General features: G+C 63.6%; 49 protein-coding genes. 24 read left to right on the top strand and 25 right to left on the bottom strand.

What is annotated here, in order from left to right; all coding sequences use genetic code 11:
* Nucleotides 1-39: 39 nt before the first annotated feature.
* From EN949_RS05360 to EN949_RS05375, 3 genes are all read right to left on the bottom strand, one after another.
* Nucleotides 40-981, bottom strand: coding sequence for a D-ribose ABC transporter substrate-binding protein (locus tag EN949_RS05360; RefSeq protein WP_064995023.1), 942 nt, complete (start codon nucleotides 979-981; stop codon nucleotides 40-42).
* 329 nt (nucleotides 982-1310) lie between these two features.
* Nucleotides 1311-2138: a phosphogluconate dehydrogenase C-terminal domain-containing protein gene (locus tag EN949_RS05365; protein ID WP_064995024.1), complete on the bottom strand. Its 828-nt coding sequence runs from the start codon at nucleotides 2136-2138 to the stop codon at nucleotides 1311-1313.
* Between the two features lie 289 nt (nucleotides 2139-2427).
* Nucleotides 2428-3102, bottom strand: a complete 675-nt coding sequence (locus EN949_RS05375; protein ID WP_063171539.1) for a GntR family transcriptional regulator — start codon at nucleotides 3100-3102, stop codon at nucleotides 2428-2430.
* A gap of 220 nt (nucleotides 3103-3322) precedes the next feature.
* On the opposite strand from EN949_RS05375, the gene EN949_RS05380 reads away from it, so the two are divergent.
* The 10 genes from EN949_RS05380 (at nucleotide 3323) to EN949_RS05425 (ending at nucleotide 16076) form a co-directional block, all read left to right on the top strand.
* The gene (locus EN949_RS05380; protein WP_013533052.1) at nucleotides 3323-4450 is read left to right on the top strand and encodes a sugar ABC transporter substrate-binding protein; all 1128 of its coding nucleotides are present in this window, start codon (nucleotides 3323-3325) and stop codon (nucleotides 4448-4450) included.
* A 79-nt stretch (nucleotides 4451-4529) separates the two neighbouring features.
* A complete protein-coding gene (locus tag EN949_RS05385; RefSeq protein WP_127366955.1) occupies nucleotides 4530-6062 on the top strand; it encodes a sugar ABC transporter ATP-binding protein in 1533 nt (510 codons plus the stop codon).
* Nucleotides 6059-8143, top strand: a complete 2085-nt coding sequence (locus EN949_RS05390) for an ABC transporter permease (protein WP_127370796.1) — start codon at nucleotides 6059-6061, stop codon at nucleotides 8141-8143. Before EN949_RS05385 ends, EN949_RS05390 begins: the two co-directional genes overlap by 4 nt.
* Before the next feature lie 13 nt (nucleotides 8144-8156).
* Nucleotides 8157-8963 (top strand): SDR family oxidoreductase, encoded by an 807-nt coding sequence (locus EN949_RS05395; RefSeq protein ID WP_127367394.1) that lies wholly within the window; start codon nucleotides 8157-8159, stop codon nucleotides 8961-8963.
* Between the two features lie 10 nt (nucleotides 8964-8973).
* The gene (locus EN949_RS05400; RefSeq protein ID WP_127367393.1) at nucleotides 8974-9921 is read left to right on the top strand and encodes a 3-hydroxyacyl-CoA dehydrogenase; all 948 of its coding nucleotides are present in this window, start codon (nucleotides 8974-8976) and stop codon (nucleotides 9919-9921) included.
* Nucleotides 9918-10880 carry a 3-keto-5-aminohexanoate cleavage protein gene (locus EN949_RS05405; protein ID WP_063167527.1) on the top strand — a complete coding sequence of 321 codons (963 nt, stop codon included), beginning with the start codon at nucleotides 9918-9920 and terminating at the stop codon, nucleotides 10878-10880. The genes EN949_RS05400 and EN949_RS05405 overlap by 4 nt, the downstream gene beginning before the upstream one ends.
* Nucleotides 10881-10926: 46 nt before the next feature.
* A complete protein-coding gene (locus EN949_RS05410; RefSeq protein WP_127367283.1) occupies nucleotides 10927-11805 on the top strand; it encodes an SMP-30/gluconolactonase/LRE family protein in 879 nt (292 codons plus the stop codon).
* Between the two features lie 189 nt (nucleotides 11806-11994).
* Nucleotides 11995-12651, top strand: a complete 657-nt coding sequence (locus tag EN949_RS05415; RefSeq protein ID WP_032809708.1) for a GntR family transcriptional regulator — start codon at nucleotides 11995-11997, stop codon at nucleotides 12649-12651.
* A gap of 75 nt (nucleotides 12652-12726) precedes the next feature.
* Nucleotides 12727-13521, top strand: a complete 795-nt coding sequence (locus EN949_RS05420) for a DeoR/GlpR family DNA-binding transcription regulator (protein ID WP_127367284.1) — start codon at nucleotides 12727-12729, stop codon at nucleotides 13519-13521.
* Nucleotides 13522-13598: 77 nt separating this feature from the next.
* Nucleotides 13599-16076 (top strand): FAD-dependent oxidoreductase, encoded by a 2478-nt coding sequence (locus tag EN949_RS05425; protein ID WP_127370797.1) that lies wholly within the window; start codon nucleotides 13599-13601, stop codon nucleotides 16074-16076.
* Here EN949_RS05425 and EN949_RS05430 read toward each other — a convergent pair.
* Entirely contained in the window at nucleotides 16073-16942 is an 870-nt protein-coding gene (locus tag EN949_RS05430; RefSeq protein WP_013533042.1) for a LysR substrate-binding domain-containing protein, read from the bottom strand. The genes EN949_RS05425 and EN949_RS05430 overlap by 4 nt on opposite strands.
* A gap of 155 nt (nucleotides 16943-17097) precedes the next feature.
* Between EN949_RS05430 and EN949_RS05435 the strand changes: the two genes are divergently transcribed.
* The 10 genes from EN949_RS05435 to EN949_RS05480 all read left to right on the top strand — a co-directional run bounded on the left by EN949_RS05435 (nucleotide 17098) and on the right by EN949_RS05480 (nucleotide 29646).
* Nucleotides 17098-18798, top strand: coding sequence for a Na/Pi cotransporter family protein (locus EN949_RS05435; RefSeq protein ID WP_127365744.1), 1701 nt, complete (start codon nucleotides 17098-17100; stop codon nucleotides 18796-18798).
* A 125-nt stretch (nucleotides 18799-18923) separates the two neighbouring features.
* Entirely contained in the window at nucleotides 18924-20123 is a 1200-nt protein-coding gene (locus tag EN949_RS05440; RefSeq protein WP_063167532.1) for a 2-aminoethylphosphonate--pyruvate transaminase, read from the top strand.
* 24 nt (nucleotides 20124-20147) lie between these two features.
* A complete protein-coding gene (phnA, locus tag EN949_RS05445; protein WP_127370798.1) occupies nucleotides 20148-21404 on the top strand; it encodes a phosphonoacetate hydrolase in 1257 nt (418 codons plus the stop codon).
* A gap of 227 nt (nucleotides 21405-21631) precedes the next feature.
* The gene (gene phnY, locus EN949_RS05450) at nucleotides 21632-23089 is read left to right on the top strand and encodes a phosphonoacetaldehyde dehydrogenase (protein WP_127365742.1); all 1458 of its coding nucleotides are present in this window, start codon (nucleotides 21632-21634) and stop codon (nucleotides 23087-23089) included.
* Between the two features lie 72 nt (nucleotides 23090-23161).
* Nucleotides 23162-24520: an aspartate aminotransferase family protein gene (locus tag EN949_RS05455; protein ID WP_027163929.1), complete on the top strand. Its 1359-nt coding sequence runs from the start codon at nucleotides 23162-23164 to the stop codon at nucleotides 24518-24520.
* Nucleotides 24521-24522: 2 nt separating this feature from the next.
* Nucleotides 24523-25533 (top strand): C-terminal binding protein, encoded by a 1011-nt coding sequence (locus tag EN949_RS05460; RefSeq protein ID WP_013533036.1) that lies wholly within the window; start codon nucleotides 24523-24525, stop codon nucleotides 25531-25533.
* A gap of 255 nt (nucleotides 25534-25788) precedes the next feature.
* Entirely contained in the window at nucleotides 25789-26820 is a 1032-nt protein-coding gene (locus tag EN949_RS05465; protein WP_127365741.1) for a 2-aminoethylphosphonate ABC transporter substrate-binding protein, read from the top strand.
* Nucleotides 26821-26849: 29 nt separating this feature from the next.
* The gene (locus EN949_RS05470; protein ID WP_127365740.1) at nucleotides 26850-27995 is read left to right on the top strand and encodes an ATP-binding cassette domain-containing protein; all 1146 of its coding nucleotides are present in this window, start codon (nucleotides 26850-26852) and stop codon (nucleotides 27993-27995) included.
* Nucleotides 27988-28845 (top strand): 2-aminoethylphosphonate ABC transporter permease subunit, encoded by an 858-nt coding sequence (locus EN949_RS05475; protein WP_063167537.1) that lies wholly within the window; start codon nucleotides 27988-27990, stop codon nucleotides 28843-28845. The genes EN949_RS05470 and EN949_RS05475 overlap by 8 nt, the downstream gene beginning before the upstream one ends.
* Before the next feature lie 3 nt (nucleotides 28846-28848).
* Nucleotides 28849-29646 carry an ABC transporter permease subunit gene (locus EN949_RS05480; protein WP_013533032.1) on the top strand — a complete coding sequence of 266 codons (798 nt, stop codon included), beginning with the start codon at nucleotides 28849-28851 and terminating at the stop codon, nucleotides 29644-29646.
* 14 nt (nucleotides 29647-29660) lie between these two features.
* Here the strand turns inward: EN949_RS05480 and EN949_RS05485 are convergent, their stop codons facing one another.
* The 8 genes from EN949_RS05485 to EN949_RS05520 form a co-directional block, all read right to left on the bottom strand.
* Nucleotides 29661-30116, bottom strand: coding sequence for a MaoC/PaaZ C-terminal domain-containing protein (locus tag EN949_RS05485; RefSeq protein ID WP_027163926.1), 456 nt, complete (start codon nucleotides 30114-30116; stop codon nucleotides 29661-29663).
* A complete protein-coding gene (locus EN949_RS05490; protein WP_127365739.1) occupies nucleotides 30113-31189 on the bottom strand; it encodes a Gfo/Idh/MocA family oxidoreductase in 1077 nt (358 codons plus the stop codon). Before EN949_RS05490 ends, EN949_RS05485 begins: the two co-directional genes overlap by 4 nt.
* Entirely contained in the window at nucleotides 31182-31511 is a 330-nt protein-coding gene (locus tag EN949_RS05495; RefSeq protein ID WP_127365738.1) for an L-rhamnose mutarotase, read from the bottom strand. Before EN949_RS05495 ends, EN949_RS05490 begins: the two co-directional genes overlap by 8 nt.
* 9 nt (nucleotides 31512-31520) lie before the next feature.
* Nucleotides 31521-32633 (bottom strand): mandelate racemase/muconate lactonizing enzyme family protein, encoded by a 1113-nt coding sequence (locus EN949_RS05500; protein WP_127371079.1) that lies wholly within the window; start codon nucleotides 32631-32633, stop codon nucleotides 31521-31523.
* Between the two features lie 5 nt (nucleotides 32634-32638).
* Nucleotides 32639-33736, bottom strand: a complete 1098-nt coding sequence (gene ugpC / locus EN949_RS05505) for a sn-glycerol-3-phosphate ABC transporter ATP-binding protein UgpC (protein ID WP_127371080.1) — start codon at nucleotides 33734-33736, stop codon at nucleotides 32639-32641.
* Nucleotides 33737-33740: 4 nt separating this feature from the next.
* Nucleotides 33741-34607, bottom strand: a complete 867-nt coding sequence (locus tag EN949_RS05510) for a carbohydrate ABC transporter permease (protein ID WP_063171551.1) — start codon at nucleotides 34605-34607, stop codon at nucleotides 33741-33743.
* Between the two features lie 2 nt (nucleotides 34608-34609).
* Nucleotides 34610-35506, bottom strand: a complete 897-nt coding sequence (locus tag EN949_RS05515; RefSeq protein WP_013533025.1) for a sugar ABC transporter permease — start codon at nucleotides 35504-35506, stop codon at nucleotides 34610-34612.
* Nucleotides 35507-35641: 135 nt separating this feature from the next.
* Entirely contained in the window at nucleotides 35642-36961 is a 1320-nt protein-coding gene (locus EN949_RS05520; protein WP_127366852.1) for a sugar ABC transporter substrate-binding protein, read from the bottom strand.
* Between the two features lie 169 nt (nucleotides 36962-37130).
* Between EN949_RS05520 and EN949_RS05525 the strand changes: the two genes are divergently transcribed.
* Together EN949_RS05525 and EN949_RS05530 are read left to right on the top strand one after the other, a co-directional pair.
* Complete coding sequence (locus EN949_RS05525; RefSeq protein ID WP_013533023.1) at nucleotides 37131-37916, top strand: IclR family transcriptional regulator; 786 nt, start codon at nucleotides 37131-37133, stop codon at nucleotides 37914-37916.
* 65 nt (nucleotides 37917-37981) lie between these two features.
* Nucleotides 37982-38821 carry an amidohydrolase gene (locus EN949_RS05530; RefSeq protein ID WP_127366851.1) on the top strand — a complete coding sequence of 280 codons (840 nt, stop codon included), beginning with the start codon at nucleotides 37982-37984 and terminating at the stop codon, nucleotides 38819-38821.
* 9 nt (nucleotides 38822-38830) lie between these two features.
* Here the strand turns inward: EN949_RS05530 and EN949_RS05535 are convergent, their stop codons facing one another.
* The 8 genes from EN949_RS05535 to EN949_RS05570 all read right to left on the bottom strand — a co-directional run bounded on the left by EN949_RS05535 (nucleotide 38831) and on the right by EN949_RS05570 (nucleotide 46398).
* Nucleotides 38831-39802 carry an ABC transporter permease gene (locus EN949_RS05535; protein WP_127371081.1) on the bottom strand — a complete coding sequence of 324 codons (972 nt, stop codon included), beginning with the start codon at nucleotides 39800-39802 and terminating at the stop codon, nucleotides 38831-38833.
* Nucleotide 39803: 1 nt separating this feature from the next.
* Complete coding sequence (locus tag EN949_RS05540) at nucleotides 39804-40754, bottom strand: ABC transporter permease (protein ID WP_013533020.1); 951 nt, start codon at nucleotides 40752-40754, stop codon at nucleotides 39804-39806.
* On the bottom strand, nucleotides 40751-41509 hold the full coding sequence (locus EN949_RS05545) for an ATP-binding cassette domain-containing protein (protein WP_063171555.1): 759 nt from the start codon (nucleotides 41507-41509) through the stop codon (nucleotides 40751-40753). Before EN949_RS05545 ends, EN949_RS05540 begins: the two co-directional genes overlap by 4 nt.
* A complete protein-coding gene (locus EN949_RS05550; RefSeq protein WP_013533018.1) occupies nucleotides 41502-42239 on the bottom strand; it encodes an ATP-binding cassette domain-containing protein in 738 nt (245 codons plus the stop codon). The genes EN949_RS05545 and EN949_RS05550 overlap by 8 nt, the downstream gene beginning before the upstream one ends.
* A gap of 66 nt (nucleotides 42240-42305) precedes the next feature.
* Nucleotides 42306-43493, bottom strand: a complete 1188-nt coding sequence (locus EN949_RS05555; RefSeq protein WP_024502499.1) for an ABC transporter substrate-binding protein — start codon at nucleotides 43491-43493, stop codon at nucleotides 42306-42308.
* A gap of 25 nt (nucleotides 43494-43518) precedes the next feature.
* Nucleotides 43519-44688, bottom strand: coding sequence for an extracellular solute-binding protein (locus EN949_RS05560; RefSeq protein ID WP_127366697.1), 1170 nt, complete (start codon nucleotides 44686-44688; stop codon nucleotides 43519-43521).
* Nucleotides 44685-45845, bottom strand: a complete 1161-nt coding sequence (locus tag EN949_RS05565; protein WP_024502501.1) for a CaiB/BaiF CoA-transferase family protein — start codon at nucleotides 45843-45845, stop codon at nucleotides 44685-44687. Before EN949_RS05565 ends, EN949_RS05560 begins: the two co-directional genes overlap by 4 nt.
* Nucleotide 45846: 1 nt before the next feature.
* Nucleotides 45847-46398 (bottom strand): MaoC family dehydratase, encoded by a 552-nt coding sequence (locus tag EN949_RS05570; protein ID WP_013533014.1) that lies wholly within the window; start codon nucleotides 46396-46398, stop codon nucleotides 45847-45849.
* 199 nt (nucleotides 46399-46597) lie between these two features.
* Between EN949_RS05570 and EN949_RS05575 the strand changes: the two genes are divergently transcribed.
* On the top strand, nucleotides 46598-47695 hold the full coding sequence (locus tag EN949_RS05575) for a lactonase family protein (protein ID WP_127366696.1): 1098 nt from the start codon (nucleotides 46598-46600) through the stop codon (nucleotides 47693-47695).
* Between the two features lie 41 nt (nucleotides 47696-47736).
* Here the strand turns inward: EN949_RS05575 and EN949_RS05580 are convergent, their stop codons facing one another.
* The 3 genes from EN949_RS05580 to EN949_RS05590 form a co-directional block, all read right to left on the bottom strand.
* Nucleotides 47737-48723 carry a Tim44 domain-containing protein gene (locus EN949_RS05580; RefSeq protein ID WP_127371286.1) on the bottom strand — a complete coding sequence of 329 codons (987 nt, stop codon included), beginning with the start codon at nucleotides 48721-48723 and terminating at the stop codon, nucleotides 47737-47739.
* Nucleotides 48724-48796: 73 nt separating this feature from the next.
* Entirely contained in the window at nucleotides 48797-49099 is a 303-nt protein-coding gene (locus EN949_RS05585) for a zf-TFIIB domain-containing protein (protein ID WP_024502504.1), read from the bottom strand.
* A 268-nt stretch (nucleotides 49100-49367) separates the two neighbouring features.
* Nucleotides 49368-50357 (bottom strand): zinc-dependent alcohol dehydrogenase family protein, encoded by a 990-nt coding sequence (locus EN949_RS05590; protein WP_127366980.1) that lies wholly within the window; start codon nucleotides 50355-50357, stop codon nucleotides 49368-49370.
* Nucleotides 50358-50459: 102 nt separating this feature from the next.
* Here EN949_RS05590 and EN949_RS05595 point away from each other — a divergent pair, with 102 nt between their 5' ends.
* On the top strand, nucleotides 50460-51362 hold the full coding sequence (locus EN949_RS05595) for a LysR family transcriptional regulator (RefSeq protein ID WP_127366979.1): 903 nt from the start codon (nucleotides 50460-50462) through the stop codon (nucleotides 51360-51362).
* A 17-nt stretch (nucleotides 51363-51379) separates the two neighbouring features.
* Here the strand turns inward: EN949_RS05595 and EN949_RS05600 are convergent, their stop codons facing one another.
* Nucleotides 51380-53407, bottom strand: a complete 2028-nt coding sequence (locus tag EN949_RS05600; protein ID WP_127366978.1) for a CocE/NonD family hydrolase — start codon at nucleotides 53405-53407, stop codon at nucleotides 51380-51382.
* 48 nt (nucleotides 53408-53455) lie between these two features.
* The coding region (locus tag EN949_RS05605) for an ABC transporter ATP-binding protein (protein WP_348630605.1) at nucleotides 53456-54453 on the bottom strand (998 nt) is incomplete at its 5' end.

Here is a 54453-nt window from a genome sequence, read left to right on the forward strand (position 1 = left end):
GATCCTGGGTTCGCCCCTCGCTATTCAAATCACGCTGGCTCAGTTCGTCAGGGCGAAGGTCTCCAGCTTGGCGGCATTGTCGCCATTGACCAGAACGCAGTCCATCAATTGCTTTTCCTTGGCCGGCGACTTCTTGTTCTTGATGAAGTCGTTGGCCTGCTCGACCGCCATCTGCGCCTGCGCGAAAGCGGGCTGCAGCACCGTTGCCTTGATGCCGCCCGAGGTGATGGAGTCGCGAACATCGTTCGATCCGTCGAAGCCGACGACGATGACATCCTTGCGGTTCGCCGCGGCAAGTGCCGCATAGGCGCCCATCGCCATCGTATCGTTGCCGGAGATCACGCCCTTGATGTCGGGGTTGGCCTGCAGGATCGATTCCATCTTGGAATAGGCTTCCGTCTGGCTCCAGTTGGCCGACTGCTGGGCGACCATCTTCAGGTCCGGATAGTCGTCGATGACGTCGTGATAACCCTTGGAACGAATGCCGGCATTGGTGTCGGATTCCTTGCCGACCAGCTCGACGAAATTGCCCTTCTCGCCCATCAGCTTGACGAATTCCTGCGCGCCGAGCTGGGCGCCCTGGTAGTTGTTGGAGACGATCTGCGCGACGGCGACGCCGGTGGCGTTGATCTCGCGGTCGATCAGGAAGGACGGAATGCCTGCGTCCTTGGCCTTCTGTACCGCGGCGACGGTGGCGTCGGCGCCGGCATTGTCGAGGATGATCGCCTTGGCGCCGCGGCCGATCGCGGTGTCGATCAGCTCGGACTGCTTGTTGGCGTCGTCGTCATGGACCAGCACCAGCGCCTCGTAGCCGAGTTCCTTGGCCTTGGCTTCGGCGCCGACGGCTTCCGCCTTGAAGAACGGATTGTCGTGCGAGGGCGTGATGATGGCGATGAGATCCGCCGCGTAGGCGGGCACGGTCGTGCCAAGCGCCAGCATGCCGGCGAAAGCCGCAAGCGTCATTCTTCGTGTAAGTTTCATGAAGTCCTCCCGTTTGAAAAATTGCCTTGGTTACCCAAAGCATCTGTCGGCATCCGAATTCGTCAGGCGGCGCGGGCGGCGGATCGCTTTTGGGCTAAAGAGCCGTTTGCCGGCTTCCCCTCCACGGATCGTTGCTCCCCAGCCATCCTCCACTCGCCCAGGCATCGTACTCCTGCGAAAACCCTGTCGATCCGAGCCATGAACAGCTAAGCCAACTGGTATGATGAGTCAACCACGAATTCAGGTGATATGTACCTGATGAGCTACGATGCCGAGCGTCGGCAGCGGTACGGCGACGCGTCACGGCGCTGCGGCAGCGCCTCTCCTCTTCAGGTGATACGCTGAATGCTGGCGGCGATCTCTTCCGGCTCGAACACGCGCTTCCAGTCGTCCCGCATCAGCACCGGCTTGCCGAACTCGATCGCCTTGTTGCAGGCATCCGAGAAAACGCCCTTGGTCTCGCCGAAAATGACGGCGCCCAGCACGTTCATATGGCCGAGCAGGAAGTCGAGCGCCGCCTGCTGGTCGACGCCGCGTGCCACGACCTCGTCGACGGCTTCCTTCATGACCACCAGCAACGAGGCGCACACCGTCTCCGAAAGCCCGGGTTCCAGCAGCGCCATCTGTTCGACGCTGACGCGGTGCGAACGCATGACCGGCGCCCAGATGATCTTCGCGATCGCCTCGCCCTTGGCGTAATCCTCTTCCGGCCCCTGCATCAAGGCGCTGACCATATGCTGCTTGGCCTTGACGCCGCCGAAATAGTCCTTCTTTGCCGCCATGTCTGTTTCGTCGTTGAAGATCGGCGGATGGCAGGGGTGGGTGACGAAATAGGTGAGGTCCGGTCGATTCGGCAGGTGGCCGGCGAAGGGTGCCGCCGCGTCGAGCACCACCACCATGGTGCCCGGCGCCAGCTTGCTCTCGATGCTGCTCGCCACCTTGCCGATATGCGTGTCGGGAACGGCCAGGATCACCACATCGGCGCCCTTGAGCGCCTCGTCGGCACTGACCGTATCGAAACCCAGCCCGGTCTTCAGCCGTTCGCGGCCGGCATCGCTAACCTCGACATGGCGTATCGTGTAGGGCGACCCGCGAAAATTGGTCGACAGGCGGTAGCCCATTTTCCCGCCAGCCCCGAACAGCGCAATCGTTGTCATCTGGTCACCACTCCTGTTCTTCGCCGACGGCATAGCCCGTCGTCAACTGATCGACTGGTATAATCACGCTACCAGATTTTGGCAATCCGATAATGACCATGCGATGCGTTCGCCGCGTCATCGGCTGCCGCCGGCAAGCTCCAGCACGAGAACAATGGATGGCGCGCTCGGATATGACCTCTAGATCACCAGAAGAAGCCCGCGCTTGCCCGCTGAGTGCGCATGAGCGCTGCTCTGCCATCCCCAGAAATAGGAGGCATGTGATAAGGGTCGGAGGTCGGGCCGGGCGCTACTTCAAAAGATCGACCAGCATGTCGAAAGCCGCATCGATATCGCCGCGAACCGCCGCCTGAACTGCCTGCTCGTCCCGGTCGCGCAGGGCCGCAAACATCTGTTGATGGTATGTGTTCGCGGTCGAGTAGGATCCATGCAGCATATTGAAATAGGGGCTGATCTGCAGCCATAGATCCTTGATGATCTTGAGCAGGGTTTCGGATCCCGCTGCTCGGTAGATTGCGAAGTGGAAGGTATAATTCGCCCTGAGATAGGCCTTTACGTCGTCCGCGCCATTCGCGCGTTCCAGTGAGTCCAGATCGCGCGCGAAAATCGCAAGGTCCGCCTCGCTGCGGTTCTGTGAGGCCCAGCCGGCGGCGATGGCCTCTATCTCAAAACGTACATTGCGCAAATCGGTGAGCCGCTCGCGGCTGAGCGCCGGAATACCGATGGAGCGCCCGGATACTACTGTCAGCGCGTTGGCTGCCGTCAGGCGCCGCAGCGCTTCCCTGACCGGCATCGGACTGACGCCAAAGGCGTCGGCGAGGCTCTGAACCGTGACCATCTCGCCCGGCACGATGCTGCCGTCGAGGATCAACTCGGTGACCTGATTGTAGACCCGGTCCTGCAGAGTTTCCTTGGACAGTGGAATGATCTCGACACCAGGCTTCCTGAACGCCGATCCAGCCATCTCCGGTCAACCTTCCCGCCCATGGGCGACACTATTGCTTGTGCCGGAATGCAAGGTTCGTGGTGCCACGTCAAGCGGCCGACATAGCCCGTTTTGATATAAACGATTTCATCATTGATATTTGATCAAATCATGATACGGTCGCTGGCATCGAATGACAAGGGTTTACGTTTTGTGCCCTTGGGAGGCATTCGGTCGTTCTGTTTGGGAGGAGTTCCACATGGGTATCGGATCGAAAGTCCGGCGGCTCGCGCTGCTGGCCGGCATGGCTGCGTGCGCCTTCGGCCTGTCCGCCGCGCAGGCCGCCGAGAAGCACAAGATCTTTCTCAGCATGAGCTACATCGGCAATGATTGGCAGGCGGAGGCGGCCAATATGGTCAAGGCCATGGCCGCTCATAAGAGCCTGGCCGACAAGGTCGACCTGCAGGTCCAGGTCGCTGGCCCCAACGCGCAACGCCAGATTCAGCAGATCAACGCAATGGTGCAAAGCGGCGCCGAAGCCATCGTCGTGTATCCGATCTCGCCGACCGCGCTCAACCAGGTCGTCAAGAATGCCTGCGACAAGGGCGTGAAGGTCTTTGCGTACGACGCCGAGATCACCGAGCCTTGCGCCTACAACGTCCACATAGACCAGCTGGAAGCGGGCAGGGTGACCGCCGAATGGCTGGTCAAGAAGCTCAACGGCAAGGGCAACATCATCGCCATCACGGGCGTCCCGGGAACATCCGTTGACGATCAGCGGACAAAGGCCGCCAAGGAAGTCTTCGCCAAGTATCCTGATATCAAGATCGTCGGCGAGGCTGTCGGCATGTGGAGCCAGGCGGTCGCCCGCACCGAGCTTTCGAAAATCCTGGCCACCCGCAATTGGGACGACATCAACGGACTGTGGATGCAGGTCGGCTGCTTCACCGCCAACTCGATGCAGCTCGAGGCTGGCAAGAAGACCAGCGAACTCCTGCCTTGCGCCGGCGAAGGTTCCAATGGCGGCCGCATCCAGATGCTGCCGGAGGGCACCGAAGTCGAAGGTGCCGCTCCTCCTTATGCACCGGCGGGCGCACAACGCATTTCCTATGCCTCGCCGCCTTATTCGGGTGCGCTGGCGCTGAAGCTTGCCGTCGAGGCGATCGAAGGCAAGGACGTGCCCAAGACCACCATCCTGCCGCTGCCGGTCGTTACCAATGAGACGATCAAGCTGTGCGACGAAGGCACATGGGCGGAGATGAAGGCCGGCTGCAACGCCTTCAAGCCGTCGCTGGTGTCCAATCCGGGCTGGTTTGCCTCGATCTTCTCGGACCAGACACCCGAGGTCGGCCTTAATGCTGCCCTCGTCGGACAACCGGAGAACTAAGCCTCCCAAGGCCCGTGTGACGATGCACGGACAACTGTCCGTGCGTCGTCAATCCATGCCAAGCCGGCGATCGAGGACAATGACAGAACACTCCGAGCTCCCCGCCGTCGAGATCGACGGCATCAGCAAGGCGTTCGGCCCGACCGTCGCGCTGGACGGCGTGTCGTTTGCGATCGCGCCCGGCAGCGTCCATGCCCTGCTCGGTGAAAACGGAGCCGGCAAGTCGACACTGGTGAAGCTGCTGTCCGGGCTGGTCCGGCCGAGCCAAGGCCATGTCCGTGTCTTCGGCAAGGAGATCGCTTACGGCGCACCGCGCGCAGCACATGCGCTCGGCATGCAGACAGCATTCCAGGAGATGACCCTGGTGCGCGATCTCTCCGTGCTCGACAACATGCTGCTGCCTTACGCCCCCGTCGGCATCTCCGGCCTGATCCGCCGCGGTGCCGCCCGCAAGGCCGTTCGCCGCCATATCGAAGATCTCGGTTTCTCCGTCGATCTCGATGCCGAGGTGAGCGAGCTCGAGCTTTCGGTACGCCAGAAGATCGAGATCGCGCGCGCCGTCTACCGCAAGCCGCGCATCCTTTTGCTCGACGAACCGACCTCGACGCTCGCCGGACGCGACGTCGACTGGCTGGGCGACATCATCGCCAGGCTGAAGACCGCGGGTACCACCATCGTCTTCATCACCCACCGCATGCGCGAGGTCCGCGCTTTTTGCGACACGCTGACGATCCTGAGAAACGGCCGCCACATCGTCACCGCGCCGGTCGCCGATGTCTCGGATGCCGACGTCATCGAAAAGATCATCGGCCGCAGCATCGAGCAGACCTTTCCGCCCAAGCCGGACAGCGCCCAGGCCTTCGGTTCGCCGGTTCTGGGCGTGCGCGACCTCAAGGTCGGGCGCAAGCTCGACGGCGCCGGCTTCGATCTGCGCAAGGGCGAAATCCTCGGCGTCGCCGGGTTGCAAGGCATGGGCCAGCAGGACCTGTTCCTGGCCTGCTTTGGCATGGCCGAGATTGAGCGCGGCCACATCCTCGTCGACGGCCGCAAGGTTTGGCTCGGTTCGCCGGCCGATGCCTTGCGCCCCAACATGGCCATCGGCTTGGTGCCGGAAGACCGCAAATCCGAAGGCCTGTTCCTGAAATTGTCGGGCAGCCAGAACGCCACGCTGCCGGTGATATCGAGCTTCACACGGCTAGGCCTTGTCGACGCGCAAGCCGAGACCCGCTCCGTCGAGGCGGCATTCGCCACTGTCGAGGTCGACCGCCGCGCGCTGTGGACGCGGGCCGGTGCGTTTTCCGGCGGCAACCAGCAGAAGATTGCCATCGCCAAGTGGCTGGTGGCGCAGAGCCGCATCCTGCTGTTGTTCGATCCCACCCGAGGCATCGACGTCGGCACCAAGCACGAGCTTTATGTGATGATGCGAAACTACGTGGCTTCGGGCGGTTCGATCCTGCTGCACTCGACGGAGATCCCCGAACTCGTTCACCAATGCGACAGGGTGCTGGTCCTCTATGACGGGCGCATCGCCGCCGAACTCGAAGGCGACGCCATCACCGAACCGGCCATCATGCGCCCGGCGCTCGGCCATGCCGGGGAAGCCGCCGCATGAGCAGCGCAGCAGCCTCATCCCCTGTTCCCGGCGGCTTCGGACTGCGCCGTGCGCTGATGCGCAATCGCGGCGCGCTGATCGCCGCGGCCGTCCTGGCGATCCTGCTCTTCGTCGTCGACTGGATCAGCGCCGGGCCGCTGACCTATTTCGATGTGTCGTTCCTGTCGAGCGGCGGCGCCACCTCGGCGCTCGCGGCGATCGGCCAGACGACCGTGATCCTGTCGGGCGGCTTCGACCTGTCCGCCGGCGCGGTGATATCGCTGGTCAATGCCGTGCTGGCATCGAGCATGGATCCGATGGCGCCAGGCGCAAGCATCCTCCTGTGGACGGCCGTCGGCATCGGCGTCGGCATGGCGGTGGGCGCCTTCAACGGCTTCTTCATCGCGGTGCTGCGCATGCAGCCGATCGTGGTGACGCTGTCCACCATGTTCATCCTGCAAGGCGTCACGCTGCTGGTGATGGACAAGCCCGGCGGCTTCGTGTCGCCCGATCTCGGCACCTTCTATCTCGGCGACGCGATCGCCGGCTGGCTGCCGATGCCGCTGGTGGTGATCGGTGTCGTCCTGCTCGCCTGGTTCTGGCTGAAGGGAACCCGCTTCGGCACAGCACTCTACGCGCTTGGCAGCGATCCGGAGTCGGCCGCTTCCGTCGGCATCAATGTCGTTCTGGTGCGCTTTGCCGTCTATGTCATCGCCGGCGGCTGCTATGGCCTTGCCGGCGTGTTCATCAGCGCCCAGACCGGCAGCGGCGATCCGCTGGTCGGCAATCCGCTGCTCTTGTCGATGTTCGCGGCGGTCGTCGTCGGCGGCACGCGCCTCGGTGGCGGGCAGGGCGGCCCGGTGGGCTCTGTCTTCGGCGCCTTTATCCTGATGATCGTGGTGAACATCCTGCTGGTGCTCAACGTATCGGCCTATTATGCGACCATTGCCGAAGGCACCATTCTGGTGCTGGCGGCACTTGCCGGCTCGATCTCGCATGCATCGGTGCTTGCCGTGCAATTGCGCGCCGCGCGTGCCCGGTTTGCCGCCTGGCGCGCCGGCATATTGCCCTCGCAGCTCGAGCGCGTGGACCGGCGTCTCAAGATCGCCGAGCCAGCCCATGCCCAGCGCAGTCCGGCATCGCCGCGCCCTGCCTTCCATCTGCGCAATGCGGAAACGCTGCGCTATGCGCTGCCGGCCTATGTCTGCCTGCTGCTCATCGTGCTCGTCACCCAGATCTGGCTCGGCCGCGCCATCCTCAATCCGGGGTACTGGAATTCGCTGCTGGTGCTATCGTCCTTCCTAGCCGTCCTGGCGCTCGGGCAGGGAACCGTCATCCTGACCGGAGGCCTCGATCTCTCCGTGCCGTGGACGATCGGCATCTCCGGCATCATCCTGGCGGGCATGGTCAACGGCTCCGACGCCGCCCTTGTCTACGCCTTGCCGGTCGTCCTGGTGATGGCCTGCGCCATCGGCTTCGCCAATGGTTTCGGCATCGTCTATCTCGGCATCTCGCCGATCGTCATGACGCTCGCCACCAACGGCATTCTGCAAGGCTGTGCGCTGCTCTATTCGCAGGGAACGCCGGCCGGGTTTTCCTCGCCGATGCTGCGCTGGGTCATGACGGCCAAGCTCGCCGGCCTGCTGACTCCAATCGTGCTGCTGATGGTCGTCTTTGTCGTCGCAGCGGTACTCCTGCTTGGCCGCACCCCGTTCGGAAGGCGCGTCTACGGCATCGGCAACGGGCTGCGCGCGGCGCGCTTGTCGGGCATCGGCGTCGAGCGCACGCTGATCCTGGTCTACATGCTTTCGGCCGTCTGCGCGGCTGTTGTCGGCGTCATGCTGACCGGCTTTTCGGGTCAGGCGAGCCTCGGCATGGGCGACGACTATCTATTGCCGTCGATCGCCGTGGTGGTGGTCGGCGGCGCGCTGATCACCGGCGGGCGCGGCCACTATCTCGGCATGCTCGGCGGCGTGTTGTTGCTGACGGCACTGCAGATGCTGCTCGCCGGCACCACGCTTCCCTATGCCACGAGGGCAATTCTTTACGGACTGGTCGTTCTGGGCGCCGTCATGGCGCTGCGCGAACGGCGGCTGCAATGAGAAGGACAGGACCATGAGCACAAGGGCGCCGGCATCGGCGGACGAATTTTTGACCGGGCTGAAAGGCCAGCGCGTGCTGGTGACGGCGGGCGCAGGCGGCATCGGGTTTGCCATAGCCGACACGCTGTCACGCCTCGGCGCCCGCATCGTCGTCTGCGACGTTTCCGACGAGGCGCTGGCCGCTGCTCCCAGCAAGATCGACCTGGTCGCGGCGGTCAAGGCCGACGTCTCGCGCGACGAGGACGTCGACCGTCTGTTCGAGGCGGTCGAGAAAAAACTCGGCGGGCTCGATGCGCTGATCAACAATGCCGGCATTGCCGGGCCGACCGGCGGTGTCGACGAGATCGATCCGGCGGACTGGCGGCGCTGCATCGACATCTGCCTGACCGGCCAGTTCCTGTGCGCCCGGCGCGCGGTGCCGCTGATCAAGGCGGCGGGCGGCGGTTCGATCGTCTCGATGTCGTCGGCCGCCGGCCGCCATGGCTACGCCTTCCGCACACCCTATTCGGCGGCCAAGTTCGGTGTCATCGGTTTCACGCAAAGCTTGGCCAAAGAGCTCGGGCCGCACGCCATCAGGGTCAACGCCATCCTGCCCGGCATCATCGAGGGCCCCCGCATCGAAGGTGTTATCTGGGCGCGCGCCAAGCAGGTCGGTATCAGCCACGAGGAGATGACCGGACGCTATCTGCAGAACATCTCGCTGCGCCGCATGACCAGCCCTTATGATGTCGCGTCGATGGTCGCCTTCCTGCTCTCCGATGCGGGGATCAACATTTCCGGCCAGTCGCTCGGCGTCGACGGCAACGTCGAAACACTTTGAGGAACAAACCATGGCCAATGTCGCGATCGTCGGAAGCGGGTTCATCGGGCGGGCCTGGGCGATCAGCTTCGCCCGCGCCGGCCATGACGTGCGGATGTGGGACCAGTCGCCCACTGCCACAGGTGGAGCCCGCGACTACATTGCCGGCGTGCTCGGCGATCTCGCCGCGAACGATCTTCTGCGGGGACAGCAAGCCGGTGAGGTTCTTGACCGTATCTCCGTTGTCGCCGAGCTTGAAGAGGCGTTGGCAGGTGCCGTACATATCCAGGAGAACACGCCCGAGAATCTCGAGGTGAAGCGCAAGGTGTTCTCCTTGATCGACACGCTTGCCGATCCGCGAACAGTCATTGCCAGTTCCACCTCGGCGCTGTTGCCGTCGAAATTCACCGACCATCTGCAAGGGCGGCAGCGCTGCCTGGTCGTGCATCCGATCAACCCGCCCTATCTCATTCCGGCGGCCGAAATCGTGCCGGCGCCGTGGACCTCGGCCGAGACGGTCGAGAGAACCCGCGCCTTCCTCGTCGACGCCGGCCACGCGCCACTGGTCATGCAGCGCGAGCTTGACGGCTTCATCATGAATCGCCTGCAAGGCGCATTGCTGGAGGAAGCTTTCCGGCTTGTCGCCGATGGCTACGCCAGTGTCGAGGATGTCGACGTCGGCATCCGCGACGGGCTGGCGCTGCGCTGGTCGTTCATGGGGCCGTTCGAGACCATCGATCTCAATGCACCCGGCGGCGTGCGCGACTATGTCGAGCGCTATCAGGGCATCTATTCCAACATCTTTCCCCAGACGCAGCGGCGCGTCGACTGGGCCGGCAAGGTCATCGATACGGTCGAGGCTGATCGCCGCAAGCGACTGCCACAGCAAAGCCTAGGCGACCGGCAGGTGTGGCGTGACCGCCGGCTCATGGCGCTCGCCGCCCACAAGAGAAAATCGGATCAGGAGTTTGGAGAATGACGCAAACCAGTCGCAAGCCGGGACCTGCACAGACCAGGGGCAAGGTCATCATCACCTGCGCGGTGACGGGCGCCATCCACACGCCGACCATGTCGCCCTATCTGCCGATCACGCCCGACCAGATCGCTTCGGAGGCGATCGCGGCGGCGGAAGCCGGTGCCGCGATCCTGCATCTGCATGCCCGCGATCCGGAAACCGGCAAGCCCGACCAGACGCCGGAGGCCTTCGCCCGCTTCCTGCCGCGCGTCAAGCAAGGCACCAACGCCGCCATCAACATCACCACCGGTGGCAGCCCCTACATGAAGGTCGAGGAGCGCGTGCGCCCGGCCGCCCAGTTCAAGCCGGAAGTCGCCTCGCTCAACATGGGCTCGATCAATTTCGGGCTCTATCACCTGGCCGACAAATACGAGACCTTCAAATTCGATTGGGAAAAGCCGCATCTGGAAGCGACGCGCGACCTCGTCTTCCGCAACTCATTCAAGGACATCGAGTACATTCTGGCGACCTGCTACGACAACGGCACGCGCTTCGAGTTCGAGTGCTACGACATCGCCCATCTGTACAACCTTTCCCACTTCGCCGACCGTGGGCTGGTGAAGCCGCCTTTCTTCGTGCAGTCGGTGTTCGGGCTGCTCGGCGGCATCGGCACGCATCCAGAAGACGTCGCCCATATGAAGCGCACTGCCGACCGGCTGTTTGGCGACCAGTTCCGGTGGTCGGTGCTGGGCGCCGGCGCCAGCCAACTGCGCATCGCCGCGCAATCGGCGGCCCTTGGCGGCAACATCCGCGTCGGGCTGGAGGACAGTCTGTGGGCGGGCAAGGGCAAGCTTGCCAAATCGAACGCCGAGCAGGTCTTGCTGGCCCGCAAGATCATCGAAGGGCTCGGCATGGAGGTGGCGACGCCCGACGAGGCACGCGAAATCCTGTCATTGAAAGGCGGGGACAAGGTCGCTTTCTGAGGCGGCCCGAGCAATCGCCGCGAGACGCAAAACGGAGGAGGACGGCATGAAGATCGAAGTCGTGGTGGACGTGAAGACCACACTGGGCGAAGGACCGCTGTGGGACGTCGAACAGGAACGACTCTACTGGATCGACAGCTTCGACGGGCGCGTGTTTCGGGCGACCGCCGACGGGCGCGAGATCCGGTCATGGGACGTGCCGATGAAGATCGGCTCAATGGCGCTGCGCAAGGATGGCGACGGCGCTGTCGTCTCGCTGCAGCGCGGCTTCCATCTGCTCGATTTCGCCACGGGCGAGGTGACGCTGATCCACGATCCCGAGCCGGACAAGCCGATGAACCGGCTCAACGACGGCAAGGTCGACCGGCGCGGCCGTTTCTTCGCCGGCTCCATGGATACGATGGAAGAGGGGCCGTCCGGCGGTCTCTACAGGCTCGATCCGGATTTCTCCGTCACCCGGATCGATTCCGGCATCATCTGCTCCAACGGTCCATGCTGGAGCCCCGACGACCGCACCTTCTATTTCGCCGATACCTGGACCGGCGAGATATGGGCCTACGACTACGATATCGCCACCGGTGCCGCCACCAACAGGCGTACCTTCGTGCGCGTCGACACCAGCCGAGGCGGTGCGGCGGACGGCTCGACCGTCGACGCCGAGGGCTATCTCTGGAATGCGCTGGTCTATGACGGAAGGCTGGTGCGCTACGCGCCCGATGGCAGCATCGATCGCATCATCGACATGCCGGTCAAGAAGATCACCAGCGTCATGTTCGGCGGACCGAAGCTCGACACCCTCTACGTCACCTCGATGGCCAAGCCGCCGCTGCCGCGTTTTCCCGGCGACGGCGTTTTGCGCGGCAGCCTGTTCGCCATATCAGGCCTTGGCGTTAGGGGCGTTGCGGAACCGCGCTTCGGCGGCTGACGCCAGGCAAGCGAAGCGCCGGTAAAATACGCAGATCAGGCCTTGGCGCAGGAATTCGGGCAAGTCTGGCAATTGATGCCGAACGTGTGCATATACAGGCATACATATATCCATGCAGAGGGGTTTCCGTTAGGCTGAGCGCCCCGCGTCAAACGGGAGCATCGATTGCCAGGATTTGCGGAAAGTGTGATGCAGGGGCCGCGAACCGTGGCCGAACAGGTCGCCAATGTCCTGCGCGAAGCGATTGCCAGTGGCACCATCAAGGCGGGCACTTCGCTGCGCCAGGACGAATTGGCCGAGCAGTTTGGCTTCAGCCGCATGCCGATTCGTGACGCCCTTCGCCAATTGGAAGCCGAAGGCATTGTTTCCATCCATCCGACAAAAGGCGCGCAGGTCGCCCGGATGGACAGCGCCGAGATCAGTGAAATCTATGCACTGCGCGAATTGCTCGAATGCGAGGCGTTGCGGCTTTCGCTTCCCAATCTCGCCGGTGACAGGCTCGACGAGGCGGAACAGGTTCTCGATCAGATCGACGCGGAGCGCAATGTCGGCCGATGGGGCGCGCTGAACCGTGCCTTTCATCTGGCTCTCTACGATGCCTGCGGCAACAATCGATTGCTGGCCTTAATCGAGGCGCACCACAATGCCGCCGATCGCTACGTCCGCATCCTGCTGTCGAACCTGGACTATCGCAGCCGCTCGCAGACGGAGCACCGCGATCTGCTGGCCGCCTGCCGGTGGCGCGACGGCGACAGGGCCATAGGCATTCTGAGGCAGCATCTTCGCGAGGGAAGCGAGACGCTGGTCAGCGCGATCAGGGAAGATGGCCTGTCGCGAAAATCCTGACGACATGGCTTGATTTGCCTCTGCGCACGATCACTGCCACATATTGCAACATCGCTACTCGATCCGAGGATCATCATGTCCCCCGACAGCAGCCTGCCGGCGCGCGCCCTTGCTCCACGTCGCCACGAAGAGATCCTGCGGCGGCTGGGCGCCCAGGGGTCTGTCAGTGTCGCCGAACTGGCCGGGTTCTTCGATGTCTCGCGCGAAACCATCCGCCGTGATTTGAAGCTGCTGTCGGATAAGGGACGGCTCGGCATCGTCCATGGCGGCGCCGCCCGCTTCGAGCCGAGCGAACCGGCAATGAGCTTGCGCAGCCACGAAAATGCCGGAGGCAAGGCCGCGATCGGCAGGCTGGCCGCCGGTCTTGTAAAGGACGGCATGGTGGTGTTCCTCGATTCCGGCACCACCACATTGGCCGTCGCACAAGCCATGGCCGACCTGCGCGATCTCACCATCTGCACGGCGAGCCTGAAGATCGCGCTTCTACTGTGCCACGTCTCAGGCATGCGCGTGCATGTGCTGGGTGGCGAAGTCGATCCCGGCGAGGAAGCAGCCTCCGGCATCGACATGCTCGAAGCCATGTCGCGCTTTCGCGTCGACATCGCCTTCCTCGGTGGTGGCGCGCTGTCGCCCGACGGCGAGGTGACCGATTTCACCCGCGCCGGCGCGGAACAGCGCAGCCGCATGATCGCGCTTGCCGCCAAAACCTACTTCGTTCTCGACAGCAGCAAGTTCGCAAAGCTGACGCCGCTCAGGATTCCGAATTTTCAACGCGCCGCCGGCGTGATCGTCGACGCGAAACCGCAGGCTGACATCGCTGAAGCGCTTGCGCGCAAAGGGCCTGAGCTGATGATTGCCCCTTTGATGTGATATTTTGTGGTATTTTGTGTTGATATTTGGAATTCGGCTGCTATGATCCAACCGGTGTCAAAACGGCAGGATGTCCCATGGCAAACGAATTCCCCACGCAAGCGCGCGTCGTCATCGTCGGCGGCGGTATCATTGGCTGCTCGGTCGCCTATCATCTGACGAAGCTCGGTTGGACCGATGTCGTGCTGCTCGAACAGGGGCAACTCAGCGGTGGCACCACCTGGCACGCCGCAGGGCTTGTCGGCCAGTTGCGCAGTCATTCCAACATGACCAGCCTGATCAAATACTCCACGCAGCTCTATGGCGAGCTGGAGGCCGAGACCGGGCTCGCCACCGGTTGGAAGAATTGCGGCTCGCTATCGGTGGCGCGGACCGCCGACCGCATGACGGTGCTGAAGCGCACGGCCGCATCGGCACGCGCCCAAGGCGTCGAGATCGACGTGATTTCGCCGAAGGAGGCGGCCGATCTATGGCCGGTCATGGCGACCGACGATCTGGTCGGCGCCGTCTGGCTGCCGGGCGACGGCAAGGCCAATCCGACCGATCTCACGCAATCGCTGGCCAAGGGTGCGCGCAATCGCGGCGCGAAAATTTTCGAGCGGGTCAAGGTCACCGGCATCAGCGTGAAGAACGGCGTCGCCTGCGGTGTCGAGACGGACCGCGGCAACATTGCCGCCGAGATCGTCGTCAATTGCGCCGGCCAGTGGGCGCGCAAGGTCGGGCTGATGTGCGGCGTCTCGGTGCCGCTGCATTCGGCCGAGCACATGTACATCGTTACCGGCAGGATCGAGGGCGTGCATCCGGACCTGCCGGTCATGCGCGACCCCGACGGGTTCATCTATTTCAAGGAAGAGGTCGGCGGCCTGGTCATGGGTGGCTTTGAGCCGCACGCCAAGCCGTGGGGCATGAATGGCATTCCCGAAAATTTCGAGTTCGCGCTGTTGCCGGACGATTGGGATCAGTTCGAGATTTTGATGGAAAACGCGCTTGTCCGCGTGCCGCAATTGGCCGAGGCCGAGGTCAAGAAATTCTACAACGGTCCCGAAAGCTTCACGCCGGACAACAATTTTCTCCTCGGCGAGGCGCCGGAACTGAAGAATTTCTATGTCGGCGCCGGCTTCAACTCCATGGGCATCGCCAGCGCCGGCGGCGCGGGCAGGGCGCTGGCGGAATGGATCGTCAACAGCGCGCCGACCATGGATTTGTGGCCGGTCGACATCAGGCGTTTCGCCTCTTTCAACAACAATCCGCGCTGGCTGCATGACCGTGTCAAGGAAACGCTCGGCTTGCATTACGCCATGCCGTGGCCGAACCGTGAACTGGACACGGCGCGGCCGTTCCGCCGCTCGCCGCTCTACGACCGGCTCGCCGCCAAAGGTGCCTGCTTCGGTTCCAAGATGGGCTGGGAGCGCGCCAACTGGTTCGCGGCACCGGGAGAGAAGACCGAGAACGACTATGCCTTCGGCCGCCAGAACTGGCACGAGGCGGTCAAGCGCGAAATGAAGGCGACACGCGAAGCCGTCGCCGTCTTCGACCAGACCTCTTTCGCCAAGCTCCTCGTGCAGGGCCGCGATGCCTGCGCCGTGCTCAACTGGATCTGCGCCGGAAATATCGACGTACCGGACAGTACGTCTGTTTACACGGGCGTGCTCAATGCACGCGGTGGCTATGAGAGCGATCTCACCGTTATGCGACTCGGCGCGGAGAAATTCCTCATCGTCACCGGGTCCGCACAAGCTGTCCACGATGCCGACTGGATCGTCAAAAACATTCCGTCCGACGCGCATGCAATCGTGACCGACGTCACCTCGTCCTACGCGGTGCTGGCGTTGATGGGACCGCGATCACGCGATCTGCTGGGCAAACTCTCCTCGGCCGATCTTTCCAACGCCGGCTTTCCCTTCGCCACCATCCGCGAGATCGATATCGGCTATGCCACCGCCTATGCCAACCGTATGACCTATGTCGGCGAACTGGGCTGGGAACTGATCGTGCCGACAGAATTCGCCGTCGGCGTCTATGAGGCGCTGCATGAGGCGGGCCGTGAATTCGGTCTGCTGGACGCCGGTTACTACGCGCTCGATGCCTTGCGCATCGAAAAGGGTTTTCGCGCCTGGGGCAGGGAGTTGACGCCTGATATCGACCCCTGGCAGGCCGGGCTTGGCTTCGCCGTGGCGATGGACAAGCCAGGTGACTTTATCGGCCGCGACGCGCTGGTTGAGACGAAGCCATCGGCAGCACCGGCAAGACGCATCGTGCTGTTCACGCTCGATGATGCCGAGCCGATGCTGTGGGGCGGCGAACTGATCCTGCGCGACGGCAAGCCGGTCGGCGAAGTCCGCTCGGCCGCCTACGGCCACACGCTTGGCCGCTCGGTGGCGCTCGGCCTGATCGAGAACGAGGCGGGCGTCGACGCTGCATTTCTCACCGGTGGTCGTTTCGAGATCGACCTTGCCGGCGTTCGCCATGCCGCGACAGCACATCTGCGCAGCCCCTACGATCCGAAGTCGGAGCGGGTGAAGGCTGATGCGGTGGAGATCAGGGCCGCCGCTTAATCCGCCGACATCGAGCGCGCCATATCCAGGAAAGCCCGCACCAGTTTGCCGCCGCTGCGTTCACGCAGGCAGATCAACGCCTCGTCCATCAGGGTCTCGGGAGCATCGATGGTGATCGGCACCAGCCGCGAATCCTGGCCGAATTCGGCCGCCGAGACAAAGCCGATGCCGGCGCCCGAGGCGACGATCTCGCGGACGGCTTCGCGGCCCTCGGCTTCGATCGCCGGCCTCAATTCGATTTTCGAGGCGGCTGCGAGATCTTCGAGTTTCTGACGCGTCTTCGATCCACGCTCGCGCATGACCAGTGATTCCTGCGCGAGCTGCTTGAGGGTGAGCGACTTTTTCGCGGCCAGCGGGTGGTCGACGGATGCAAACGCGATGATCGGCGTCGAGTTGAGTTTCAGCACCTCGAAATCGCGCCCCGTCGGCACCTCGCCCAGCACGCCGATATCGGCATCGTAGCTGTAGAGGCTGCTGATCACCGTCTCGGTGTTGCCGGCGCGCACCGAAACCTGCACGCCGGGATAGCGGGCCCGGAAGCTGCCGAGAATGTGAAGCAGATGATGTGCGGCATCGGCGACGATGCGCAGCGTGCCGGAACGCAGGGCGCGGGACTCCGTCAGGAGTTCGAGCGCCTGTTGCTCGGTATCGAACATGCGGTGGGTTATTTCGAGCAATTTCTGGCCCGAATGGGTCAGCGTGACCTGCTTCTTGTTCCGATTGAACAGCAGCACATCATACTCTTCCTCGAGCTTGCGCACCTGGTCCGAGATCGCCGGCTGGGTCAGGAAGAGCGCCTCGGCGGCGCGAGAAAAGCCACCGCAGATGGCCACCTGGTGAAAGGCTCGCAACTGGACGTAGCGCATCTCCCGTGCCTCCGACACTTCTGAAATCACCGACATCTTATCATAAGGATTGCTTAGGAAAAGATCGAAAGGAACGATTTGACTTATGTTTTGCCGACCCTCAGCCTGAGCATGGGTCGACATCCCTGCCGGCCGTTGGCACCGGAGGCGTCGCCATGCAATTTTCCATCATCCTGCTGCATCTGGCGGGTGCGGTCATGCTGCTGCTCTGGGCCGTGCATATGGTGCGCACGGGTGTCGAGCGGGCCTGCGGGCCCGCTTTGCGTGATGCCCTGAGGCAAGCCCGGGGTGAGCGGATCAAATCGGCCGGCGTCGGCACCGTGCTTGCCGTGCTGCTGCAGAGCTCGACCGCCGTCGCTATCCTGGCGGCCGGGTTTGCCGCCAGCGGCATGGTTTCGGTGTCGGCCGGGCTGGCGATCCTGCTGGGCGCCGATCTCGGTTCCGCCCTGGTCGTGCAGGTGCTGTCGTTCGACCTCAGCTGGCTTGTGCCGGCGCTGATCCTGGTCGGCGGCGCGATGGCCCTGAAGTTCGAAGTGGCTGGCATCAGGCATAGCGGGCGAATCCTGATGGGGGTCGCCTTCGTCCTGTTGTCGCTGCATATGATCGGCGAGGCGACCGCACCGATGCGGCAGAGCACCTTGCTGCCACTGGTGATCTCCTATCTGCGCGCGGACTATTTCACCGCCTTTGCCGCCGCTGCCCTGTTCACATGGCTGATCCACTCCAGCGTCGCGGCGATCCTGCTGTTCGTCACGCTTGCCGCGCAAGGCGTCTTGCCGGTCGAGGTCGGTCTGTTCTTCATCCTCGGCGCCAATTGCGGCGGCGCGCTGATCGCGGTTTGGCTGACGCGCGGCGAAGCCGTCGAGGCGCGCCGTATCCCGCTCGGCAATCTGATCTTTCGCGGCACGGCGGCGCTGGCGGCTTTGTTCGCGCTTCAGGCCGTGACCTTCCCGGCGCATCTGTTCGGCGCAACCGAAGGCCGCCAGCTGGTCAACCTGCACCTTGCCTTCAATCTGGTGCTGGTCATCTGCTGCTTGCCGTTCACCGGCATGATGGAGCGGCTGGTCGCCTTGTTGATCGCAGACAGGCCGGTGGCAAAGGCCGAAGAGGGTGGAGACCTGATGTCGCGCCGCACCAGCGCGCTCGACCGCACCGTCATGCGCACACCCGGTCTTGCGCTAGCCAGTGCCACCCGCGAGCTGCTGCGCATGGGCGAAGTCGTCGAGGTGATGCTGCGCCCAGTGATGGATTTCTTCGACGCCGGCACCGGCGACCAGATACGCCAGGCCCAAAAACTCGATGAGGAGGTCAACCGCGCCCATACCGAAATCAAGCTCTACATTGCCGAAGTTAACCGCGGCAGCATGAGCGTAGCCGAAGCGCAGCGCGGCATCGAGCTCACAGACTTCGCCATCAATCTCGAACGCGCCGGCGACATCGTCGCCAAGAACCTGCTCGTGCTCACCCAGGAGCTGCGTGACAAGAACCTGCGCTTCTCACGCGACGGCTGGAGCGAACTGGCCGGGCTTCACAACCGTGTCATGGCCAACATGCAGCTTGCACTCAATGTGCTGGTGTCGAGCGATCTCGATTCGGCGCGGCAACTCGTCGTCGAGAAGGAGCGGATGCGCAGACTGGAACGCACGAGCCACGACCGTCACCTCAAGCGCCTGCAATCGGGAATGCCGCAGAGCATCGACACCAGCGACATCCACCTGGAGGCCGTGCGGGCGCTGAAGGAGATCAACTCGCTGATGGCCTCGGTCGCTTATCCCTTGCTGACGCAGAGCGGTGATCTGCTCGAAAGCCGGCTGGCGAGAGGGGCTGCGGAAGTGAGGGCTCCCGCACTGGCCTGAGGACGGATTCCCGCCCGGCATATCATCATTAAAATCTATAAATCGATACAAAATAACGATTTTACAAATAGATCATTCAGGCCGAGAATAAGGCCACATCGAACGCAGATCGAGCGGAGGACAACATGCTCGCCGAGACGAAATTTGCCGCGGAGCCGCTGGCCAGCCCGGCGCTGGGCGAGCCGTATCTTCTGACCCCGGGGCCGCTCACCACGGCCTATTCGGTCAAGCAGGCGATGTTGCGCGACTGGGGATCGTGGGACGGCGACTTCCGCGCCATGACATCGGATATGCGTCGCCGGCTGCTGGCGCTGACCGGGGACAGGAACGATGAGTTCGACTGCGTGCCGATGCAAGGCAGCGGTTCTTTCTGCGTCGAAGCGATGCTGGGGTCGTTCGTGCCCAGGGACGGCAAGGTTCTTGTGCTGGCCAACGGCGCCTACGGCCTGCGCGCCGCGCAGACCATGCAGTATCTCGGCCGCGCCTATACGCTGATCGACAAGGGCGACTATCTGCCCCCGCGCGGCGACGAGGTGGCAGCGGCCCTCGCGGCCGACCCTGATATCACCCATGTCATCGCCATCCATTGCGAGACCAGTTCCGGCATCCTCAACCCGGTCGCTGAAATTGCCGAAGCCGTCCATGCCAAGGGTCGCAAGCTGCTTGTCGATTCCATGAGTGCGTTCGGCGCCGTGGCGCTCGACGTCAACGAAATCCGCTATGAGGCGATGGTCTCGTCCGCCAACAAGTGCATCGAAGGCGTTCCGGGTTTTGGCTTCATCATCGCGCGCAAGAGCGAACTGGAGGCCGCCAAAGGCAGGAGCCATTCGCTGTCGCTCGATGTCCACGCCCAGTGGGCGCACCTGAACAAGACCGGCCAGTGGCGCTACACGCCGCCGACGCATGTCGTGGCCGCCTTCCTCGAAGCACTGCGCCAGCATGAGGCCGAAGGCGGCGTCGCCGGCCGTGGCGCCCGCTATACGAGGAACCGCGACGTTATGGTGGCCGGCATGCGCGACCTCGGTTTCGAGACACTGCTCCGGGATCGCTGGCTGTCGCCGATCATCGTCACCTTCTTCAACCCGGCTCATGCCAGTTTCGCGTTCGACCGTTTCTACGACCTGATGAAGGACAAGGGCTTCATCATCTATCCGGGCAAGCTGACCGCCGTGGATTCGTTCCGCGTCGGCTGCATCGGCCAGATGGACGAACATGTCATGCGCCGCGTCGTCGAGGCGGCAGCGTTCTCGCTTCATGAAATGGGCGTCGACACCGCCGCCCCACCCGCCGCGGCACTTGCCGAACGCGCCAAACTCGCCGCCTGAAGCGGCCGATTTCGAGGATATCAGATGAACCAGATGTCTCCCATCAATGTCGCCGTCAACGGCCGCACCTACGCCTGGCCTCGCGTGCCGGCCATCGCCATCTGCCTTGACGGCTGCGAGCCGGCCTATCTCGACGAAGCCATTCGTGCCGGGCTGATGCCGGCTCTGGCCAGGATCAAAGAGAAGGGCACGGTGCGTTTTGCGCACTCGGTCATTCCGAGCTTCACCAATCCCAACAATCTGTCGATCGCCACCGGCCGGCCGCCGTCGGTGCATGGCATTTGCGGCAACTATCTCTATGAGCGCGAGACCGGCAAGGAAGTGATGATGAACGACCCGCGCTTCCTGCGCGCGCCGACCATCTTCCAGGCCTTCTACGATGCCGGCGCCAAGGTCGCCGTGGTCACCGCCAAGGACAAGCTGCGTGCGCTGCTCGGCAAGGGCCTCGCCTTCGACGAAGGCCGCGCGCTGTGCTTCTCTGCGGAAAAATCCGACACCACCAGCAAGGCCGAGCACGGCATCGACAATGCCTCGAAGCACTTTGGGCTGCCGGTGCCGGAGGTTTATTCGGCCGAGCTGTCGGAATTCGTCTTTGCCGCCGGTGTTCAGCTGCTGAAGGAATTCCGCCCCGATATCATGTACCTGACGACCACCGACTATGTGCAGCACAAATATGCGCCGGGCGTGCCGCAGGCCAACGCCTTCTACGAGATGTTCGACAAGTACCTGACCGAGCTCGATGCGCTGGGTGCTGCCATCGTCGTCACCGCCGACCATGGTATGAAGCCCAAGCACAAGGCCGACGGCTCGCCCGACGTCGTCTACGTCCAGGATATTCTCGACGAGTGGCTGGGCAAGGACGCCGCCCGCGTCATCCTGCCGATCACCGACCCCTATGTCGTGCACCACGGCGCGCTCGGCTCGTTCGCCACCGCCTATCTGCCTGACGGCGCCGACCAGGCCGGCATCATGGCGCGGTTGGCCAGGATCGACGGCATCATGCTGGTCGTCGACAGCCCGACGGCCTGCGAGCGCTTCGAGCTTCCGGCCGACCGCATCGGCGACATCGTGCTGATCTCGACCGAGAACAAGACGATCGGCACCTCGGAACATCGCCATGACCTGGCGGCTCTGAACGAGCCGCTACGGTCGCATGGCGGGCTGACGGAGCAGGAGGTGCCGTTCATCGTCAATCGTGTGCTGCCGGAATTGCCGAACGAACCTGTGTTGAGAAACTTCGACGCCTTCTACTACGCCACCATGGCGGCGGCGCTGGCTTGAGTCGAGCGTGATTGTCGACCCCCACTCCGCCGAGCTTCGCTCGGCACCTCTCCACCGATCGACGGGGGAGAGGAAAGGCGCCAGGGTTAGCCGCGGCTTAGCCTGGAAACGTTGAGGCACTGACCTCGCCTGATTTCCTCTCCCCCGTCGATCGGGGGAGAGGTGGCCCGAAGGGCCGGAGTGGGGGTCGATCCTCCGCGCAACAGGAATCTGCTGGAGCAGAACCCATGACCAAGCTCGACCCCGCCATCAAAGTTCGCCACGAGCCGATGCGCATCGCCGGCAGACGAGTCGATGCCGACGGCGTCGTCGAGGTGCGCTACCCCTGGAACGACACCGTCATCGGCACCGTTCCGGCCGGCCGCGCCGATCACGCCCGCCAGGCGTTCGAGATCGCCGCCGGCTACAAATCGAAGCTGACCCGCTACGAGCGTCAGCAGATCCTGTTCCGCACCGCCGAGGCATTGGCCTCGCGCCGTGAAGAAATCTCCGATCTCATCACGCTCGAGCTCGGCATCTCCAAGACGGACTCGCTCTATGAGGTCGGCCGTGCCTATGACGTGTTCACGCTGTCGGCGCAGATGTGCATCCAGGATGACGGCCAGATCTTCTCCTGCGACCTCACCCCGCACGGGAAGGCGCGCAAGATCTTCACCACTCGCGAGCCGTTGAAGGCGATCTCGGCGATCACGCCGTTCAATCATCCGCTCAACATGGTCTCGCACAAGGTGGCGCCGGCGATCGCCACCAACAATTGCGTGGTTGTCAAGCCGACCGAACTGACGCCGATGACCGCACTTCTCCTGGCCGACATTCTCTATGAAGCCGGTTTGCCGCCTGAAATGCTGTCGGTGGTGACCGGCTGGCCGGCCGATATCGGCAACGAGATGATCGCCAATGAAAACATCGACCTGATCACCTTCACCGGCGGCGTGCCGGTCGGCAAGATGATCGCCCGCACCGCCGGCTACAAGCGCCAGGTGCTGGAGCTCGGCGGCAACGACCCGCTGATCATCCTCAACGATTTGTCGGACGAGGATCTGGCAAAGGCGGCGGATCTTGCAGTGGCCGGAGCGACGAAAAACTCCGGCCAGCGCTGCACGGCGGTCAAGCGCATCCTCGTCCAGGAAAGTGTCGCCGACCGCTTCGTGCCGCTGGTGCTGGAGCGGGCGAAGAAGATCCGCTTCGGCGATCCGATGGACCGCGCGACCGACCTTGGCACCGTCGTGCACGAGAAGGCGGCGGCGCTGTTCGAAGCCCGCGTCCACATGGCTGCCGAGCAAGGCGCCGAAATCCTCTACAATCCGGGCCGCCAGGGCGCGTTGCTGCCGCCAATCGTCGTCGATCGCGTGCCGCACACATCCGAATTGGTGATGGAAGAGACGTTTGGGCCCATCATCCCGATCGTGCGCGCGCCCGATGACGACGAGGCGCTGATCGCATTGTCCAACTCGACCGCCTTCGGGCTGTCGTCGGGCGTCTGCACCAACTCGTTTCCCCGCATGCAGAAATACATCGCCGGGCTGCAGGTCGGCACCGTCAACATCTGGGAAGTGCCGGGCTATCGCATCGAGATGTCGCCCTTCGGCGGCATCAAGGATTCGGGCAACGGCTACAAGGAAGGCGTCATCGAAGCGATGAAGAGCTACACCAATGTGAAGACATTTTCGCTGCCCTGGTCCTGACCGGACGGCATTGACGGATAGAACAATCGAGGGAGCGTTCGCCGCTCCCTCATTCGCATTTCGGAGACCATGATGGCCGCGATATCTGAACTTGTGCACACCGAAGGCGATTCCAACACCACAGCGGCTCGCGGTCGCTGGGATGCCGGGCAGGGCGATCCGCGGATCCGCGGCCTGCTCGATCGCGACGCGGCCGCCTTCATGCACCAGAGCCTGTCCAGCCCCTGTTTGTCGACGATCGCCAAGGCGCAAGGCATCTGGATCGAGGATACCGCCGGTCGCCGCTTCATGGATTTCCACGGCAACAGCGTCCATCACCTCGGCTATGGTCACCCGAGGCTTGTGGCCGCCATCAAGAAGCAGCTCGATGAGCTCTGCTTTGCGCCGCGCCGCTTCACCTGTGAGCCCGCCGTCGAACTGGCCGAGAAGCTGGCGGCATTGGCGCCCGGCAATCTCGGCAAAGTGCTGTTCACCACCGGCGGCTCGGACGCCATCGAGGTCGCGCTGAAGATCGCCCGCGCCGCGACCGGCCGCTTCAAGACGGTGTCGTTCTGGGATGCGTTCCATGGCGCCGGCTTCGGCGCAGCAAGCGTTGGTGGCGAGGCGACCTTCCGCTCGCACATATCAGGCCCGATGATGACCGGCACCGAGCACGTCGCGCCTTGGGACGGCTATCGCTGCCCCTATGGCCACGATTCCCTGGAAGCATCGGGCCTCGCCTGCGCCAACATGATTGCCTACGTCCTTGGCCGCGAGCAGGACGTGGCGGCGGTCGTCGCCGAACCGATGCGGGCGACGCCAAACCCGCCGCCGCCGGGCTTCTGGAAGCGGGTGCGCGAGGCCTGCGACCGGCACGGCACGCTCTTGATCTTCGACGAGATCCCGACCGGCCTTGGCAAGACCGGCAAATTCTTCGCGCACGAGCATGATGATGTGACGCCTGACATCGTCGTCCTCGGCAAGTCGCTCGGCGGCGGCGTCCTGCCGATCGCCGCCATCATCGCGCGCCGCGATCTCGACGTCACCGGTGGCTTCGCGATCGGCCACTACACCCACGAGAAGAACCCGGTGACGACCCGCGCCGCATTGACGACGATCGACATCATCCTGGAGGAAGGGCTGGTCGAGCGCGCGGCCGAACTCGGTCGGCACATGCTAGGGCGCATGCAGCACCTGATGGCGCGCTCGCCCCATGTCGGCGACGTCAGGGGCAGGGGACTGATGGTCGGCGTCGAGCTCGTCGAGGATCGCGATACGCGCCAGCCGGCACGCGATCTCGCCGAGCGCGTCTTCTATGCTTGCCTTGAACAGGGGCTGAGCTTCAAGATCAGCCAAGGCAACGTGTTGACGCTGTCGCCGCCGCTGGTCATTTCGAAAACCGACCTCGACGGCGCGCTCGACATCGTCGAGCGCACGGTGCTGGCGGCCTGACCGTGAAGGCCGTGCGCACCGACCGCGAACTCGAATGTCCCGGCATCGACGCCGGCTTGCGGGCGAGGGGGGTCGAACTGGTGACGCTGCCGGACGGCATCCCCGAAGCTGATCTCATGCAGGCCGTTGCGGACGCCGATCTTTTGCTGATGTGCTACACGCCGATCACCGCACGGGTGATCGAGGCGGCTCCCAGATTGAACGGCATTGTCAAATATGGCGTCGGCGTCGATGCCATCGACATCCCCGCCGCGATGCGGCGTGGCATTCCCGTTGTCAACGTGCCGGATTATGCTGAGGAAACCGTCGCCGAAGGCGCCTTCGCGCTGATGATCGCGCTGGCCAAGCGGCTGCCCTCCATCACCGCGGCGGTGTCACGTGATGGTTGGATCTGGCCCGAGCAACGCTGGCTGGGGCGCGACATGTCCGGCGCCACGCTTGGGCTCGTCGGCTGCGGCAAGATCGGCCGCAGCATGGCGCGCATGGCAGGCCAAGGATTTCACGCGCGCGTTCTCGGCTTCGATCCCGGTGTCGATGTCGCAACCATGCGCACCGCCGGCATCGAGAAGGTAGAAGACCTCCACGTCATGCTGCGCGCCTGCGATTTCGTTTCCCTCCACTGCGTGCTGAACGACAGGACGCGCGGCTTGATTGGTGAAGCCGAGCTCGCTTGCCTGAAGCCTTCAGCTATCATCGTCAACGTCTCGCGCGGCGCGCTGATCGACGAGGCCGCCCTTGTCGAGGCGATCATCTCGGGGCGCATCGGCGGCGCCGGGCTCGACGTCTATTCGGTCGAGCCGCTGGCCAAATCGGGCCATCCGATGAGCGCGCTGTTCGGCCGCGACAACGTCATCCTGTTTCCGCATCTCACCTTCTTCACGCAGGGGGCCATGCGCCGGCTCGAAGACGACACGCTCGCGCGCTGCTTCGAAATTCTCGAAGGCCGGCCGGTTACCGTTCGTTCGTTCGACCCGCGGCTGCGGGCGCAGACATCTGGGGTTTCATTCGGCTGACCATCACCATCTCTGCCGCCAATCGCGGGCCTTCCGCGAGGCCGGAATCGAAGCCAGGCCAGCGTTGCGACAGTTCCATGACAACTATCAGGTAAAATTTGCCTCTCATAAAATAAATAGATTTTACTTATCGATCGTCAGTCCCCAAAGTCGGCACAACGACGAGATCGAACGGTGCCGCATAAGGCTCCGGCCTACAGGCGAGATCGTCACAGTGCATCGCAGAATGTGCCATCAATCACAGGGGAACTGAGCATGAAATCGCAAAAGGCAACCATAGCTATGGCCTTCGCCGCGTCGCTGTTGGCGTCGTCGGCTCTTGTCGGACCGGCACTCGCCGACGGCGTCGTCACCATCTATTCCGCCGACGGCCTGCATGACGGCAATGGCAGCTGGTTCGAGACCGAATTCGCCGCCTTCACCAAGGCCACCGGCATCACCGTGCAGTATATCGAGGCAGGTTCCGGCGGCGTCGTCGAGCGTGTCGCCAAGGAAAAGTCGAATCCGCAGGCCGACGTGCTGGTGACCTTGCCGCCCTTCGTGCAGCGGGCCGCGGCTGACGGCCTGCTGCAGGACTACAAGCCGGAAGCCGCCGACCAGATCGATGGCGGCACAGACAAGTACCGGCCGCTGGTCAACAACTATATGAACTTCATCTACAACAGTGCCGTCCTGCCTGAAGCGCCAAAGGCCTACAACGACCTGCTCGACTCGAAGTTCAAGGGCAAGATCCAGTATTCTACCCCCGGCCAGGCCGGTGACGGCACCGCCGTCATGCTGCAGATCATCCACGCCTTCGGCAGCGAGGATGCCGGCTTCGAGTTCATGAAGAAGCTGCAGGACAACAATGTCGGCCCCTCCGCTTCGACCGGCAAGCTGACCGCGCTGGTCAACAAGGGTGAGCTGCATGTCGCCAATGGCGATCTGCAGATGAACATGTCGCAGATGGCCGACAATCCCAATATCAAGGTGTTCTGGCCGGCTGGACCTGACGGTGTGCGCTCCACCTTCGCGCTGCCCTATGAAATCGGCCTGGTCACCGGCGCACCCAACGCAGACAACGGCAAGAAACTGATCGACTTCCTGCTCTCCAAGGAAGCCCAGTCGAGCATCAGTTCCGTTGCGCTCGGCATGCCGGCTCGCAAGGACGTCAAGCCGGATGACGCCAACTTCGCCAAGGCGCAGGAGGCGATGAAAGGCGTGACCATCTGGTCGCCGAACTGGGACGACGCGCTGAGCAAGCTGCCCGATTATGTCAAGCGCTGGAACGAAGCGACCGGAAGTTGATCCGCAAGGGAAACCCGGAGGACCACGCCATGTCGGCCGCAGCCTTTACTGGTACCAGTGTCATGGACATCGACGCCGCGAAGGTTCGCGGCGCCGGCTCCAATGTCCATTTCGACAAGGTCAGCGTTGCCTATGGCGCGCATGTCGTCCTGCATCCGCTGACCCTGGATATCGCACCTGGCGAGATCCTGGCGATGATCGGCCCATCCGGATCTGGCAAGACGACGGCCTTGCGCGCCGTGGCGGGCTTCGTGCGACCCGCCAGCGGGCGGATCCGCATCGGCGCCACCGATGTGACCGATCTGCCGCCCTACGAGCGCGGCCTTGGCATGGTGGTGCAGAACTACGCGCTGTTTCCGCATATGCGGGTCGAGGACAACGTTGCCTTCGGCCTCAGAGCACAGCGCGCCGACAAGGCGCTGATCGGTGAGCGGATCAAGGATGCGCTGGGCACTGTCGGCATGTCGGCCTATGCCCGGCGCTATCCGCGCGAGCTTTCGGGCGGCCAGCAGCAGCGCGTGGCGATTGCGCGTGCCTTGGCCGTGCGGCCGCGCGTGCTCCTGCTCGACGAGCCGCTCTCGGCGCTCGACGCCCAGATCCGCCGCAACATGGTCGAGGAGATTGCGCGGCTGCACCGCAGCCTGCCCGGCCTCACGATCCTCTATGTCACCCACGACCAGACCGAGGCACTGACGCTTGCCGACAAGATCGCCATCATGCGCGACGGCAGGGTCTGTTCGCATGGACCGACGACCGAACTCTACCGCCGCCCGCCAAACCGTTTTACGGCCGAGTTCCTCGGCCGCGCCAATCTTCTTCCGGTAACGGTTGCCGAGGCCGTCGGGCCGAAGGGATTTGCCACGGCAAGGCATGGTGACGCGCTGCTGACCGGCGCCGGCCGCAACGAGAAGGCCGGTGACAAGAGCCTGCTCTGTATCAGGCCGCAGCATCTCAGCCTGACCGCCGACAGCGACCATACCAACCGCATCGTGGGCACGCTCCAGGAAGTGCACTGGCAGGGCGAACTGACCCATCTCGTGCTCGACGTCGACGGCACGCCGGTGCGTGTCTCGGCGACCAGGCTGCCGATCGCCTTGCCCGAACCCGGCGCCAAGGTGCCGCTGTTCTTCGCGCCCGCCGACACCTCGCTTCTCCCGGAAGACGCCGGTGTCTGAGGCGGTCGCCATCCCTGCGCCGGCGATGAAGCTCTCGTCGGGTAAATTGTGGATAGTGCCACCGGCGGCCCTGCTGGCGCTGCTGTTCTTCTATCCGTTGGCACTGATTGCCCGCCAGGCCTTCCTCGACGACAGTGGCGTCGCCAATGTCGCCGAAGTCATCCGCGTGCTGCATTCGCGCTTCTTCCTCAACGCGCTGATCAACACGGTGTCGATCTCGGTCGCGGCGACGGCCGGATGTCTGGTCGTCGGCCTCGTGCTGGCGCTGATTCTGGCCTTCGTGCCGTTCCCCGGCAGCGGCTTCATCGCCCGGCTGATCGATACCTTCATCGCGCTGCCGACATTCCTGGTGACGCTTGCCTTCACCTTCCTCTATGGCTCCGCCGGCATGCTCAATGCCGGGCTGATGGAGACCTTTTCGCTGCCGCTGCCGCCCGTCGATTTCCTCTATTCCGCGTGGGGTGTGATCCTGGCCGAGGTCACTGTCTACACACCCTTCATCCTGCGGCCGCTGCTCGCCGCCTTTTCGCTGGTCGACCGTGGCCAGATCGAAGCGGCGAGCGTGCTCGGCGCGCGGCCGTTTCGCATCGTTCGCCAGGTGATCCTGCCGGCGGCAATCCCGGCACTCATCGCCGGCGGCAGCCTCTGCCTGTTGTTGACCGTCAACGAATTCGGCATCGTGCTGTTCATCGGCGCCAAGGGCGTCATCACCCTGCCGCTGCTGATCTACGGCAAGGCGATCCAGGAATCGGCCTATCAGGTCGCCTGTATCATCGCCGTCGTCAACATCGCGCTGTCACTCGGCCTGTTTGGCCTCTACCGTTTCGCCGCCGGCCGGTTGGGAGCCTAGCCTATGCTGGTCTGGTCACGCTCCGGTCGTCTTGTCCTGTGGGTGCTCTTCGCACTGATCTTCGGCGTGCTGTTCCTGGCGCCGCTCGCGGTCATCCTCCTGTCCAGCCTCGCCGACCAGTGGAACGGCGTGCTGCCCAACGGCCTGACGACGGAGCACTACACTGATGTCATTTCCGGTGCCGCCGGCAGAGCGGTCAAGGCGAGCCTGGTCACCGGCTTCCTGGCCAGCGCGCTGGCGCTGGTCAGCGGCACCTGGGCGGCCCTGTCGCTGCGCCTCCAGGGCCATGCCTTGCGGCGGCTGCTCGGCCTTTTGTTCTTCATCCCAAGCGCGGTCCCTTCGGTGTCTGTCGGCCTTGGCCTGCTGGTTGCCTTCAGCCATCCGCCGCTGCTGCTCAACGGCACGATCGCGATCGTCATGATCGCGCATTTCGTGCTGATCTCGGCTTTCACCTTCGGCAATGTCTCGGCTGGACTGGCGCGGCTGTCGCCCGACTTCGAGCAGGTGGCATCGAGCCTCGGCGCTCGCCCGGCCTACCGGCTTTGGCACGTCACACTGCCCTTGCTCGCACCCTATCTGGTCGCCGCCTTCGGTCTCAGTTTCGCGCTGTCGATGGGGGAACTCGGCGCCACCGTCATGGTCTACCCGCCGGGTTGGGTGACGCTGCCGGTCTCGATCTTCAGCCTTACCGATCGCGGCGACATCTTTGCCGGCGCGGCACTGACAATGATCCTGGTCGTGGCGACGCTGGTTCTCTTGCTCGGGCTGGAGCGCATTACCAAGCGCGCTACCGGCTCGTAGGACTTTCCCGAGTCTCAGCCCTGCGCCGGCCTGCGTTCGACGATGTAGATGTGGTCTGCCGCCAGCACCACGTCGCCGCGCTGGTTGATCACCTCGCACCGCTCGATCACCCGTCCTGAACCCGGCCGCTTGGGATCGTCTTCCTTGACCGCGATGGTGGTGCGCGTGCGGATTGTGTCGCCGATGAACACCGGCTTGATGAAGCGCAGCCGGTCGTAGCCGTAGGAAAAGGCGACAGGGTTAACGACGCTCGCGGTCAGCCCGATGCCGACCGAGAACACCAGCGTGCCATGCGCGATGCGCTGGCCGAATGGCGTCGTCTTCATGTACTCGGCGTCCATGTGGTGCGGAAAGAAATCGCCGGTGTGGCCGGCATGGACGATGAAGTCGGTCTCGGTGATGGTGCGGCCGCTTGTTAGGCGCGACGCGCCAATCTCGTAATCCTCGAAATACTGGATCTGTTCCATCAGGGTCTTTCCGCAATCGGCGTCGCCGGTGCCGCGCTCGACTGATACGCCGCCTCGACCAGCGCCATCGTGCTCCAGGCATCTTCGACGGGGCTTATCAGCGTATCATCTTCTCCGGTCGCAAAGCGCTGGACATTGGCCATGCGGCCGACGAAGGCATCGGGAAACCACTCGCCGGCCAAAGGCACGGCGATCCAGCCCGTTCCGCCCTTCGGATAGATCTCCAATACATCCGGTTCGCCCTGGGGATAATCGAGGTTGAGACCCAGCTTGAGATAGGCGGCACCCTCTGTGCCGCAGATGCGGAACTCGCAGGCCTGATGCCGGCGACCGAATTTGTGGTCGTGGTTGATCGACAGCGCGCAACGCACGGTGTCGCCATAGTCGAGAATGGCGCTGGTGCGCGTCTGCGCCACCTTATGGTTGGGATGGCCGAGCGTCTTGGCGTGCACGCCTCTGGGGTCGCCGAGCAACTGCCGGATCAGGTCGAGATAGTGGATCGAATGCATGGCGATCTCGACGCGCGGCGCCTTGAGCAGGAATTCCCAAAGCTCCCATGGTGTCGCCAGCGCCAGCCAGGCGTCGAAGTCGACGATCTCGCCGAGCCAGCCCTTGCCGATGGCATCCTTCAGCGCCAGCATCATTGGCGCGAAGCGCAATTGGAAGTTCACCGCCGCGTGCAGCCTCCTGGCGCGGCAGATTTCGAGGATCGCGGTCGCCTCGGCAAGATTGCTGCCCATCGGCTTCTGGATCAGCGCCACCGCGCCGTCAGGCAAGGACTTCAGCACATCGGCATGATGCGACGGCGGGGTGGCAAGGTCGAAGATCGCGCCCTCGACAGCAGTCGCTTCTTCGACCGAGCCAAAGGCCGTCACGCCCCATTGGCTGGCCAGCTTTTCAGCCCTGACATGATCAGGATCATAAAGCCCGGCAACCGGAAAGCCGGCCTTCCGGTAGGCTGGGAAATGCGCGTCGCCGACGATCGATCCCGCGCCGAAGGTGACGATCGGCCGGGGTCTTGAGGGTTTTGGCCAGGATTGAACGAGCAAGGCAGGGTCGAAGCCGCCTTCAGTCATGATGGAAGACCTCATCCATCTCGGCCCACCACTCGCCCTCCTTGCGGGTCGCCAGCGGCTCCTGGCATGGCATGCAGACGGCCCACCATTCCTGCGTCTTCGGGTCGGCCGCCATCTTGGCCATGTCGGCGGCATAGTCGGTGCCGTGGTATTCAAAATAGGAAAACAGCAGGTTCTCCGGCCGCTTCAGGTAGATCGAATAATTCTTGATGTTGCAGGCCGAGATCATGGTCAGCACGCCGGGCCAGACGGCGGCATGGAGGCGGACATACTCCTCGACCTTTTCCGGCTTCAGTCCGAGAATCATCCCCATCCGCTGCATATCAGTCTCCTATTTGGTGATCGCCGTGGTGAATTCGGCGATGCTCATGGCCTTGACCCCGTCCCAGTCCCAATCGATGCCGATGCCCGGTTCGTCGGGCGCCAGCGCCTGGCCATCTTCGATGCGCATGCGCTTGCCGGTCAACTGGTCGAGCTGCGGAATGTACTCGACATATCGACCGTTCTGAACAGCGCAGGTCAGGCTGACATGCAGTTCCATCAGGAAATGCGGGCAGACCGGAATGTCGAAGGCCTCTGCCGCGTGCGCGATCTTGAGCCATGGCGTGATGCCGCCGATGCGGCCGACATCGACCTGCACGATCGAGCAGGCGCCTTTCTGCATGTACTCGCGAAAATGGCGGAGGGAGTAGAGCGACTCGCCGATGGCGATCGGCGTCGGCGTCGAGTTCGACAATCGCACATGCCCGTCAATGTCGTCTGCCGGCAGCGGTTCCTCGATCCAGGCGAGGTCGAGCTCACGCAGCCTCGCAGCGCGCCGGATCGCTTCGTCGACCGAAAACCCCTGATTGGCGTCGGTCATGATCTCGTAGCTGTCGCCGACCGCCTTGCGCACCGCCGACAGGCGGGCAAGATCCTCCGACCCGTGCGGCCTGCCGATCTTGACTTTCGAGCCGCGAAATCCCTTCGCCTTGGCGGCCAGCGCATCGTCGACCAGCGCCTGCGTCTCGATGTGCAGCCAACCGCCTTCGGTGGTGTAAAGCGGACAACGATCCTTGGCGCCGCCGGCCAGTTTCCACAAAGGCAGGTTTTGCTTCTTGGCCCGCAGATCCCAGAGTGCTGTATCGATGGCGGCGATCGCGATGGCGGTGATGGCACCGATGGTCGTGGCATGGGTGGCGAATTCGAGATCGTGCCAGATCGCCTCGATCATGTCGGGATCGCGGCCGATCAGGCGCGGCACCAGATGGTCCGAGAGCAGCCGCATCACCGACGAACCGCCGGTGCCGATCGTGTAGCTGTAACCGGTGCCGACCGCGCCGTCGGAATCGGTGATGGTCACGATCGGCGTTTCCTGGCTGACGAAGCTCTGGATCGCGTCGGTGCGTTTGACCTTGGGCACAAGGTCCACCATCCGAAGGTCGACTTTCTCGATTCTGGCCATGCCGATCAGCTCCGCAATGTCTTTCCGGTCTCAGTGGCAAACAGATGCGCCTGCGACATGTCGAGGCTCATGGCGACGCGCTCGCCCGGCCGGAGTGGCCTCGGGTTCAGCATGCGCGACACCCAGTCCGTGCCGTTGAATTCAACGAACACCAGTGTCTCGTTGCCGAGCGGTTCGGTGACCGTGATCGGCAGCTCGACCTGGTGGACGTCTGCCGCGCCACCGGAACTGATGCCATGGCCGGTTGGGTAGATGTCGTCCGGCCGCAGCCCGAACACGACCTTGTCGCCGGTCGCGACATTGGCCTTGAACTGGCCGGGCAGCGGCAGCTTCTCGCCGCTGGCGAAAACCATCTGGCCGTCATCGATCGTCGCCTCGTGCAGATTCATCGGCGGTGAGCCGATGAAACCGGCGACGAAGCGCGTCGCCGGCCGCCGGAACACCTCGTCGGGCGTGCCGACCTGTTCGATATGACCGTCGCGCATGATGACGATGCGGTCGGCAAGCGTCATCGCCTCGACCTGGTCGTGGGTGACGTAGATCACCGTCGACTGCACCTTTGCATGCAGTTTCTTGATCTCGGTGCGCATCTGCGTGCGCAGTTTGGCGTCGAGATTGGAAAGCGGTTCGTCGAACAGAAACACATCGGGGTCGCGCACGATGGCGCGGCCCATCGCGACGCGCTGGCGCTGACCGCCGGACAGTTGCGACGGGCGGCGGTCGAGCAACGTGTCGAGGCCGAGGATGGCCGAGGCCTCGGCGACGCGGCGGTCCATGTCTTCTTTGGCGGCGCCGGCGATCTTCAGGGAGAAGCCGAGATTCTCGCGCACCGTCATGTGCGGATAGAGCGCATAGGATTGGAACACCATCGAGATGTTGCGCGAGCGTGGCGGCAAATCGTTGACGATGCGTCCGCCGATCTCGATCGAGCCGGCGCTGATTTCCTCCAGCCCGGCGATCATGCGCAGCGTCGTCGACTTGCCGCAGCCGGACGGGCCGACCAGCGCAATGAACTCGCGGTCGGCAATGTCGAGATCGATGCCGTGCACGATCCCAATAGTGCCGTAGCGCTTGGTCAGCTTGGTGAGGGTAACGGTTGCCATGGGATCAGCCTTTCACCGCGCCGGAGGTCAGGCCGCCGACAAGGTGTTTCTGGACTATGTAGGTGAGGGTGAGCGCCGGGATGATCATCACCACGGCCAGCGCGCACATGCCGCGCCAATCGATGGTGAACTCGGCCGTGTAGTCGAGCAGGCCGACCGGCAGCGTCTTGGCGCTCACCGAGCGGGTCAGCTGCGAGGCCAGCGCGAACTCGTTCCAGCAGGTCAGGAAGGCGAAGATCGCGGCCGACGCAATGCCCGGTCCGGCGAGCGGAAACTCGACCTGCCAGAACGCCTGCCAGCGGGTGCAGCCATCGATCTGCGCTGCTTCCGCGAGGTCCTTGGGCACCTGGCGGAAGAAGCCGTCGATCAGCCAGATGGTGAACGGCACGTTGAGCGCGACATAGGCGAGGATCAGCCCGAAATGGGTGTCGATGATGCCGAGCCGCACATAGAGGAAGAACAGCGGCAGCGAGAGCGCGATGCCCGGCACGGTGCGCGTCAGCATCAGGCCGAGGAAGACGCTCGATTTACCGCGAAAACGATAGCGGGCGAACGCATAGCCGCCTGCCATGCCGATGGCCACCGCAATCACCGTCGAGGTCACCGAGATGATCAGCGAGTTGCGGAAATATTCAATCACCGGGATGCCGCCCTTGCCGATGCCTGAGAACATCGCGACATAGGCGTCGAACGAAATCTCCTGTGGGATCCACACCGGTGGCTTTGCCATGATCTCGACCGTCGGCCGCAGCGACGACAGCACGATCCACAGGCCCGGCAGGCAGATGGTCAGCATCGCCAGGAACAGGCCGATGCGATAGACGATGCCGAGCAGCCGGCGCTTCAGGCGGGCGGAAGAATTCTCGTCCATCTTCACCACTCCGCACCGATCTGCGTGCGCGCCGCGGCGAGCTTGTTGAAGAAGTAGACGGTGAAGGCGATCGACAGCAGGATCGAAAAATAGGCCATGGCGTTGGCCATGCCCATGCGCCCGTCGCTGTAGGCGGTGCGGGCCACCAAGGTCCATAGCAGTTCGGTGCGGCCCGCCGGTCCGCCATCGGTCATGATCTTGACGATGTCATAGGCGCGCGCCACGTCGAGCGAACGGATGGTCATGGCGATGTAGGCGAAGGGCATGACGAATGGCCACGTCACATAGCGGAATGTCTGCCACGGCGTGCAGCCGTCGACCCGCGCCGCCTCGATCGGCTCCTTGGGCATGGCGAGCAGGCCGGCGAGGATCAGGATGGCGAAGATCGCCGTCGACGACCAGATCTCGGCGATCGAGATGGCGATGAAGGCGAGATGGCCCTCGATCAGCCACGGTATGGCGTCTCGCGTGATGCCGAGCGACTGCAGCGCATTGTTCACCAGGCCGATATTGTCGTTGAACATGAACTTGAATTGGAAGCCGACCAGGATCGGCGAGAACATCATCGGAAACATCATCAGCGTGCGCAGGATGCGCTGGCCGCGCGTCGCCTTCTCGACGAGCATGGCGAGGCCGAGCCCGAGCAGCATTTCGAGATTGAGCGCGATGGTCAGCAGCAGAACCGTGCGACCGAAGGCCCACCAGAAGTCGGTGTTGGACAGGATCGAAAGATAGTTCCGGATGCCGATGAAGACGTAGAACGTTTCGGGCCGCGTCAGGCGGAACGGGGTGAAGCTCGAATAGAGCGACAGAAGCAGCGGCACCACCACCACCGCCGCCAGCACGATCATGGCCGGAAGCAGCAGCAGGAATGGCGCGGATGGCTTGAAGCCCTTCATCAGAATCCTTGAGTGTTTGTATTTGGACGGCGGTGCGTTGGCTGGGCGCGAAGGGTTAGCGTAAACCGCTGGCATCCCGCGCAACGCGATCGCCTCCCCCATTGCTGATGGGGGAGGCAGCCCTGGGAGCCGTTGCTAGAGCTTGCCGGCGTCCTGGAGGATTTGTGTCGCCTTGGCGGCGGCTTCATCCAGTGCCTGCTTCGAGGTCTTGTCGCCAAGGATCGCCGCCTGCAGCTCGGGATAGACGGCGTTCGAGATTTCGATCCATTCAGGCGTCTGCGGCACGGCGAAGGCGTGCTTGGCCTCTTCCTGGAAAGCGGTAAGAACCTCCTTCTTGTAAGGATCGTTTTCGGCCTGCTTCAAATCCCAGTCCCAGACCGCGGTGCGGGTCGGCAGCGGACCGGCGGCGGCCTCGAGCTTCTGGCTGTCCTCGTTGGTCAGCCACCAAACCAGGGAAGCCGCGGCCTCCTTGTTCGGGCAGTTCTCGGTCACCGAGAAGCCATGGAAGCCGGACCAGCCGGTGCGCTTGCCGGACGAACCCTTCGGCGCGACTTTGACGCCGACATTGCCGGCGACCTTCGACGACTTCGGATCGTTGAAGAAGCCGGCCCAGCCCGGCCAATCCAGGTTGATGGCGACAGTGCCGGACGCAAAGCCCTGGCCGAGATCGTCCCAGAGATAGTTGGTGGTGCCGGCCGGCACAGCCTTGGCCTTGTAGAGGTTGACGAACCAGTCGAGCGCCCGGATGCCGGCCTCGGAGTTGAAGACCGGCTTGCCGTTCTTATCGAGATATTCGCCGCCCTCGGCGACGACCATCTCGTAGAAGCGGCCGTTGATCGCCTCTTCCTTACCGGCGAACTGGGTGCCGTAGAAATTGGGCGGGTTGGCGAAGAACTCGGCCTGGTCGGTGACTTCCTTCCAGGTGTCCGGCGGCACCAGGTCATAGCCGTATTTCGCCTTGAACTTGGTCTTGTTGTCGGCGTTCTCGTACAGGCGCTTCTGGTAGTAGAGCGCCGAAACGTCGAACTGCGCACGCGGCAGCATCTCCAGCTTGCCGTCGATGGTTGCCGCCTTGATCGTCGACGGCACGAAGGCGTCGATCTCTTCCTTCGGCAGCAACTTGCTGAGGTCGGTGTAGAGGCCGGTATATTGCGGCGCGAAGGAGGAATGGTTCCAGCCGACGCACCAGTTGGTGCTGCCCGAGGCGATGTCGGACTTGAGCTCCTTGTCGATATCGAAGCCGTTCTTCTTGGTCAGGATGTTGACCTTGGCGCCGGTCGCCTTCTCCCATTCCGGGATCCGTTCGTAGAGCTTTTCATATTGCTGGCCGCCGATCAGCTTCACGTCGACGGTCACGCCTTCGAACTTGCCGGGCAGGTCGCCGGCAAGGGCTGCGCCTGCACCAAATGCAAGCAACAATGCACCGGCGGAGACGCCGGAAAGCAGTCTGTTCATTGGTATCCTCCCTGGGTGCGCCTTGGCCGGCGACCGCAACTCGTCTGATGACAAGAAGTGCTACATTCATATACAAACAAAACATTCATAGACACGTCAAGGCGAAATTTGTTTCCGCCGCGCACGTTCCTGCGTATATGAAGGGCGAAATTCACTGGAGGATGAGCCCATGGACGACAGCGAAGACGAGCGCTATCGCGCACCGGCGCTCGACAAGGGGCTCGATATCCTTGAACTGCTGGCGGGCGTCGACGGTGGCCTGACCCAGGCCGAAATCGCCAAGAAACTCGACCGCAGTCCCAACGAATTCTATCGCATGCTGGACCGGCTGGTGCGGCGTGGCTACGTCACGCGCCTCGACGGCGACCGCTATTCGCTGACGCTCAAGCTGTTCGGCCTGGCACAGCTGCACGCGCCGGTACGGCGGCTGGTCTCCTATGCGACGCCGCTGATGCGTGAGCTTGCCGAGACATCGCAGCAGGCCAACCAACTCGTTGTTTTTGATCGTGGTTCTGCCGTCGTCATCGGTCAGCAGGAAGCACCGAACTACTGGGGCATATCGATCCGGGTCGGCTCCCATATCAGTCTGTTTGACACCGGCTCGGGACATGTGCTGCTCGCCTTCCGCTCACCGGAAGAGCGCCAGATGATGATTTCCGAACACGTCCGCAGCACCGACAAGACGGCGCAATCGAGCGAGTTCTTCACCCGTCTCGACCAGATCCGCGACCGTGGCTACGAGATGATGGCTTCGATGCAGACAGCCGGCGTCTTCAACCTGTCGGCCCCGGTGCGCAGTTCCGACGGCAAGGCGATCGCCGCGCTGTCGATTCCCTACATCACGGTGGTCAACGCGCCTTCCGCACCCGATATCACCAGGACAATCGAACTGTTGCTGGCAACGTGTGAAAAGCTGTCGCACCTTGCTGGATCAGCAGTCGGCTCATCGGTGTGAATTCTTATTTGAATGAAGAATTCTCTCGTGAGATGATTTGAAAAGCCAGAGGGAGGAGCCTCGCCATGATCATCGACACCCATCTTCACCTCATCGATCGCTCGGCCCTGCGCTATCCCTGGCTCGCCGGCGTGCCGGCGCTCAACCGCGATTTCTCTTATGAAGACTACGCGACGGAGGCGCAGCGTGTCGGCGTCGAGCGCGTGCTGCATATGGAGGTCGATGTCGATCCGGCCGACATCGAAGCCGAGACGGCTCGTGTGGAAGGGCTGTCACGGCAGCCCGGCAGCATGCTGGCCGGGGTGATCGCGTCCTGCCGTCCTGAGGAAGGAGACTTCGCGGCCTATCTCGAACGGCAGCGGGCAAACCCGTTCGTAAAGGGCTTTCGCCGCGTCCTTCATGTTGCGCCCGACGAGCTCTCGGAAGGTGCGGTGTTCCGCGACAGCATCAAGCGGCTTGGCGGCACCGGCCTGACCTTCGATCTCGTCGTGCTGCCGCACCAGATTCCCAAGGCTATCGTGCTTGCCGACCTGGCACCCGATGTGACGTTCGTCCTCGACCATTGCGGCGTGCCCGACATCAAGGGCGGAGCCGAGCACCCGTGGCGCGAGCATATGAGCGAGATCGCCTGGCGCCCGAATGTCATGGCCAAGATTTCCGGTGTCGTCGCCTATGCCGATGCCGGCAGCTGGACGGTCGAGACGTTGCGGCCGTACGTCGAGCACACCATCAATTCATTCGGCTGGGACCGCGTCGTCTGGGGCAGCGACTGGCCGGTCTGCACGCTAGGCGGCGGCCTGTCGACCTGGGTGGCGGCGACCCATGCATTGCTCTCGGGCTGCAGCATTGCCGAGCGCGACAGGCTGTTGTCCGGCAATGCCCGCAAGCTGTGGCGGCTCGACTGACAGGTCCTTTCAGATGGTTGCCGAGACGTGCCGTTCGCGGCCATAGAGCGAAACCAGCAGCACGATGACGAAGCCGAGCGCGGCCTGCACTGCCGCGGGCTGGAAGCCGAGGCCGATGAGCAGCGTGTTGATCTCGATCAGCACCAGCACGCCGGCGATCGTGCCGAGATAGCTGCCCCGGCCGCCGACCAGTGCTGCGCCGCCGACGACGACCGCTGCGATGGTCTGGAACAGATAGGGCTGGCCGACATCGCCATAGGCCGAGCCGGTGAAGCCGAGCAGCAGCACGCCCGCGACAGCGGCGAAGAAGGCGCTTGCTGCATAGGTGATGACCCACATGCGAACCGGGTCGATCAGCGCCAGCGGCGCCGCTCCCGGATTGCTGCCCAACGCATAGAGGCGGCGGCCATAGGGCGTCCGCTCCAGCACCAGCACGACCAGCGCCGCCAGCACGACCAGGCTCGGCACCAGCCACGGCACCGGCAGCGGGCCGGCCGATCCGCCGATCGAGACGAAGCTGGAAACCGCTTGTGGCGCGGAGCCTGACGGGAAGCCGGCTGTCCACAGCAGCACCAGCCCTTGCACGACCATGCCGATTCCGAGCGTGACGATGAGCGGCTGGATGTCGAGGCTGCGCGAGATCAGCCCGTTCAGCCCGCCGATGACGAGCGCCAGCGCGCCGACCAGGCCGCAGACGAGAAAAAAGTTCCAGCCATCGCCATAAAGCTGCGCCGCCACGACATTGGCAAAGCCGATGACGAAGGGGATCGAAAGGTCAATGCCGCCCATGATGACGACCAGCGTCTGGCCGATCGAGGCCACGGCGAGCAGCGAGGCGAGCACCAGCATGGCGCGTATCGCAAACGGCGCCGAGTAGCCGGGAATGAGAATTGTGCCGGCAAGGTGCAGAAGGGCGGCGACGCAGAAGGCGCCGACGACGCGGGCGTTGGTTGTCGCGAAGAGGTTTTGGCGCAAAACCATGTCAGCGTCTCCCCATGGCAAGACGTTCCTGCAGCGCTGTCAGCATCACCGCCAGCACCAGGATCGCGCCGTAGGCGATCTGCAGCACGAAGGTCGAGACGTTGAACGTCGTCAGCACGCTCTGCAGCAGGAAGATGTCGATGGCGCCGATGGCGGCACCCGCCACGCCACCACGGCCGCCGGCCAGGCTGACGCCGCCAAGTGCTACGGCGGCGATGGCGATCAGTGTGTAGGTCGGCCCGATATTGGGATCAGCCGAGCCGATCAGCGCGGTCAGCATCAGCCCGGCGCATCCGCCGAGGATGCCGGTCATGACATAGGCGATGAAGCGCACGCGCGTGACATCGACACCGGCGGTGTAGGCGGCGCGGTCGTCGCTGCCGACCGCCATAAGCTGGTCGTAGTATGGTGTGCGCCGCACCAGCCACCAGGCGACGAGCATCGCCGCCAGCGGCAGCATCGACAGCGAACCGGACAGCGCCTTGAGCCAGGCCGGCGCTGGGCCGATCGGCGCCGGCAGGATTGTCAGCGTCACGCCGGTCAGGATCAGATAGGTGCCGAGCGTGGCGACGATCGGCTGAATGCGCACGATTGTCGCCAGGAAGCCGTTCGCCGCGCCCACCAGCGCGCCGACGAGCAACGCCGCCGGAACGAGCACCAAGGGCGACGAGATGCCGGTGCCGAGGAACAGCACCTGGATCGTCAAAGCGTTGACAAAGCCCATCAATGGCCCGACCGAGATGTCGATTCCGCCACGCCCGGCGAGGATGACAGGCGTTGAGGCGATGGCAGCACCGATCAAGGGCGCCGCCAATCCGACCAGCGCCCCCCAGGAACCCGGCTGGAACCGTCCCGGGCTGAGGATGAGATTGACCGCAAGCAGCACGACCAGCAGCACGACGGCGAAGCCGAAATTTCGCCCAAGGGACAGGAGGCGCGCAACAGGGCTCATGCCGCACGTCCGAACATGGCTGATATCACGCCGTCGGTGGTGAGGGCGTTGCCGGCGATCTCGGCCGCGACTTCATTCTCACGGAACACCAGCACGCGCTGGCACAGGAGAAGAATCTCCTCGATTTCGCTGGACAGGATGACGAGCCCCATGCCGTCGGCCGCCAGCCCGCGAAACACGTCGTAGAGAACATGCCGCGTCGCCACGTCGACGCCACGCGTCGGATCGTTGAGGAGCAGGATCGCGGGCTCCAGCGCCAAGGCCCGCGCCAGCAGCACCTTCTGCTGGTTGCCGCCCGACAAAGTGGTGATCGGCGCATCGGGCCGGGGTGCGGCGATTGACAGTTTTTCGCGGTAGATGTCGTAGCGCGCCTTGCGCGCCGCCGGGCTGATCAGGCCGAGCCGTGTGTCGCGCGACAGAGTCGAAACGGCGAAGTTGTCGAGCACCGACTGCGTCGGGAAAATGCCGTTGGCGCGTCGGTCGCGCGGCAAATAGGCGATGCCGCTGGCGACAGCCTTGCGAAACCCGGTGATCTTACGGGACGCATCCGATGCACCGAGTTCGATCGAGCCGCCATGCGGCGGTTCCAGGCCAGCAAGCATCTTGAGAAACAGCTCCTGGCCATGACCATCGAGGCCGGCAAGCCCGACGATCTCACCCGGAGCGATTGCCTGCGTGATCGGGCTGGCGCCGGGCGCGATGACGAGTTCGCGAACGGCAAGACCACCAAAATCGAGAGCGGTGCGATCAGCCATGCGCAAGCTCCGCGGCGGTACGTGGCGCCATTGTCTTGAGAAGCTCAGCCGGCGTCGAAGCGCCGCGCTCTTCGGTGCGCACCACGCTGCCGCCCCGCAGGATCGAGATGCGATCCGAAAGCGACATCACCTCGTCCATGCGGTGGGTGATGAACAGGATCAGGCAGCCCTCGCCGGCAAGCGCACGCATCAACGAAAAAACGGATTCGCGATCGGCGAAGTCGAGCGCGGCGGTGACCTCGTCGAGGATCAGGATCTTTGGGTTGCGCACGATCGCGCGAGCAAGGACGACCAATTGCTGCGCGGCGAGCGGCAGCAGGCCGGCTGGCATGTCGAGAGGGACGTCGGTGACCGCGAAGCGCTTAAGCGCAGCTTTCGCCCGGTCACGGCGCTCGTTGCGGGGCACAGCGCGCCGGACCAGCCCGTCGAGGCCGAGCAGGATGTTGTCGGTCACGCTGCGATCCGGCGCGATCAGCACCTCCTGGAACACCGTGGCGAAGCCTTGCGCCTGGAAGGCCGAGGGGTTGGCGCCCGAGAACGGCTTGCCGTGCAGGAGGATCGCGCCGCTGTCCGGCTGGACGATGCCGGACAACAGCTTGACCATCGTGCTCTTGCCCGAACCGTTCTCGCCCAGGATGGTGTGGATGGTTCCCGCCCGAAACGCGATCGATGCGTCCGCGAGCGCGATCGTCTCGCCATAGCGTTTGGATATGGTTTTGACTTCAAGCATGTCGCATTTCGATGCTGGCAGGCCGGCTCCCCGAAAGGAGCCGGCCTGTTGAGAGATTAGCAGGCGTCACTTTGCACAGGCATCGGGCACCTTCGAATAGTCCCAGCCCTTGGTTGGCGCCGGGTTCGAGAAATAGGCGTCGAGCCATTCCTCCGGCATCGGATCTTTCGGCGGGATCGGGAAGATAGACACGGCGTCCGTCGTCATGCAGTCCTTGTACCAGGCACCGAGATCGGCGGTGTGGACAGGCGGGATCGGGATCAGCAGCGTGTTCAGCTTCGGCTTCTGCCCGTCGAGCATGCGCTCGCCGACGCGGAATAGCGTCTGCGCGGTCCAGTGCGGCAGCACCGCATGGCCTTCGAAGCGGTACTTGTCGGGGTTTGCCTTCCAGTAGCCCAGCGCATCGCCGGTGATCGAGCCGGTGATCAATGGTGCGGGCCGGCCGGCTTCTGCGAAGGCTTCGGCGACGACGCGGCTTTCGCTGCCTGTCGTCCACACTGCATCGATCGGCGCCGGGTTGGTGGCGATCGCCTGCAGCACCACGGTCTTGGTGACGTTGGCTGTCCAGTTGCCATTGACATTGCGCGAGATCTTCAGCTTCGGATTTTCAGTCAGCGCCTTGTCCGCGCCCTGGCGCTCCTGCACCACGATCGGGTGTCCGGCGATGCCTTCGACCAGAAGGATGCTGGCGCCGTCCGGCTGCGCCTTGCCGATCGCCGCCATCATGTCGTAGCCCCAGCGCGCATAGTTGGAATCGACATTGATGGCGTTCGGGCTGGTCACCGAACCGGCAGCGGTGATGAACGGAATGCCGGCTTTGGCGGCAGCGTCGATCGCATCATCGAGTGCCGTCGCCGAGCCCGGGATCGAGGTGATGATCGAGCACTTCTTGTCGATGAAGGCGCGGATCTGGTTGATCTGCTGGCTGGCGTCGTTGTTGGAATCAGACACCTCGAAGCTGGACACCGTTCCGTCGGCGATCAGCCCGTCGACGAGACGCTTCAATTCCTTGGTCACCGTGACCCGCCACGGATTGCCCTGGTAGGATTCCGAGTGGCACCATTTCCACGGTTTCGGCGGCGCTGTGAAATTGTCCCAGGCCGAAGGCAGCACCTTCTGCGGCGCGCCGTCATATTGCGCCTTGAGTTCGGTCGGCAGCCCGCCGATGACGCCTTGCACATCCTGCGCAAAGGCGGTCGTTGCAAGCGAGGCAAGCGCGGTTGCGGCCAGCAGGCCGCGGATCATTCCTGTCATCTCGTTCTCCTCCGTTCGGTTTGGTTCAGGCTCCTCCACCGGCAGCGCCGGACACCTGCACCGGGGAACTCTCCCGAAACAGGCGATTGAGATCGGCAACGACCTGTCGGGCTTGATGCCGGGAGGTCATGCCGGAAAGGATGCATTCGGATGCTGCTTGCTGGAAAGTCATGTAGCCGTCGTGGCGCGGCCGCACCCATGCACCCTCCAGCGTCGCGCGCGTATCCCGATAGAAGTCGCCGGTCGCTTCATTGACAGCCTGGTCCTCCCAGGCCGCTGCATGGCCGGGCTGGCCGCCGGCGGCGGCATAGGCGCCACGCTGGACATCGCCGCTCGCGACCCAATAGGCGAAGTCGATCGCGGCATCCCTGGCTTTGGAAAAGGCTGATACGGCTATGCCGGTGCCGCCAAGCGCCGAACCGACCGGGCCGCCGGAACCGATGACCGGAACGTCGGCAAAGGCCAGCCGGTTCGCCCGAAAGCCAGCCGTCGCATAGGAAACGTAACCATAGATCAGTGGCGCGCAGACGAACCTGGAACCGGCCTCCGCCATACGTTCGGAGACGGCAATCGGGTCCATCTCGAAACACGCGGGATCGACCAGCGCTGCGATCTCGCGCATTGCTTCGAAGACTTGGCTACCGATCTCCACATCGATCAGATCGTGGGACGGATCGGTCGTACAGGCATGCCCGAGATTGCCGGCAAGCGTGTAGAACACCATCAACACGTGAGGCGGCCGCAGCGGCAGCAGCACGCGGCCTTGCCGGGCGAGATCGAGCACCTCGCTCCAGTGCGCCGGTGGCGCCGCGATCGCATCCGGACGCCATGCCTGGACCTGCGTTGCCGCATCGATCGGGAAAGCCCATTGCCGTCCTTGCCAGTTGTAGCTCGGATAGGACTGGCCGATGCTGCCCGAGGCAAGAGCCATGCGTTCCACCTCGCGTCCGGCGACATCCAGCGGCTCCAGGCAGCCTTCGGCCGTGATCTGGCCGACATGCGGATGGTCGATGACGATGAGGTCATAGGCGCGCGCCAGTTCTTCGACCGGGAAGGATTCGAAGTCCTGCAGCGAGCGCTTGTCCCATTCGATGGCAATACCGGTCTTCTGCTGCCACAGCGCCGAGCAGGCGACCATCGGATCATAGCCACGCGGATGGCTCCAGGTCATGCCTTTGAGCTTGGGCGAACTCACAGGCCGAACTCCGCGCGGATGGCGGCACTGTGCTCGCCGATGCGGGGCGCCGCCCGATCGGCCTTGGCTCTTATGCCATCGACCCGGAGCGGCGAACTGGTGGTGAGGATCGAGACATCGTCCTCGCGCGTCACAGTCTGCAGCATGCCGAGGGAATGGAACCCTTCGCTCGCCAGCATCTCCGGCCAGGTCAGCACTTTGGCGCACCAGATGTCGGCCGGCTCGAGGATATCAAGCCACTCGTCGATCGTCTTGGTGGCGATCCGCTGTGCAATGATCGCCTTGATGTCGTCGCGCGCGGTGAACCACGACGCAGGCTTGTCGCGATAGGGTGCGAGTTCGCTGAGCGACAGGAGATCGGCCAGCTTGGGGATCGGCGTCATGGCGATGGCGAGGTATCCGTCCTTGGCCGGGTAAACACCGTAAGGCGCCGACAGATAGGCATGCGCGCTGCGGAAGCTGGAGCGCCTGGGCAGCCGGCGGCCGTCATTGAGATGCGTCGTCAGCACCTCGAACTGGAAATCGACCAGCGCTTCCAGGAGACTGGTTTCGATATGGCTGCCCTGGCCGGTGATGCCGCGCCGCACGAGTGCGGCCAGAATGCCCTGCGCGCAGGCGGCACCGGCCAGCATGTCGCCGATGGCAAGACCGAACGGCACCGGCCCTTGGTCCTCATCGCCGTTCAGCCACATCACGCCGGAGCGCGCCTGCGCCAGCAGGTCTTGGCCGGGTCTCTTGACCCATGGTCCGTCTTCGCCATAGCCGCTGATCGAGGCATAGACCAGCCGCGGGTTGATCTTGCGGACCGCCTCATAGTCCAAGCCGAGCCGCTCGATGACGCCCGGCCGGAAATTCTGGATCAGCACATCAGCCTTGGCCAGAAGGCCGCGCAACGCCTCGAGATCGGCCTCGTTCTTGAGGTCGATGGCAAGACTTTCCTTGGCCCGGTTGATGGCGTGGAAGATGGTGGAATCGCCGCCGATCTCGGTGTCGCTGAGATAGAGCCGGCGCGACAGGTCGCCGCCATCCGGACGCTCGATCTTGATGACGCGGGCGCCGAGATCGAGCAGCCTGAGCGAGCAATAGGGCCCGGACAGGAACTGGCTCATGTCGACGACGACGAGACCGGCGAGCGGCAATTCGGCTGCTGCCGGCATGCTATTTCTCCGTCTTGCCGACGAAGTCGGCCGGGTTGCGGTACTTCACCGTCTGCAGATGCTCGCAATACAAAACGAGCTCGCCTTCGCCCTTGAACACCTCATAGCTGGCGCGGATCAGCCCCATTTCCTTGTAGCGGGGCTTCTTGTCGAGGTTGGAGCGGATCGAATAGATCGTGTCGCCAATGAAGACGGGTTTTATGAAGCGGAGCTTGTCGTAGCCATAGGAGAAGGCATTGACGCAGTTGGTGGCGACCAGCCCCAGGCCAGCCGAAAAGACGAAGGCGCCGGCGATCAGCCGCTTGCCGAAAATGCCTTCGTTCTCGGCAAACATCTGGTCCTGCACATAGGGGTGGATGTCGAGCACCAGCGTGTTGAACAAATGGCTGTCGCCTTCGGCCATTGTGCGCCGCAACGAGCGGATCTTCTGGCCGACGGGCCAGTCCTCGTAGAACCAGTTCTCGGCATTCCACACCGGCAGCGCGGCGTGATCTCCGGGCATGTTCTTAGGATGCGTCGAGGCGACGCCGACGGTAGGTGCGAAATCGTTCATGGTCGGCACCGCCAGACCTGCATGGGGCACGTCACAGCTATCGGAAAACGCATCAAGGCGTCGAAATACAAGACGTCTCCTCCCGCCAATCTTCTTTTGTAAATAGTATTTTCACATATGAGGTTGCGTTGCAAGCGTGAACAGGCGAAATTTTGGCTGCTCCCGCGCGCCAAAGCGCAGGCGGGTAGGGGAGGAAATCATGCGCGAGAATTGTCTGGTCTTTGTCGGCAGCCTGAACCGCGAGGCGCCGTATTTTCAGGGCGCTCGGGGCGTCGGCCTCAGCGTCTACAGCTTTGACGAGACGACGCTGGAAACACGAAAACTGGCCGAGACCAACGACGTCGACAATCCGACCTTCCTCTCGGTGACACCGGACGGCTCGCGGATCTACGCCAACTCGGAAGTGTTCACCTGGCGCGAGGGCACCGTCTCAGCTTACAGCTTCGATCGAGCTTCGGGGACGCTCATTTATCTGAACAAGCAACCGTCGCTCGGCAGCATAGCCGCCCACAACACCATCACCCGCGACGGGACAAAACTGCTGGTCGCCAATTACGGCATGGGCGAGGGCGGCCCGGATCGTGCGGTGGCTGTCTATGGCTTCGAAGAGAACGGCGCCTTGTCGGCGCCGCTCGCCAGCGTTTCGCATGAGGGCAGCGGCCCGAATGTGGCGCGGCAGGAACGCTCGCATGCGCACAGCGTCACCGAAACCATCGGCGGGGGAACAGCCATCGTCGCCGACCTCGGCACCGACCGGCTGGTGTCTTACCGGATCGAGCGCGAGGGCAATCTGGCCAAGCTAACCGAATCCGCTTTGCCATCCGGCGCCGGTCCACGCCACCTCGCACTGCATCCGAACGGACGCTTCGTCTTCGTCATGAACGAACTGGATTCGACCATCGTGTCGATGGCGCTGGACGAAGCCACCGGCAAGCTCTCGATCATCGACGCAAAGCCGGCAGTGCCGGCCGAGGCACGCGACAGCAACCACTGCGCCGATATCCAGATCTCACCGGATGGCCGTTTTGTCTACGGCTCCAACCGCGGCCATGACAGCGTCGTCATCATGGCGGTCGACCAGCAGACAGGGTCGCTCAGCCTCGTCAGCTATATCCCTTGCGGCGGCGCGACCCCGCGTAACCTGGCGCTGACGCCGTCAGGCGGCCATCTGTTTTCCGCCAACCAGAATGGCGACCGCATTTCGATCTTCGCCCGCGACGCCGACAGCGGCATACTGACCGACACCGGGCGCGCCATCGAGATCGGCACGCCGATGTGCGTCAAGATCGTGCGCTGAACGCCCACAACTGCGAAACCTCGGAAAAAATCGCCCGAGGCTCAAGCCTGTTGTATTGCCGAGAGCTTCCAGTTCGATCCATTCTCACGCACGAAAGTCCACAGCTCGGTCGTCTCTGTCGGATGACCATCGTCGCCCGCGACGATTTTGCCGCTGGCCCGTTCGCGCGTCACGTCACGAGATTCGTAGCGCAAGGCGGCCGTGGCGTAGTCGCGCTCATCCTCGCGCCAGCTTTCCGCGATGTCGGCCTGCAGCAAGGTGATATCAGTTACTTCGTTCCTGAGACCTTTCTGGGCATTGTCGGCCAACTCTTCCGACAGATAGGATACCATTTCGGGTGTAACCGCCCGGCGCAGAGCGACATGGTCTTCGCGCCCGAATGCTTCCTGGACATCGGTCAGCAGCTGCTGGAATGCGTCGAGATCCGTCTGGGCCAGCGTGATCTCCTCGGAGGCGGCGGCCGGAGAGCCTCCACCTGAACCGCCGCCGAAACCGGGAATTGTGAAGGAGCCTGCAGTCTGCTGCCCTGCCGTTGAGCGGTTCTCAAATCGCGAAGCCTGGACATTGTCGGCACCGGCGAGCGTCGGCGCGGGGCCGCGCGCGGATTGCGAGCGGAAGAACCTGATGGCCAGCATGATCGCGCCACCGATCAGCAAGGCCTGAAGCAGGAAACCGAACATGCCGGCCAGGCCGCCGAAGCCCTGACCCAGAAGCAGGCCGAACAGGCCACCGAGCAACAGGCCGCGCATCATCGTTCCACCGAAACCGCTCATGAAGCCGGGCCTCTGCAGGCCGGCCTGCGGCTGCCGGGCCGCGTTGTTCACACCGGTGTTGGGCGTCATCGACCGCTCGACCGGAGCGGTCGGTGCTGGGGCCGTCCTGGTCGGCGGTGCCGATTGGAACGTACGCATGCCACGACTGCCGAAACTGCCGCCACGACGGGCCTCGGCATGGTCCATCGCAACCATGGAGAATGCAAGGAACAGTCCTGCAAAGAGGGCTGCAAATCGGCTGGTGCGGGAAATCATCGGAGATGAACCTTTGTCGATGTGGTTTCGGAAGTTTCAGCAAGTGCCGGCCTGGATGTCGGGCATCATGCGGTCAGTCGAACAACTCTTCGAAGAATGATTTCTTCCGCTTCGGATAGCGGTGACCGTGCGAGCGGGAATAATCGTCATCGCGGCTCTGGCCATGTTGTGGCTGGGAGAATGCTGCCGGCTGTGGCTGCGGCGCGGGCGCCGCTTCCCTGCCGGAACGCTCGATGATCTTGTCGAGTTCTCCTCTATCAAGCCAGACGCCGCGGCACTGCGGACAGTAGTCGATTTCGATACCCTGGCGTTCGCTCATCACGAGCGCGACGCGGCAGGAGGGGCAAACCATACCGAGGAGGGAAGTAGATGTCATACGGGGCTCCAAACCGAAAAGAATGAGCCCGCTTGACCGAAAGAATGGAAACGGGCCCGTTAAAGCGGTCCGACATCACAATCGCCAAAAGCGACAGTCAGAGGGGCCCGGCCCGCACCGGACAGTTAGGGATGCAAAGCCGCGGCTTCAAGGTCGATATTGCCCTGCAAGAATGATTTGTTCGCCAGCGTTGCTCAGGCAGTCACCACGATTCAAATCGTCACCAGATCTCAGATCGTCACTACGATCTCAGATCGTCACTACGATCTCAGATCGTCACTACGATCTTGCCGAACTGCTCGTTCGACTCCAGGTAGCGGTGCGCCTCGACGATTTGGTCGAACGCGAAGGTCCTGTCGATGATCGGCCTCAGCGTTCCGTGCTCCAGACCTTCGACGATAAACGCCTTGGCGGCCTCGAGTTTCACAGGGTTGCCGGTGATCTCGTGGACGAGGTAGCCGCGCAGTGTCAGCGTCTTGCTCAGCACCGCTGGCAGAGGGAATGGCGTCGGTTCGCGGCTGAGACCGCCATATTCGATGAGGATGCCGCCACGCGACATGGCCGCTGTGAGTGGCTCGAAGATCGGGCCGCCGACCGCATCGAACACGACGCGCACGCCTTCAGGCCCTGCGATCTCATTCAGCCGTGCCGCCAAATCCTCCTCGGCCAAGGTGACGACTTCAGCCGCGCCGGCGTCGAGCAGGGCCTGCCTCTTCGCCGATGTCCGCGTCACCGCAATCGCTGTTGCACCGACCCTGTTGGCGATCTGGATTGCCGCAAGCCCGACGCTGCTCGAGGCTGCGGTGATCACCACGTGGTCTCCGCTGTGCAGCCCGGCGATATCGATCAGCGCGCCATAGGCGGTGAGATACTGCATCCAGACGGCCGCTGCCGTCTGCCAGTCGAGCGACGGCGGATGCTTGACGACAAGTCCGGCGGGGTAGGTGGCAAACTCGCCATAGGCCGGCCAGCGGATCATCGATTGCGGCGGGATAACACTGACGCTGTCGCCCGGCGCGAAATCCCTCACACCGTCGCCAATAGCCTCGATGACGCCCGCTGCCTCAAGGCCAAGCCCCGAGGGGAGCGTCGGCGTCTCGATATAGGAACCCGCGCGCAGCAGCGCTTCGGCGCGATTGAGGCCGAGTGCCTTGACCCGGATTTGAACTTCGCCCGAACCCGGTGGGGAAAGCGCGACATCCTCGATGCGCAGAACCTCGGGACCACCATGCTGGTGAAAGCGAACTACGCGTGTCATTCGGGATACTCCAAATCATCAGAACCGAATGAGCTATGCAGCCGGTCTTGTCGGGGATAAATGGCTGTAAGAGAAGAACAGTAGAAACCAGGAGTTCCGAATATGGATCGGCTTGAGAGCATGGCCGTGTTCGTCAAGGCGGTCGATCTCGGCTCGTTCGCGGCCGCGGCGGTCGCGCTCGACCTCTCCGGACCGATGGTCGGCAAGCATGTCCGGTTTATCGAGGAGCGGCTGGGCGTGCGGCTGCTCAACCGGACCACGCGACGGCAGAGCCTGACCGACTTCGGCCGCGCTTACTATGAACGCTGTCGGGTGGTGCTGGCCGAGGCCGAAGCCGCCGATGCGCTCGCCGCCGAACAGTTTTCGGAGCCACGTGGAAAACTGCGGGTCACCATGCCGGCGCATTTCGGGCGCCATTGCGTGACCCCCGTATTGCTGAAGCTGGCCCGTCAATATCCGATGCTGGAACTCGACCTGTCGCTCACCGACCGCTTCGCGGATCTTGCCGAGGACGGCTACGATCTCGCAATCCGCACCGGCACTCTTGACGACAAGGTGGGGGTGATTGCGCGTCGCGTCGCGCGTCAGGGCATGGTCGTCTGCGCGGCACCCTCTTATCTCAGAATTCATGGCGAGCCGCAGCGGATCGAGGATCTCGCCGACCATCAGGCGATTGTCTACCGCCGGCTCGGCCAGGTCGTTCAGCCGTGGTTGTTTGTGCGCGAGGGGCAACCCACGCTCGAGATCACGCCAACCGGACGGCTGCGGCTCGACGATCTCGATGCCATCGCTGACGCGGCCGCCGACGGCATGGGGCTGGCCTGGCTGCCCTGGTGGCTGGTACGCGACCGCATTCAGGCCGGCGCGCTGATGGCGCTGTTGCCGGACCAGCCGCGATATCTCTACGACTGCCACGCGCTTTGGCTGCAGACACCGCATCTGCCGCTGAAGGTGCGGCTGGCCGTCGATGCGCTGGCCGTCGCCTTGCCGAAATCGATGGCCTGATTGACAATCGCCGCCGCTCAGTTGAGATCGCGCCGATACTCCTTGACCTCGCTGCGGTCGACGATCCGCTCGTCTCCGTCATGGGCAGTGATGTGGGTCTCGATCCGCCAGACGTCGCGCAGCGCGCGCACCGTCGCCGTCACTGAAAGGCGCGCCTGCCAGTCGCCGCGGCCATAGGATTTTTCCCAGGTGCAGGTGCCGACCGCCGAGGTCGGGTCGTCGGGGTGAATGGAGAACCGGTCGACATGCTTCGCTGAAAGGACGATTCCCGTATGCGGATGCCGCACCGTGCCGCCATCATTGACGACTTGGTAGACGGTCTCGCCAGTGACCTGGTCTGTCGAAACCGAGCGCTGAAAGCCGTCGCCCTTGGCCAGAACCTCCTGCTCCATCGGCGCGGCGCTTTCCGGAGCCAGGAAGGTCCCCAGCGTGTCGTCCAGCTTCTGCGGCGCGCGCACCGGCAGGATCAGCCGGCTATCGCCGCAATGGATCGACAGCGTCGCCTGCTCGGCGGTCGGAAAGACGATCGGCCAATGCGATGTCGCCAGTGCCAGCCGGATACGCTCGCCAACCTCGAAACGCTGCCCGCAGCAGCGCAGCTTGATGCGGACGGTCTCCGCCCGGCCCGGCACCATGGGTGCGATGTCCAGATCATCGTTGCGATGGCTCAGATTGAGGATGCCGTAGCTGACGCGCGAGGCAGCACCTTCCGGGAACACTTGCGACAGCGTGGCGGACAGAAGCGCAACCGGCTTGTCGGAGGAGAGCTTGACCTCGAATTCCGGGAAACCAAGGATCTCGACCGCTTCGGTCAACGGCGCCGTCTCGAAGATCAGGGCATTGCCTTCTTCCGTGCGCTGGTCGATCGGCAAGGTCGGCATGACGCCATAACCGCACCAGGCGCCGGAAGACAGGCCGGCCGTCTGCGGCGATGAAATCTCCAGGATCGTGTCTTCGCCCCTGGCCTCGCTCAGCACATGAGGCGCAAGGTTCAGCACCTTTTCGCCAATGCCCGGTCCTGGCCATGCCGGCTCGGCGACCCAGCGGCCGGGCCGCTCGTCATAGATCGCCGCCGGCCGTGCGGGATCCTGAATCCAGGCGCGCAGCATCGGCTCGTCGGCAATGCCGGTGTTTATGCCCTTGAGATATTGATCCCACCAGCGCAGGCACTCCTGCAGGAAGCCGATGCGCGGTCCTGGCATGGCGAAGTGCGGATATTTATGGCCCCAGGGTCCAATCAGCCCTTTGCGGGGACCGCTTAGCTTTTCCAGCATCCGGAAGATCGGATTGGGGTAACCGTCGGCCCAGCCGCCGACGGCGTAGACCGGGATTTCGACATCGGAATAATCCTCGCAGATCGAACCGTGCTTGTAGAAATCGTCGCGGCGCTGGTGTTCAAACCAGTCCTGCATCCAGATGCCATTGCCATTCAGCCGTTGTTTCCAAAGATCGCGCCAGCGGTCGCCGACAATGAGCGGGTCGGGCGGGGTCATGGCGATGGCCCAGGCGGTGGTTCCCCACATCAGATTGTCGCACATCATCGCGCCGCCGAGATAATGCACGTCGTCGTTATAGCGGTCGTCGGTCGAGCACAGCGAAACGACGGCTTTCAGCGCCGGCGGCCGGCGGGCCGCGACCTGCAGCCCGTTGAAGCCGCCCCAGCTGATGCCGATCATGCCGACGCTTCCCGAGCACCAGGATTGCCTCGCCAGCCATTCGATGACCACCAGGCAGTCATCCTGCTCCTGCTTCAGATACTCACCCTTGCACAGCCCTTCGCTGTCGCCCGAGCCGCGCATGTCGACCCGCACGCCGGCATAGCCGTGACCGGCGAAATAGGGATGCGTCAGCGCATCGCGCTCCACCGTTCCGTCACGCTTGCGATAGGGCAAATATTCGAGGATCGCCGGCACGGGATCGCTCTCCGCGTCTTCCGGCAGCCAGACACGCGCCGCCAGCTTGACGCCATCCGGCATCGGAATCCACAAATTCTCGATCTCGCGGATTTTGCGCGGGAAATCGGTGACGACGCGGATATCTTGCATGGCGGCTCCTCTCAACGCCCCGGCCGACACTTGCGCCGGTGGCGATCCTTATGTGTTCAGCGGGAAATGGCAGGTCAGACGGCTGTCGCCGACCGAGGCCGGGACGGGGACATCCAGCGCGCAACGGCCCTCGGCCTGCGGGCAGCGTGTGTGAAACTCGCAGCCTGAGGGGCGCGCCAGCAAGGACGGAACGTCAGCCGGCAGCGTGATGCGCTGATGCACCCTGTCGGGATCAGGCTCGGGATTGGCGGAGAGAAGGGCCGCCGTATAGGGATGATGCGGGGCGCGGAAGATCGCTTCGGTTTCGCCCTGCTCGACGAAGCGCCCGAGATACATCACCGCCATGCGGTCGGCGATCTGGCGCACGACATGCAGATTGTGGGTGATGATCAGCATCGACAGGCCCATGCGGTCGCGCAGGTCGTTGAGCAGGTTCAGCACCTCTCCCTGCACGGAGACGTCGAGGCCGGCGGTCGGCTCGTCGGCGACGACCAGCACCGGGTCCAGCGCAATCGCCCGCGCTACGCCGACGCGGCGCGCCTGGCCGCCAGATAGCTGGTGCGGGTAGCGGTCGGCGAAATCGCGCGGCAGCCCGACCAGCGCAAGAAGCCGTGTGACTTCAGCGTTGAGATCGCGATCCGACAAACCGTGGATGACGAAAGGCTCCGACAGCAGCGAGCGCACGCTGAGCCGCGGCGACAGCGATCCGACCGGATCCTGGAACATCATCGGCATGCGCCGCCGCACCGGTTTCATCGCGGCGTTGGACAGGCCTTGCAGTTCCTGTCCTTCGAACACGATCGTGCCTGCTTTCACCGGCTGAAGACCGTTGAGGGTGCGCGCCAGCGTCGTCTTGCCCGAGCCGGATTCGCCGACCAGCGCGAAGGTGCTGCCTCGTTGAAGCGTGAAGCTGACGCCGGAGACCGCTTCGATTTCGGTGGCCCGCCCCGCGAGCCTGGCGGACAGGCCGCCAACCCGGAACGAGACGCGCAGGTCGCTGACACGGAGCAGGTCTTCGTTCATGCGCTCATGGCCCCCAGTGGAAC

It is taken from the genome of Mesorhizobium sp. M7A.F.Ca.US.007.01.2.1, from assembly GCF_003998165.1.
Lineage (GTDB): Bacteria > Pseudomonadota > Alphaproteobacteria > Rhizobiales > Rhizobiaceae > Mesorhizobium > Mesorhizobium ciceri.

Excerpts from the sequence above, each read along its gene's own strand:
- EN949_RS05360 (WP_064995023.1), bottom strand. The coding sequence starts at position 981 with ATGAAACTTACACGAAGAATGACGCTTGCGGCTTTCGCCGGCATGCTG.
- EN949_RS05365 (WP_064995024.1), bottom strand. The coding sequence starts at position 2,138 with ATGACAACGATTGCGCTGTTCGGGGCTGGCGGGAAAATGGGCTACCGC.
- EN949_RS05375 (WP_063171539.1), bottom strand. The coding sequence starts at position 3,102 with ATGGCTGGATCGGCGTTCAGGAAGCCTGGTGTCGAGATCATTCCACTG.
- EN949_RS05380 (WP_013533052.1), top strand. The coding sequence starts at position 3,323 with ATGGGTATCGGATCGAAAGTCCGGCGGCTCGCGCTGCTGGCCGGCATG.
- EN949_RS05385 (WP_127366955.1), top strand. The coding sequence starts at position 4,530 with ATGACAGAACACTCCGAGCTCCCCGCCGTCGAGATCGACGGCATCAGC.
- EN949_RS05390 (WP_127370796.1), top strand. The coding sequence starts at position 6,059 with ATGAGCAGCGCAGCAGCCTCATCCCCTGTTCCCGGCGGCTTCGGACTG.
- EN949_RS05395 (WP_127367394.1), top strand. The coding sequence starts at position 8,157 with ATGAGCACAAGGGCGCCGGCATCGGCGGACGAATTTTTGACCGGGCTG.
- EN949_RS05400 (WP_127367393.1), top strand. The coding sequence starts at position 8,974 with ATGGCCAATGTCGCGATCGTCGGAAGCGGGTTCATCGGGCGGGCCTGG.
- EN949_RS05405 (WP_063167527.1), top strand. The coding sequence starts at position 9,918 with ATGACGCAAACCAGTCGCAAGCCGGGACCTGCACAGACCAGGGGCAAG.
- EN949_RS05410 (WP_127367283.1), top strand. The coding sequence starts at position 10,927 with ATGAAGATCGAAGTCGTGGTGGACGTGAAGACCACACTGGGCGAAGGA.
- EN949_RS05415 (WP_032809708.1), top strand. The coding sequence starts at position 11,995 with ATGCAGGGGCCGCGAACCGTGGCCGAACAGGTCGCCAATGTCCTGCGC.
- EN949_RS05420 (WP_127367284.1), top strand. The coding sequence starts at position 12,727 with ATGTCCCCCGACAGCAGCCTGCCGGCGCGCGCCCTTGCTCCACGTCGC.
- EN949_RS05425 (WP_127370797.1), top strand. The coding sequence starts at position 13,599 with ATGGCAAACGAATTCCCCACGCAAGCGCGCGTCGTCATCGTCGGCGGC.
- EN949_RS05430 (WP_013533042.1), bottom strand. The coding sequence starts at position 16,942 with ATGCGCTACGTCCAGTTGCGAGCCTTTCACCAGGTGGCCATCTGCGGT.
- EN949_RS05435 (WP_127365744.1), top strand. The coding sequence starts at position 17,098 with ATGCAATTTTCCATCATCCTGCTGCATCTGGCGGGTGCGGTCATGCTG.
- EN949_RS05440 (WP_063167532.1), top strand. The coding sequence starts at position 18,924 with ATGCTCGCCGAGACGAAATTTGCCGCGGAGCCGCTGGCCAGCCCGGCG.
- phnA (WP_127370798.1), top strand. The coding sequence starts at position 20,148 with ATGAACCAGATGTCTCCCATCAATGTCGCCGTCAACGGCCGCACCTAC.
- phnY (WP_127365742.1), top strand. The coding sequence starts at position 21,632 with ATGACCAAGCTCGACCCCGCCATCAAAGTTCGCCACGAGCCGATGCGC.
- EN949_RS05455 (WP_027163929.1), top strand. The coding sequence starts at position 23,162 with ATGGCCGCGATATCTGAACTTGTGCACACCGAAGGCGATTCCAACACC.
- EN949_RS05465 (WP_127365741.1), top strand. The coding sequence starts at position 25,789 with ATGAAATCGCAAAAGGCAACCATAGCTATGGCCTTCGCCGCGTCGCTG.
- EN949_RS05470 (WP_127365740.1), top strand. The coding sequence starts at position 26,850 with ATGTCGGCCGCAGCCTTTACTGGTACCAGTGTCATGGACATCGACGCC.
- EN949_RS05480 (WP_013533032.1), top strand. The coding sequence starts at position 28,849 with ATGCTGGTCTGGTCACGCTCCGGTCGTCTTGTCCTGTGGGTGCTCTTC.
- EN949_RS05490 (WP_127365739.1), bottom strand. The coding sequence starts at position 31,189 with ATGACTGAAGGCGGCTTCGACCCTGCCTTGCTCGTTCAATCCTGGCCA.
- EN949_RS05495 (WP_127365738.1), bottom strand. The coding sequence starts at position 31,511 with ATGCAGCGGATGGGGATGATTCTCGGACTGAAGCCGGAAAAGGTCGAG.
- EN949_RS05500 (WP_127371079.1), bottom strand. The coding sequence starts at position 32,633 with ATGGCCAGAATCGAGAAAGTCGACCTTCGGATGGTGGACCTTGTGCCC.
- ugpC (WP_127371080.1), bottom strand. The coding sequence starts at position 33,736 with ATGGCAACCGTTACCCTCACCAAGCTGACCAAGCGCTACGGCACTATT.
- EN949_RS05510 (WP_063171551.1), bottom strand. The coding sequence starts at position 34,607 with ATGGACGAGAATTCTTCCGCCCGCCTGAAGCGCCGGCTGCTCGGCATC.
- EN949_RS05515 (WP_013533025.1), bottom strand. The coding sequence starts at position 35,506 with ATGAAGGGCTTCAAGCCATCCGCGCCATTCCTGCTGCTGCTTCCGGCC.
- EN949_RS05520 (WP_127366852.1), bottom strand. The coding sequence starts at position 36,961 with ATGAACAGACTGCTTTCCGGCGTCTCCGCCGGTGCATTGTTGCTTGCA.
- EN949_RS05525 (WP_013533023.1), top strand. The coding sequence starts at position 37,131 with ATGGACGACAGCGAAGACGAGCGCTATCGCGCACCGGCGCTCGACAAG.
- EN949_RS05530 (WP_127366851.1), top strand. The coding sequence starts at position 37,982 with ATGATCATCGACACCCATCTTCACCTCATCGATCGCTCGGCCCTGCGC.
- EN949_RS05535 (WP_127371081.1), bottom strand. The coding sequence starts at position 39,802 with ATGGTTTTGCGCCAAAACCTCTTCGCGACAACCAACGCCCGCGTCGTC.
- EN949_RS05540 (WP_013533020.1), bottom strand. The coding sequence starts at position 40,754 with ATGAGCCCTGTTGCGCGCCTCCTGTCCCTTGGGCGAAATTTCGGCTTC.
- EN949_RS05545 (WP_063171555.1), bottom strand. The coding sequence starts at position 41,509 with ATGGCTGATCGCACCGCTCTCGATTTTGGTGGTCTTGCCGTTCGCGAA.
- EN949_RS05550 (WP_013533018.1), bottom strand. The coding sequence starts at position 42,239 with ATGCTTGAAGTCAAAACCATATCCAAACGCTATGGCGAGACGATCGCG.
- EN949_RS05555 (WP_024502499.1), bottom strand. The coding sequence starts at position 43,493 with ATGACAGGAATGATCCGCGGCCTGCTGGCCGCAACCGCGCTTGCCTCG.
- EN949_RS05565 (WP_024502501.1), bottom strand. The coding sequence starts at position 45,845 with ATGCCGGCAGCAGCCGAATTGCCGCTCGCCGGTCTCGTCGTCGTCGAC.
- EN949_RS05570 (WP_013533014.1), bottom strand. The coding sequence starts at position 46,398 with ATGAACGATTTCGCACCTACCGTCGGCGTCGCCTCGACGCATCCTAAG.
- EN949_RS05575 (WP_127366696.1), top strand. The coding sequence starts at position 46,598 with ATGCGCGAGAATTGTCTGGTCTTTGTCGGCAGCCTGAACCGCGAGGCG.
- EN949_RS05580 (WP_127371286.1), bottom strand. The coding sequence starts at position 48,723 with ATGATTTCCCGCACCAGCCGATTTGCAGCCCTCTTTGCAGGACTGTTC.
- EN949_RS05585 (WP_024502504.1), bottom strand. The coding sequence starts at position 49,099 with ATGACATCTACTTCCCTCCTCGGTATGGTTTGCCCCTCCTGCCGCGTC.
- EN949_RS05590 (WP_127366980.1), bottom strand. The coding sequence starts at position 50,357 with ATGACACGCGTAGTTCGCTTTCACCAGCATGGTGGTCCCGAGGTTCTG.
- EN949_RS05595 (WP_127366979.1), top strand. The coding sequence starts at position 50,460 with ATGGATCGGCTTGAGAGCATGGCCGTGTTCGTCAAGGCGGTCGATCTC.
- EN949_RS05600 (WP_127366978.1), bottom strand. The coding sequence starts at position 53,407 with ATGCAAGATATCCGCGTCGTCACCGATTTCCCGCGCAAAATCCGCGAG.